The sequence below is a fragment of the Bifidobacterium saimiriisciurei genome, assembly GCF_010667655.1.
GTDB lineage: Bacteria > Actinomycetota > Actinomycetes > Actinomycetales > Bifidobacteriaceae > Galliscardovia > Galliscardovia saimiriisciurei.
This window is the reverse complement of the sequence record NZ_WHZU01000003.1, coordinates 95,542-153,212: the sequence shown is the minus strand read 5'-3', so window position 1 is coordinate 153,212 and position 57,671 is coordinate 95,542. Positions and strand designations below refer to the sequence as shown.

Annotated in this window: 45 protein-coding genes (1 of these 45 running past the window's edge); 31 read left to right on the top strand and 14 right to left on the bottom strand. The window is 62.6% G+C overall.

Annotated features, from left to right (window positions below; translation table 11 throughout):
* Together GFD18_RS02910 and GFD18_RS02905 are read left to right on the top strand one after the other, a co-directional pair.
* Positions 1-1,063, top strand: the 3' portion of a protein-coding gene (locus tag GFD18_RS02910; RefSeq protein WP_163228254.1) for an InlB B-repeat-containing protein. It extends 752 nt beyond the left edge of the window; only the last 1,063 of its 1,815 coding nucleotides appear in the window; the start codon falls outside the window, past its left edge; the stop codon is at positions 1,061-1,063.
* 426 nt (positions 1,064-1,489) lie between these two features.
* Positions 1,490-1,948, top strand: a complete 459-nt coding sequence (locus GFD18_RS02905) for a YhcH/YjgK/YiaL family protein (RefSeq protein ID WP_163199933.1) — start codon at positions 1,490-1,492, stop codon at positions 1,946-1,948.
* A gap of 367 nt (positions 1,949-2,315) precedes the next feature.
* Here the strand turns inward: GFD18_RS02905 and GFD18_RS02900 are convergent, their stop codons facing one another.
* Positions 2,316-3,212, bottom strand: coding sequence for a dihydrodipicolinate synthase family protein (locus GFD18_RS02900; protein WP_163199934.1), 897 nt, complete (start codon positions 3,210-3,212; stop codon positions 2,316-2,318).
* 554 nt (positions 3,213-3,766) lie between these two features.
* Here GFD18_RS02900 and GFD18_RS02895 point away from each other — a divergent pair.
* The 5 genes from GFD18_RS02895 (at position 3,767) to GFD18_RS02875 (ending at position 9,366) form a co-directional block, all read left to right on the top strand.
* The gene (locus tag GFD18_RS02895; protein WP_204313989.1) at positions 3,767-4,735 is read left to right on the top strand and encodes a zinc-binding dehydrogenase; all 969 of its coding nucleotides are present in this window, start codon (positions 3,767-3,769) and stop codon (positions 4,733-4,735) included.
* Between the two features lie 169 nt (positions 4,736-4,904).
* Positions 4,905-6,221 carry an MFS transporter gene (locus GFD18_RS02890; RefSeq protein ID WP_204313990.1) on the top strand — a complete coding sequence of 439 codons (1,317 nt, stop codon included), beginning with the start codon at positions 4,905-4,907 and terminating at the stop codon, positions 6,219-6,221.
* Positions 6,222-6,312: 91 nt separating this feature from the next.
* Positions 6,313-7,191, top strand: a complete 879-nt coding sequence (locus GFD18_RS02885; RefSeq protein ID WP_163199936.1) for an SMP-30/gluconolactonase/LRE family protein — start codon at positions 6,313-6,315, stop codon at positions 7,189-7,191.
* Positions 7,192-7,361: 170 nt separating this feature from the next.
* A complete protein-coding gene (locus tag GFD18_RS02880; protein WP_163199937.1) occupies positions 7,362-8,024 on the top strand; it encodes a GntR family transcriptional regulator in 663 nt (220 codons plus the stop codon).
* 58 nt (positions 8,025-8,082) lie between these two features.
* The gene (locus GFD18_RS02875) at positions 8,083-9,366 is read left to right on the top strand and encodes an enolase C-terminal domain-like protein (protein WP_163199938.1); all 1,284 of its coding nucleotides are present in this window, start codon (positions 8,083-8,085) and stop codon (positions 9,364-9,366) included.
* 62 nt (positions 9,367-9,428) lie between these two features.
* Here the strand turns inward: GFD18_RS02875 and GFD18_RS02870 are convergent, their stop codons facing one another.
* The 4 genes from GFD18_RS02870 to GFD18_RS02855 form a co-directional block, all read right to left on the bottom strand.
* On the bottom strand, positions 9,429-10,025 hold the full coding sequence (locus GFD18_RS02870; RefSeq protein WP_163199939.1) for a zeta toxin family protein: 597 nt from the start codon (positions 10,023-10,025) through the stop codon (positions 9,429-9,431).
* Complete coding sequence (locus tag GFD18_RS11260; RefSeq protein ID WP_163199940.1) at positions 9,943-10,311, bottom strand: zeta toxin family protein; 369 nt, start codon at positions 10,309-10,311, stop codon at positions 9,943-9,945. Before GFD18_RS11260 ends, GFD18_RS02870 begins: the two co-directional genes overlap by 83 nt.
* Complete coding sequence (locus GFD18_RS02860; RefSeq protein WP_163199941.1) at positions 10,308-10,601, bottom strand: hypothetical protein; 294 nt, start codon at positions 10,599-10,601, stop codon at positions 10,308-10,310. The genes GFD18_RS11260 and GFD18_RS02860 overlap by 4 nt, the downstream gene beginning before the upstream one ends.
* 219 nt (positions 10,602-10,820) lie before the next feature.
* A complete protein-coding gene (locus tag GFD18_RS02855; RefSeq protein WP_163199942.1) occupies positions 10,821-11,897 on the bottom strand; it encodes a LacI family DNA-binding transcriptional regulator in 1,077 nt (358 codons plus the stop codon).
* A gap of 295 nt (positions 11,898-12,192) precedes the next feature.
* Here GFD18_RS02855 and GFD18_RS02850 point away from each other — a divergent pair, with 295 nt between their 5' ends.
* The 8 genes from GFD18_RS02850 (at position 12,193) to yiaK (ending at position 23,018) form a co-directional block, all read left to right on the top strand.
* Entirely contained in the window at positions 12,193-12,936 is a 744-nt protein-coding gene (locus GFD18_RS02850) for a glutamine amidotransferase (protein WP_163199943.1), read from the top strand.
* An 84-nt stretch (positions 12,937-13,020) separates the two neighbouring features.
* A complete protein-coding gene (locus GFD18_RS02845; RefSeq protein WP_163199944.1) occupies positions 13,021-14,037 on the top strand; it encodes a DMT family transporter in 1,017 nt (338 codons plus the stop codon).
* A 13-nt stretch (positions 14,038-14,050) separates the two neighbouring features.
* Positions 14,051-15,076, top strand: a complete 1,026-nt coding sequence (locus GFD18_RS02840) for a linear amide C-N hydrolase (protein WP_163199945.1) — start codon at positions 14,051-14,053, stop codon at positions 15,074-15,076.
* Positions 15,077-16,597: 1,521 nt separating this feature from the next.
* Complete coding sequence (locus GFD18_RS02835) at positions 16,598-17,620, top strand: zinc-binding alcohol dehydrogenase family protein (RefSeq protein WP_163199946.1); 1,023 nt, start codon at positions 16,598-16,600, stop codon at positions 17,618-17,620.
* Between the two features lie 360 nt (positions 17,621-17,980).
* Positions 17,981-19,450, top strand: coding sequence for an MFS transporter (locus GFD18_RS02830; protein ID WP_163199947.1), 1,470 nt, complete (start codon positions 17,981-17,983; stop codon positions 19,448-19,450).
* 528 nt (positions 19,451-19,978) lie between these two features.
* Positions 19,979-20,638: a GntR family transcriptional regulator gene (locus GFD18_RS02825; protein WP_163199948.1), complete on the top strand. Its 660-nt coding sequence runs from the start codon at positions 19,979-19,981 to the stop codon at positions 20,636-20,638.
* 119 nt (positions 20,639-20,757) lie between these two features.
* Positions 20,758-21,624: an aldo/keto reductase gene (locus GFD18_RS02820; protein ID WP_163199949.1), complete on the top strand. Its 867-nt coding sequence runs from the start codon at positions 20,758-20,760 to the stop codon at positions 21,622-21,624.
* A gap of 344 nt (positions 21,625-21,968) precedes the next feature.
* On the top strand, positions 21,969-23,018 hold the full coding sequence (gene yiaK, locus GFD18_RS02815) for a 3-dehydro-L-gulonate 2-dehydrogenase (RefSeq protein ID WP_163199950.1): 1,050 nt from the start codon (positions 21,969-21,971) through the stop codon (positions 23,016-23,018).
* A gap of 31 nt (positions 23,019-23,049) precedes the next feature.
* On the opposite strand, the gene GFD18_RS02810 is transcribed toward yiaK, so the two are convergent.
* On the bottom strand, positions 23,050-24,624 hold the full coding sequence (locus GFD18_RS02810; RefSeq protein ID WP_163199951.1) for an aminotransferase-like domain-containing protein: 1,575 nt from the start codon (positions 24,622-24,624) through the stop codon (positions 23,050-23,052).
* A gap of 343 nt (positions 24,625-24,967) precedes the next feature.
* Here GFD18_RS02810 and GFD18_RS02805 point away from each other — a divergent pair, with 343 nt between their 5' ends.
* The 7 genes from GFD18_RS02805 to GFD18_RS02775 all read left to right on the top strand — a co-directional run bounded on the left by GFD18_RS02805 (position 24,968) and on the right by GFD18_RS02775 (position 33,220).
* Entirely contained in the window at positions 24,968-25,618 is a 651-nt protein-coding gene (locus tag GFD18_RS02805) for a LysE/ArgO family amino acid transporter (RefSeq protein WP_163200037.1), read from the top strand.
* Positions 25,619-25,736: 118 nt separating this feature from the next.
* Positions 25,737-27,344: a peptidase U32 family protein gene (locus GFD18_RS02800; RefSeq protein WP_163199952.1), complete on the top strand. Its 1,608-nt coding sequence runs from the start codon at positions 25,737-25,739 to the stop codon at positions 27,342-27,344.
* An 11-nt stretch (positions 27,345-27,355) separates the two neighbouring features.
* Positions 27,356-28,387: a polyphenol oxidase family protein gene (locus tag GFD18_RS02795; RefSeq protein WP_163199953.1), complete on the top strand. Its 1,032-nt coding sequence runs from the start codon at positions 27,356-27,358 to the stop codon at positions 28,385-28,387.
* Positions 28,388-28,480: 93 nt separating this feature from the next.
* Complete coding sequence (locus GFD18_RS02790; protein WP_163199954.1) at positions 28,481-29,305, top strand: IspD/TarI family cytidylyltransferase; 825 nt, start codon at positions 28,481-28,483, stop codon at positions 29,303-29,305.
* A 36-nt stretch (positions 29,306-29,341) separates the two neighbouring features.
* On the top strand, positions 29,342-30,007 hold the full coding sequence (locus GFD18_RS02785; RefSeq protein WP_163199955.1) for a pyroglutamyl-peptidase I: 666 nt from the start codon (positions 29,342-29,344) through the stop codon (positions 30,005-30,007).
* A 233-nt stretch (positions 30,008-30,240) separates the two neighbouring features.
* The gene (locus tag GFD18_RS02780; RefSeq protein ID WP_163199956.1) at positions 30,241-31,893 is read left to right on the top strand and encodes a coiled-coil domain-containing protein; all 1,653 of its coding nucleotides are present in this window, start codon (positions 30,241-30,243) and stop codon (positions 31,891-31,893) included.
* The gene (locus tag GFD18_RS02775; RefSeq protein WP_163199957.1) at positions 31,886-33,220 is read left to right on the top strand and encodes a C1 family peptidase; all 1,335 of its coding nucleotides are present in this window, start codon (positions 31,886-31,888) and stop codon (positions 33,218-33,220) included. Before GFD18_RS02780 ends, GFD18_RS02775 begins: the two co-directional genes overlap by 8 nt.
* A 249-nt stretch (positions 33,221-33,469) precedes the next feature.
* On the opposite strand, the gene GFD18_RS02770 is transcribed toward GFD18_RS02775, so the two are convergent.
* Positions 33,470-34,483 carry a ribose-phosphate diphosphokinase gene (locus tag GFD18_RS02770; protein ID WP_163199958.1) on the bottom strand — a complete coding sequence of 338 codons (1,014 nt, stop codon included), beginning with the start codon at positions 34,481-34,483 and terminating at the stop codon, positions 33,470-33,472.
* Between the two features lie 332 nt (positions 34,484-34,815).
* Between GFD18_RS02770 and GFD18_RS02765 the strand changes: the two genes are divergently transcribed.
* The 4 genes from GFD18_RS02765 (at position 34,816) to mtnN (ending at position 41,051) form a co-directional block, all read left to right on the top strand.
* Positions 34,816-35,949, top strand: a complete 1,134-nt coding sequence (locus GFD18_RS02765; protein WP_163199959.1) for a 3-deoxy-7-phosphoheptulonate synthase — start codon at positions 34,816-34,818, stop codon at positions 35,947-35,949.
* A gap of 201 nt (positions 35,950-36,150) precedes the next feature.
* The gene (locus GFD18_RS02760) at positions 36,151-39,045 is read left to right on the top strand and encodes a family 78 glycoside hydrolase catalytic domain (protein WP_163199960.1); all 2,895 of its coding nucleotides are present in this window, start codon (positions 36,151-36,153) and stop codon (positions 39,043-39,045) included.
* A 93-nt stretch (positions 39,046-39,138) separates the two neighbouring features.
* On the top strand, positions 39,139-40,323 hold the full coding sequence (locus GFD18_RS02755; RefSeq protein ID WP_163199961.1) for a 3-deoxy-7-phosphoheptulonate synthase: 1,185 nt from the start codon (positions 39,139-39,141) through the stop codon (positions 40,321-40,323).
* A 32-nt stretch (positions 40,324-40,355) separates the two neighbouring features.
* Positions 40,356-41,051 (top strand): 5'-methylthioadenosine/S-adenosylhomocysteine nucleosidase, encoded by a 696-nt coding sequence (gene mtnN, locus GFD18_RS02750; protein ID WP_163199962.1) that lies wholly within the window; start codon positions 40,356-40,358, stop codon positions 41,049-41,051.
* 154 nt (positions 41,052-41,205) lie between these two features.
* Here the strand turns inward: mtnN and GFD18_RS02745 are convergent, their stop codons facing one another.
* Complete coding sequence (locus GFD18_RS02745) at positions 41,206-44,346, bottom strand: phosphatase PAP2 family protein (RefSeq protein WP_163199963.1); 3,141 nt, start codon at positions 44,344-44,346, stop codon at positions 41,206-41,208.
* A gap of 236 nt (positions 44,347-44,582) precedes the next feature.
* Positions 44,583-45,671 carry a LacI family DNA-binding transcriptional regulator gene (locus GFD18_RS02740; RefSeq protein WP_163199964.1) on the bottom strand — a complete coding sequence of 363 codons (1,089 nt, stop codon included), beginning with the start codon at positions 45,669-45,671 and terminating at the stop codon, positions 44,583-44,585.
* Positions 45,672-45,868: 197 nt separating this feature from the next.
* On the opposite strand from GFD18_RS02740, the gene uxaC reads away from it, so the two are divergent.
* The 3 genes from uxaC (at position 45,869) to uxuA (ending at position 50,419) form a co-directional block, all read left to right on the top strand.
* Positions 45,869-47,275, top strand: coding sequence for a glucuronate isomerase (gene uxaC / locus GFD18_RS02735; RefSeq protein ID WP_163199965.1), 1,407 nt, complete (start codon positions 45,869-45,871; stop codon positions 47,273-47,275).
* Positions 47,276-47,467: 192 nt separating this feature from the next.
* Positions 47,468-49,105 (top strand): mannitol dehydrogenase family protein, encoded by a 1,638-nt coding sequence (locus GFD18_RS02730; protein ID WP_163199966.1) that lies wholly within the window; start codon positions 47,468-47,470, stop codon positions 49,103-49,105.
* Positions 49,106-49,288: 183 nt separating this feature from the next.
* Positions 49,289-50,419 (top strand): mannonate dehydratase, encoded by a 1,131-nt coding sequence (gene uxuA / locus GFD18_RS02725; RefSeq protein WP_100510648.1) that lies wholly within the window; start codon positions 49,289-49,291, stop codon positions 50,417-50,419.
* Between the two features lie 205 nt (positions 50,420-50,624).
* On the opposite strand, the gene GFD18_RS02720 is transcribed toward uxuA, so the two are convergent.
* Entirely contained in the window at positions 50,625-51,509 is an 885-nt protein-coding gene (locus GFD18_RS02720; protein WP_163199967.1) for an AraC family transcriptional regulator, read from the bottom strand.
* 303 nt (positions 51,510-51,812) lie between these two features.
* Between GFD18_RS02720 and GFD18_RS02715 the strand changes: the two genes are divergently transcribed.
* Both GFD18_RS02715 and GFD18_RS02710 read left to right on the top strand, forming a co-directional pair.
* Complete coding sequence (locus GFD18_RS02715; protein ID WP_163199968.1) at positions 51,813-53,258, top strand: sugar porter family MFS transporter; 1,446 nt, start codon at positions 51,813-51,815, stop codon at positions 53,256-53,258.
* Between the two features lie 94 nt (positions 53,259-53,352).
* Positions 53,353-54,390 (top strand): alpha/beta hydrolase, encoded by a 1,038-nt coding sequence (locus tag GFD18_RS02710; RefSeq protein ID WP_163199969.1) that lies wholly within the window; start codon positions 53,353-53,355, stop codon positions 54,388-54,390.
* Between the two features lie 82 nt (positions 54,391-54,472).
* Here GFD18_RS02710 and hxlB read toward each other — a convergent pair whose 3' ends face one another.
* The 4 genes from hxlB to GFD18_RS02690 form a co-directional block, all read right to left on the bottom strand.
* The gene (hxlB, locus tag GFD18_RS02705; RefSeq protein WP_163199970.1) at positions 54,473-55,024 is read right to left on the bottom strand and encodes a 6-phospho-3-hexuloisomerase; all 552 of its coding nucleotides are present in this window, start codon (positions 55,022-55,024) and stop codon (positions 54,473-54,475) included.
* Positions 55,025-55,131: 107 nt separating this feature from the next.
* Positions 55,132-55,764, bottom strand: coding sequence for an orotidine 5'-phosphate decarboxylase / HUMPS family protein (locus GFD18_RS02700; protein WP_163199971.1), 633 nt, complete (start codon positions 55,762-55,764; stop codon positions 55,132-55,134).
* On the bottom strand, positions 55,761-56,732 hold the full coding sequence (locus tag GFD18_RS02695; RefSeq protein ID WP_163199972.1) for a sugar kinase: 972 nt from the start codon (positions 56,730-56,732) through the stop codon (positions 55,761-55,763). The genes GFD18_RS02700 and GFD18_RS02695 overlap by 4 nt, the downstream gene beginning before the upstream one ends.
* Before the next feature lie 69 nt (positions 56,733-56,801).
* The gene (locus GFD18_RS02690) at positions 56,802-57,563 is read right to left on the bottom strand and encodes a sugar phosphate isomerase/epimerase family protein (protein ID WP_163199973.1); all 762 of its coding nucleotides are present in this window, start codon (positions 57,561-57,563) and stop codon (positions 56,802-56,804) included.
* Positions 57,564-57,671: the final 108 nt, after the last annotated feature.

Below are 57,671 nucleotides of genomic sequence, written 5' to 3'. Positions count from 1 at the left end.
GTGGGACCTGGCCGACGTCGACCCCGGCGCCTCCGTCAAGACCTACACGCTGACCGTGTCCACCAACGGCGGCACCATCCAGGACGGCGAGTTCAAGGGCGAGTCCGGTGACGTGCAGCTCACCGTCGGCGAGGGCGAGAAGCTGTCGTCCGTGCTGCCTGAGCTCAAGCGTGACGGCTTCGACTTCCACGGCTGGCACTACGCCGATGCGACGGGCCACGGCACCTCCACCGCCGTCGGCGAGAACGATGTCATCTCCGGTGACGTCGCCGTCTACGCCACATGGGATCTGTCCGTGGTCGATCCCGGCGCCTCCGTCAAGACCTACACGCTGACCGTGTCCACCAACGGCGGCGAGATTCAGAACGGCGAGTTCAAGGGCCAGTACGGTGACGTGCAGTACACCGTCGGCGAGAACCAGAACGTGCTGTCCGTGCTGCCTGAGCTCAAGCGTGACGGCTACACCTTCCGCGGCTGGCACTACGCCGACACCAAGGCGCATGGCACGAACACGACCGTCGGCAAGGACGATGTGTTCTCCGCCGACGAGCATATCGTCGCGCTGTGGGATGCCGCGGACGTCGACCCGAACATGAACGTCGCCCAGTACACGGTCGTGTACAACACGAACGGCGGCAACATCGATGGCGAGACCGGTGACTTCTCCCTGCAGCTCGGCAAGGGCGAGACCATCCTCGACAAGCTGCCGACCTCCTCCACCCTCAAGCGTGACGGCTACAAGCTGGCCGGCTGGGCCTACGCCGAGACCGGCACCGACAAGGACGGCACCGCAGTGAAGTCCACGGACACCGTGAGCGGTGACGTGTACAAGCTCGTGGCCCAGTGGACCAAGGTCGTGCCCGCCGCCACCCTCACCCCGGCCCAGAAGGCCGAAGCGAAGAAGAGCGAGACGAAGCAGGCCGAGGCCAAGAAGGCCGCCGCAAAGCAGAACACCGGTGCCACCCTGAGCAAGACCGGTTCCGCCGTCGCCGGTGTGGCCGTGTTCGCCGTCGTCGCACTCGCCGGTGCCGCCGTCGTCCTGCAGCTGCGCAAGCGCGCCTGACCGGTAACGGTCCAATCCGGGATTCTCATACTTGGGTTGGTGTCCGGTCAAGCTTCTTCACATGCAGTTGAAGGCATGGAATCGCCTTCGAAATGATTCCGTGCCGGATGTATGGCCTAACGGCCATTAGCCCAAGGGGGCCCGGAACATCCTCGTGATGTTCCGGGCCTCTGTTTGTTTTCCCTCGGTGGAGTGCGGCTCCAGTTGATCTGCTGCTTCGTTTTGGGTTGCGGTTCCGTTTTGGGTTGCGGTCCCGTTCGGGCCGTGGCTTCGTTCGGGGTTTTGATCGCTCCGATTGGAATCCTGCCCTGTGCGATTCGTCCGGTGGCATGTGGCCGCCGATTCGTGAAACCGATTCCATTCCTTGGGTCTCTTCCGAGTAAGGTGGACGGCGGATAATTCCACCATCGAACGAAAGGAATCCACATGTTCGCTGCTGGCATCGACGCCGCGGAACGATACGACTACTGCGACGACGAATTCAAGACCGTCTACGCCTGGCTGCGCGACCCGGCGCTCTCATCGCTCGAGCCGGGCACGTACCCGATCGAAGGCTCGCACAGCGTCGCCTATGTGCAGGAATACGACACCCGCGAGGCCGACGAAGGCCGTTTCGAGACCCACGATCATTTCTTCGACGTGCATTATGTCATCGAGGGCCGCGAGCGCGTGTACCTGTGCAAGCGCAACGGACTCGTGCTGCACGAGCGTGACGACGACACCGATCTTTCACTGTATGACGATCCGGCCATCGACGGCGGCCTGCTGCTCGAGGCCGGCTCGTTCGTCGTGGTCGCTCCGGAGGACGCGCACAAGCCGCGCTGTTCCGCCAACCCCGGCAGCCGCGAGCACGTCCGCAAGGTCGTCGTCAAGGTCCCGGTCTGAGTTTTGACCCGACGCGATGGACTGCGTCGTGTATGCGCCGTTTTGCGTCGCAATCCATCGATATCGGCCTGATTCCCATGGACTGCGGCGTTTTTCGTTGAAAAAACGGCGCAGTCCATCGGCCGAGAATCATCCGTGGCCAAGAAACCGCATAATTGCAACGGTTCTGGTTTTCGTCCTGCGGATTTTTGATGGACTGCGTTGCAAAATGCCCGATATGCGCCGCAGTCCATCGGAATCCATCTGATTTTCATGAATTGCAATGCACTTTTCTAAAAATGTGCTGTAGTCCATTGACGGGTGTTTGACGCTGCGAATTTCATCGCTACGGCGATTCGGTGAGTTCCCTATTTGTGATAATCGCTTGTCAGTCATCCTGCCGGCACAGCTGGCGAATCGTCTCGTACTGTTCATCGGTGAGCTGTACGGCCGGTTCGCGAACGAGGGTGGAGATCGGCAGTCCCTTGGCCTTGACGGCTCCCTTGATCGCCGAAATGAACAGGTCCGCGCAATCGTAGATGGCCATGAGATGGCTGATGCGCTGGGCCGCCTTCACCGCCGTGGCGTAGTCTCCGGCCTGATATGCGCGGTGCATGGTGACGAACGTCTCCGGCTCCACATTGGTCAGTCCGCACAGTACGCCGTTGCCGCCGGAGACCCGGTTGACCAGGTAGTACTCGTCATAGCCGGAGAGCACCGAGAAATCGGGATTCGCCGGTCTGACCGCGCTGATGACCTTGCGTGTATGGCTGATGGTGTCCACGGTGTCCTTGATGCCGACGATGGTGGGGCACTGCCGCTGAAGCTGCGCCACGAGCTGCGGGCTGAGGTCGTTGCCGGTGCGGGCGGGGAAGTTGTAGAGGATGACAGGCAGGTCGGTGGCCTTGGACACTGTGGTGAAATACCGTTCGGCGGCCGCGTCGTTGGGGCCGAAGTAGTAGGGGCTGACCGCCACCAGTGCATCGGCGCCCGTCTGCTCGCAGAATTTCGCGAAGTCGACGACGTCGTCGATGTTCGTGTCGCCGATGCCGACGAGCACGCTCATGCGGCCGGCCACATGCCGTACGGCGAATTCGACCGCGCGCTTCTTCGTCTCCAACGGGAACGCGAAGAATTCGCCGATGCTGCCGAAGACCAGCACGCCGTCGATTCCTGCTTCGATGAGGTGGTCGAGATGTTCCCCCCATAATTCGAGGTCGAGTGTGCCGTCGTCGTGGGTGATGGTGATGGAAGGGCAGTATATTCCCTCGAATCGTACGGTCATGTTCGTGTGCTCCTTTGCTTGGGCGTCGCGGTCGGGGAAGGCTTTCCTCTTGGCCGACGACTGGTTGCCGTTATGCGACACGCCGTCGTCATCATTGAAAACATTGGTGTCGTTGACATATTTCTATCACGATTTGGTGCTTCGTTATCGAACTGTTATTCTAATTACACAACTTGTATACAAGATGTATTCAAAAAATACAACGAGTGTGCAGGTACTCCGACGTTGCCTTCCGAACGAAGTTGTTCGGGGGGGGGGCTTCGTCTGAGGATATTTCATCATTGGTATATCCATCAATTTCAATGGCATGCAGTAATGCACGTCGGCTTCAACGAAGAAGTGAAAGGAGTGCGCATGATTGACAGTGAAGCGGTTATCAGGCGCAACATGCCTGATTACCAGCTTTCCTCAGCTTGTCTCGGGTGAATGACCGTTTCGAAATTCAGTGATGAATCAAACGAACGCAACATTCATTTTCGAGACGGAAGGAAAGCATAACAATGAAAGCAGCAGTCGTTTACGGCCCCAATGATCTTCGCATCGAAGAGCGTCCAATGCCCGAAATCAAGGCGGCGGACGAGGTATTGGTGAAGATTCGCGCCGTGGGTGTGTGTGGTTCCGACATACACATGCTCGCCGGAGAGAATCCGTTCGCGAAGTTCCCGCGTGTGATGGGCCATGAGATGGTCGGTGAGGTCGTCGAGTTCGGCGATGCCGTCAAGGATCTCGAGCCGGGCGATCACATCGTCATCGAGCCGATCACCTATTCGGGCAAGAGCTATGCGGTGCGTCGCGGCATGCCGAACGTGAGTGAGGATCTCAAGGTCAACGGCGTGCACGTCGACGGCGGTCAGCAGGAGTATCTGGTCATCAAGAACATCCAGGCCCACAAGATCCGCAAGGACATCCCGTGGACCACGGCCGTGCTCGCCGAGCCCTACACCATCGCCGGACAGTCGTCCACGCGTGGCCAGGTCGGGGCGGCGGACCGTGTGTTCATCCACGGCGCCGGTCCGATCGGCATTGCGCTGACCCGCATCTGCAAGGTCAAGGGCGCCACGGTCATGGTCTCCGATGTGGTCGATGACAAACTGGAGTTCGCGAAGGCCAGCGGCGCCGACGTGGTGGTCAATCCCGCGAAGGAGGACTTGGTCGAGGCGGTGTACGAGTGGACCGGCGGGGAGATGGCGAATATCGTCATCGATGCCGCCTGCCTGCCGCAGACGTTCCAGAAGAGCTTCGACCTCGTCTCCGTGGCCGGCACTATCGTGGTGCTCGGCATGGACGGGACCCCGGTCCCGATTGCGCAGAAGCCGTTCATGGCCAAGCAGCTCACCGTGGTGGGCTCCCGCCTGCAGGCCTTCCAGTTCGATCCCATCATCCGTCTGCTGGAGGAAGGCGTCATCGGTGACGACGGCCTCGTCACCCACGTGATTCCGTTCGAGAAGGTGCAGGAGGGCATCGACCTCATGCACGAGCATCCCGAGCAGGTCAAGAAGCTGGTCCTCACCTTCGAGGACTGAGCCCTACGTGTTCGCTGCGGAAATTAATGCTTCGCAGCGCCTGTGGGGAGGCCTTCTGATGTGACCTCCCCATCAACAACGATTCCTCTTTTCCCATCGCCAGTAGGCAATGCGGCCAGCGGTGGGAGATGGGATTTCTCCTCAACGATGTAGAGAAAAAGGAAAGAATATGAGCAATAGTCAGGGAGTGCAAACCAAGAGCTCTTGGTTGCCCAAGGCGCATCCGGTCTCCTGGGGCATGTTGGCCATCGGCACCAGCTCCATGCTGTTGATTTCCATCGACAGACAGATTCTGCCCACCGTGCTTCCCGCCATCATGAAGGAGTTCGGCATGAACTCCACGCAAGGCGGTTTCATCAGCTCGCTGAACTTCATCGGCACTCTGCTCGGTGCCGCGATTATCGGCGTTGTCGCCGATAGCATTGGTCGAGGCTACAAGCGTACTTGGGCATGGTGGGGAAGCTGCTTCCTTGCCATTATCTCCGGTCTGGCCACGTTCTTCACCAAAGGCGTGTTCAACCTTCAGCTGTGGCGAGTGGTCATGGGACTTGGTACAGGTGCCATGGAACCTGCCAACGTCGCTCTCGTCAGTGACTTCTGGCAGAAGGAAAACCGAGGATTCGCCCTTGGTGTAAACCACACCGGTATGCCTCTCGGCCAGTTCATCGGACCTGCCCTGCTGTCGATTGTTCTGCTCTATGGCGGCTGGCGCGATGCCTTCCTATGGATTCCCGCCATCGGCATCCTGCTGATCATCGCCCAGTGGCTCGTCGGCAGCAAGAAGAACGAGATGAAGGTCCGTGGATGGATTGACGAGCATGGCATGACCCAGCCGTACTCCAAGGAGGATGTGGAGAACAAGCTCGGTGTCAAGCAGTCGTTCATGAACGCCGTCAACTCGCTGAAGAACCGTAATATCCGTCTGGCCATCACCATGGACTTCCTGTTCCTGTGGACGGAGATGGGCGTTGCCACCTTCCTTACCCTGTACCTGATGGATCACCTTGGCATCGGTCTTGCACAGGCAGCTCTGATTTCCGGCGCCTCCGGCATCACCGGTTGGTTCGGTCTGATTCTGTGGGGCACCGTTTCCGACCATATCGGCCGTCGTCCGGCTCTCGGCATCGTCACCGTCGGCTTCGCAGCCACCGTGTTCTGTCTCACCTTCATCAACAGCGTGCCGACCGCTTGGGCCATGCTCATTATCTGGGGCCTGTTCCGTAACGCGCCGTTCGCCGTCATCAACTCCCTGACCGTCGATTCCGCACCGAAGGAGGCGGCCTCCTCGCTCGGCTTCCTGGTCGGTATCGGCTACGGCCTCTCCGGCACCCTGGTCTCCCCGGTCATCGGCTGGGTCATCGACCAGTGGGGTTACTCCACCAGCTACGTCATCCTTGCCATCTCCTGCCTGCTGGTGTTCATCCCGCTGCTCATGGCCAAGGAAACCGCCGGTCGCAAGCTCAAGGCACAGCAGCTCAAGGGCTGAACGGCAGACGCGTACAACATCAATCAATCGCAATAACAATAAACAACCGCAATAACAAATCAACATTCATCAGATATGAAAGGTAATAATCATGGCTGAAGTGCAGACGCTGGTGGAATGCCACAACCGACTCGGCGAAGGCCCCTCCTACGACGATAAGAACGACTTGCTCTACTGGGTGAACATCTTCGAGAAGGAGATCTTCCGCTACGATTTCGCCACCGGTGAGGTCGAGAAGCGCACGCTGCCCAAGTACGTCGGCTACATCGTCCCGACGGAGAAGAAGGGCGTTGTGCTCGTAGGCCTTCAGGATGGTGTGTATCTCTATGATTACAGCGACTCCACACTGGAATTCATCGGTGGCCCTGATGGCCATGACCCGCTGACCTACCGTTTCAATGACGGTAAGTGCGATGCCAAGGGTCGCGTCTGGGCTGGTACCGCATCCTGGTTTGAGGAGCGGTTCGATGCGTCCTTCTACCGTGTGGAAAATGGTAAGTTCACTCCGATGCTGCAGGGCGTGAACGTTTCCAATGGCCTCGGTTGGAGTCCCGACAACAAGCACCTGTTCTATATCGATTCCGGCAAGTACACCGTCTATAAGTTCGATTTCGACGTCGAGACCGGCGAGATCTCCAACAAGCGTGTGCTCATCGATTTCAAGGATCAGCACGCCAATCCCGATGGCATGACCGTCGATGCTGACGGCAACCTGTGGATTGCCAACTGGGGAGGCTTCAAGGTTTCGCAGTGGAACGGTGAGACCGGCGAGAAAATGCGCGAGATCAAGTTCCCGGCCAAGCGAGTCACCTGCCCGGTGTTCGTCGGCAAGGACTTCTCCAAGATGGTCGTGACCACGGCGACGCATGGACTCTCCGACGAAGAGCTGGCGGAAGGTCCCGGCGCCGGCAACGTCTTCATCGTTGATGCCGGTGTCAAGGGCTTCAAGACCAACTTCTACGCACTGTAAATGATTCGTTGAATCCCTGGTCGGCAGGTTCCTTCCCTTTCCTCCTGCCGACCGCGATGCCGGCGCTCTGCATGGCGAGATGGCAGTCTCTGAATGAAGACGTCGGCATCATTCTTCGGCAAGTCACCTGGTGCGGAGAGAAAGGAGCGGACGTAAATTATAGTGCTAGTATGACGCAGAACAAGAGGGACGTGGTATACGGGTTCATTCGTGAGCGAATCGTCATGGGACAGTATCGCCCTGGCGATTTGTTGGATGAACAGACGTTGGCTGATGAGAACGGGGTGAGCCGCACCCCGGTCCGAGAGGCCGTGCGCCGTCTTGTGGAGGAAGGATTGGTGCAGGTCCTGCCTCGGAGGGGAATACTGGTCAGCCAGATTTCCCTTAAAGGAATCAACGACATGATGGAGGCTCGGTATCTGCTCGAACCATTTCTGCTGCGCAAGGGATTCCCATTGCTGGATGTAGAACAGTTAGTAGAATTCCGACGTCACGAGCAGAAGAAAATCGATGATGGTGATTCCCGGGTGGAACAATCCACTGAAGATTTCGATACCATATTGCACTTATATCTTTCCGGTAAAGCCGACAATGATTATCTGAGCGATACCATGCGTCGGCTGATGACTCAGAATCAGCGTATGAGGGCGCTTACCTCCACTCTGCGCAGCGAACGTGTGCTGGAATCCTGCCGCGAGCATGTGGCAATCCTTGATAGGGCAATCGACGGGGACCTTGACGGTGCTGTGATTGCGCTGCAGGAGCATCTGCGACATTCAAGGGAAAGCTACGGACTTCTTGGCGATTTCAAACACGAATATTTCAGTTTGTAAAGCGAAGCCTTTTTACAACATGCTGGCTTCGCTTGTCTTTAGGCAAAGGAGCCGTTTTATGTCTAGATTTACTGATGTCAAAGTATTCGATTTTCGTTTTCCGACGTCGAACACGTTGTCGGGTTCGGATGCGATGAACCCGGATCCGGATTACTCGTCGGCGTATGTGGAGATCCACACGGATGCGGACGATGGAATCAAGGGCGTGGGCTTCGTGTTCACGATCGGCCGCGGCAACGACGTGGTGTGCAAGGCGATCGAGTCGATGGGCGAGCGTCTGGTCGGCATGGAGGTCGAGCCGTTGCTGGACGACATGAAGAGGGCGTGGGACCTGTTCGTCCATGACTCCCAGCTGCGCTGGCTGGGCCCGGAGAAGGGCGTGGAGCACATGGCCATCGGCGCGGTGCTCTCCGCATTGTGGGACATCAAGGCCAAGCGCGCCGGCAAGCCGCTGTGGCGTCTGCTGGCGGAGATGGAGCCGGAGGAGCTGGTCTCCACGCTGGACTTCCGGTACATGACCGACGCGCTGACCCCCGAGGAGGCCGTCGAGATCCTCAGGGCCGGGCAGAGGGGCAAGGCCGAGCGCATCGAGCATCTGCTCGAGACCGGCTACCCGGGCTATTCGACCGCGGCAGGCTGGCTGGGCTACTCGGACGAGAAGATGGTGGCGCTGGCCAGGGAGGAGAGCCAGGTCAAGGGCTTCAGGCAGATCAAGCTCAAGGTCGGCCAGAACGTGGACGACGACCTGCGCCGCCTGGCCCTGGCGCGCGAGGCGATCGGCCCGGACGTGCGTCTGGCGGTGGACGCGAACCAGGTGTGGGACGTGCCCACCGCGATCGAGTGGATCAACCGGTTCCACGAGTTCGACCTGGCGTGGGTGGAGGAGCCCACCAGCCCGGACGACGTGATCGGGCACGCGACCATCGCCCGGGCGATCAACCCGATCCCGGTGGCCACGGGCGAGCAGATGCAGAGCCGCATCATGTTCAAGCAGTACCTGCAGGCCAACGCGTTCGGCATCATGCAGATCGACGCGACCCGTGTGGCGGGCCCCCAGGAGATCGTGCTGGAGTACCTGCTGGCCAGGAAGTTCAACAAGCCGGTGTGCCCGCACGCGGGCGGCGTGGGCCTGTGCGAGGCGGTGTGCCACTTCGCGATGTTCGACTACGTGGCCGTGTCGGGCACGACCGAGGGCCGCATGATCGAGTACGTGGACAACCAGCACGAGCACTTCGTGCACCCCACCGTGATCCGCAACGGCAACTACATGGCCCCGACCGCGCCCGGCAACGGCACCGAGATGACCCTCGAGACCGCCGAGAAATACCTCTACAAAGGCTGACCGACGGCGGGGCTGTCAACGAATGACTGACGGACTTCTCTCGACTGAGAGAAGTCCGCTTTTTATTGTCGATCGGCCCAGTCTTTGAGTTCATCCATTGAAGTCAGGTAAGGGAGGCTGGATGGAGTCGCGTTCGGGTATCCGAATGCAGCGTACTTTATTTTCAGCATCATGTCTGCGGCTTCGGTCTCTTCAGGGGTGAACCGTTCATGCAGGAGTATGAGCTGGAGCAGGGTTCTTTGAATCGATTGCTTCTCGGTGGCGTCGAGGGCGCGACGAAATTCTCGGCTCCAGCTTTCCACGAACGCAGATGGATTGAAACCGTCATAGAGTTCGGATCCGGATCGATTTAATACCGTAAAGCGGTGGAATAATCCGCTGGAAGCGATTAACGGAACGTTTTCCATCAGTGCGACGACAGTGTTTTCATGTGCTTTCGGAGGGGTCCATCGAGCCTCGTGCCCGTTGGCCATATCGAAGTAGAAACGGGAGAGAATGCCAAGACGGCTGAGCGTCGGAGGGACGGCGACCAATACGGCATGGGTGATTCGTCCCATGGCCTTTGCTCGTCGGGCTTCATTGAGTACGGTGGATGCATTCCTCCAGGTGCCTTCGATAATGGAGGATATGCCGTTTTCGTTGGTGTATTGGACCGTCATACCTCCATGCGCCGGCGGCATCGGCTGTGACGTCAGGCATGTCTAGCGGATGATTTTCCAGCAGTTCTCGGTACTGGGGATGGTATTGGCGAAAATCATCGCCGATGATGGGCAGAACAGTGTTATGCGAATATCGCTGTCGCATAATAATTTGTGTACGTGTTTTTCCTGAACCGGGTTGGCCGCCGATGAAAATGGTTACTGGCTCTGCGGATTTTTCGCAACTGGCGGCAATCGTTGGAAGAATACGCTTCTTCCAACGCGAAAGCACGAAGTCGTCGTTCATAGCAGCGTCTTCAGGTAACGTCGGCGATCATCCCATTCGCGCTTGAGCCTGATTTGCTCTTCTCTATCCGAATGCTTGGTATTCATCCGATGACGATTCAGCTCAAGGCTTTCCGCAAACCAGCGGCGATATGCATCATCATCATTGGAGGCCTCAGCTGAGTCCATAAGCGACTGTAGGTAGCCGCCAAGCATAGTCCCGCTCTCAAAGAACACGTCGTAGAGTGTAGAATCGTCGAGATTCTCCATCATCGGTGTCGGGGTGATACGTGATGCAGCAACTGATGTCATATTTCACCTCCCTGGCCATAAGTAAAAACATACTTCGACTTATTCTCTCATATTTCTGCCATTTGCGGTTGGTGTAATCTGGCCAGTCAGGTCAATTTGATGGCTTGCGGCCGTTATCCTCATTAACTGCGAAGACGGTATTTTTCTTGTATTGGTGTCTGGCATTTGCAGAAATATGGACAGGCTTACAGATTCCAATGGCTGATCTTGCCGGTATCATTATTCGTTCCGTGGCACTGCGGATTCTCGAATCGTTAATGTCAGAGGCAGACGTATGCTGTCTCCCCGTTTCGAGGGTGTGACTTCGTCGTTGTCTCGGAACAGTAGATTCAGTGCGGCGATTGCCATGTCGTCGATGGGCTGGGTGAGTGTGGTGAGGCTGGGGCGTAGCCACTTGCCGGTACGAATGCCGTCGCATCCGACCACGGAAAGATCCTGCGGGATGGAGATGCCATACTGTTTGCACACGGAGATCAGGCCGATTGCCACGATGTCGGATCCGGCGAATACCGCAGTTGGGCGATTTTCGGGCTGAGTTAAATATGTCAGTACACTGGCGCCATATTCTTCAGTGTAAGGGCCTGAGAATACGAGCTGTGGATCATAAGGGATTCCGGCGTTCTCCAATGCGGCTTGGTATCCGCGCAGACGTTCCGTGGTGGTGCTCAACATCGTCGGTCCGGCGATGTGGGCAATGCGGCGATGCCCCAGTGAAATAAGATACGACGTCGCCTGATAGGCTCCAGAATAATTATCCACGGTGACGATATTCGGATGAGACTGTGTAGGGATGGTTATATCCTCGTCAAGCAGAACCAATCTGATTGGCGAGGTGGCCAGATGATTCAGTGCGCGATTGGTGCGATGCATTCCGGCATAGATTAGCCCATCGAATTTTTTGGATTCGATGACGTGGTTCACCAGTCTGGATTCAGTGCTGGGCTGTCGACCTGAAACCATGATTTCCAACGTATGATTGCCTGCCTGAGCTTGTGCGGCGATGGCCTCACATAGGGATGCATAGAACGGGTTGGTGAGTTCCGGGACTATCAAGGCTATGTCGTGTCCAATTGATGGGCTGGCGGTGTGCTCGATGACGGGTCGATTGAGTGGAGGCGTTTTTGTCTCGGTGGTTTCATCCAGGGGGAAAGAAGGGGACGAATATCCGAGTTCGTTTGCGGCCTGACGGATCTTTTCAGCGGTTTCGGTCTTGATGGAAAGCTGTCCGCGGAAATAGCGGGATACCGTAGAAGCTGATACCCCGGCCTGTCTGGCCACTTGCGAGAGCGATGCCATTGCACTGACCTCATCAATTCTGTTGTTCCGACGTTGTTGGTTCGACATCGTGTGACCGCACTGCGACGAGCGAGGGGCAACGATTCGTTTTGTTTTCCCAGTGTATCTCGTGGTGGTAGGGGGGAGTTTGTTTTTTGCCATTTTCGTTGCGTAAATTTTGCGCATCGATGCGCCATGAGGCGACACGCCGTTGCGTTGATTGCTGGAAATATAGCAGTTACATTAAAGACAACGTTGCGCAATGAAACGCAATATGATGTGATATCAACGCAATCAATGATGAAAGGAAGTTGATATGGCGAAAGTTCTTTTGGCGGGGGAATCGTGGATTTCCTCTACTACTGAATTTAAGGGATATGACTCGTTTACCAGTACCAAACTGGAGATTGGGTGCGAGGTTTTGTTGCGTGAACTACGCAACGCTGGACATGAAATCACTCACCTTCTGGCTCACGACGTTCCTGAGCATTTTCCGTGGACTCGCGATGAGCTCGATCGATATGACGTGGTGATTCTTTCCGACATCGGTTCCAATTCGCTTGTGCTGTCTAATGGCGTATTTGCCTTGGGAAGGCCTTCTTTCAATCGTATGATGCTGCTGCGTGATTGGGTGAGGGACGGTGGCTCCCTGATGATGGCCGGTGGCTATCTTTCGTTTGCTGGGTTCGAGGGCAAGGCCCATTATCGCGGTACTCCGGTGGAGGAGGTTCTGCCGGTTGAGATTCTGCCCTATGATGATCGCGTCGAGGCACCGCAGGGAATCAATCCAAAGGAAGTCGGGGCCAATGTGATTTGCGATGGATTGGGGGAGTTCCCTCGAATTCTTGGATATCAGAAGGTGACTCCGAAAAGTGACAGCCATGTACTGATGACGGTGGATGATAATCCGCTGCTGATTACGGGAACGTATGGGAAAGGACGGTCCCTTGCTTATACCACTGATATTGCGCCTCATTGGGCATCCGAGGAATTCATGGATTGGTCGGGATATGGGCCATTCTTCTCCCGCTGCATCGATTGGCTGGCCGGTACCCTATAGGCCGACTTCGTAAAACCTTTCATTTCCATTCGACTTCAAAACGTTCCATGCATTAATCATCTAATCAATTGAAAGAAGAAGATCATGTCCAATTCATCTTCGTCGCTTAACGGTGGTAAGTCGGTTGCGGTTCCGCTGCTGTTCCTTGCCACCGTGCTCGCGGGTATGCTTTCCCCCATGCAGTCTGCCGTAAACGGGCAAGTGGGCAAGGAGCTTGGTGATGGCAACGCTTCTGCGGTGGTGTCATTCGGATCCGGATTAGTGGTGATGATTATCATCATTTTGGCTCGTAGCTCTACACGTCAGCAGTTCGCTTCGATTCCTGGAAAGATTACTTCTCGGTCGATTCCTTGGTGGAATTGGCTTGCCGGTTGCTGCGGGGCGATGGTGGTGTTCTCCGAGGGAGCTTCAGCATCGGTGCTGGGTGTCGCTACTTTCCAGACCACGCTAATTTCCGGCATGGTGCTTTCGGGTTTGCTGTGCGATCGCCTCGGTATTGGCGTCGACGTCAAGCAGCCATTCAATTTCCCTCGAATCCTCGGTGCTGTGCTGGCTATCGTTGCTACGATTCTGGTGGTGCTGCCGAATTGGCAGGCTCCGTCGGTGATTGCACTTGCCGTTCTGCCGTTCCTTGCCGGTCTGCTTGCGGGCTGGCAGCCGGCCGGTAATTCTGCGGTGGCCCGAGAGACCGGATCTATGCTGGTCTCCATCACTTGGAACTTCATCGTTGGTTTCTGCGTGCTCGGTAGTGTACTGCTCGTCCGTGTGCTTACCGGTGCTGTTTCCTTCCACCTGCCGAAGACGTGGTGGATGTATCTTGGCGGTCCTCTCGGATTGCTGTCCATTGCGCTGATGGCTTTGCTGGTTCGTGGCCTTGGCTTGTTGCTGCTTGGTCTGGCGTCCACTGCTGGTCAGCTGATTGGTTCGGTGTTGATTGATTGGCTGGTGCCTGCGCTCGGCAATCATGTATATGGAATCACCGTGGCCGGTGCACTGGTTGCCTTGGTCGGTGCTGCAATCGCCATGATCCCTTCCGCGAAGAACGAGGTGTCGGTCAGCGACATCGCGCGTGAGCAGACCGTGTCGTCGGTAGACCGGTAAGGAGGCGTCTCATATGTGCACGGGCATTGAACTGACAAGTATTCAAGGCAATCCTTACTGGGGAAGGACTCAGGATTTCGAGCAGGATTTTGAATACGCGGGTGTGACGATTCCTTCTGGAACCCGTATCGCTTCCACCACTACTCCTTTTACCGTGAAATGCGCGGTCATGGGCATTGTTTGGGCCGAGGATGTGCATGAACATCCCGTGGTGCTTGACGGCATCAATGAACATGGCATTTGCGGTGGCTCGTTCTATTTCGACCACTTCTATCGGTATGTCTCTACTGAGAAAATTCGGGAATCCGGCAAGGTGGTACTGCGTGGTGAGGAGCTGGTTACATGGATTCTTACGCAGTATTCGTCTCTGGATGAGATTTGTAATCGATTGAATGATGATATCGGTATCACGACTGAACCCGGTCCGATGATGGGGATGTCCGTGCCCCAGCATGCCGTGTTCCAGGACGAGACAGGCAGGTCAATTGTGGTGGAACCTTCGAAGGAGAACGGATTCCGTATCTTTGAGAATCCTCTGGGCGTATTCACCAATGCGCCTACCTTCGATTGGCATCTGAATAATCTCAAAACGTATCTGGAACGTTCGTCGAATCGTACGTTTGCGTATCGTGATGATGAGCCCATAGCTCGATTCACCATGGACGAGCCGATGAGTGGACCTCTTGGGCTGCCAGCCGACTACAAGCCGGAATCTCGGTTCTTGCGTGCGGCCTATGCCAAATTAATGTCGGTTGAGGTAACTGACGAAGAGGCGGTCAACCAAATTTTCCAGTTACTCAGCTGTGTAAACACGCCTAAGGGCATGCTGAGGATTCGGCAGGATAAGCAGGTACTGGTTCCTTGGACTCAGTACACTGCGGTTTACGACATAGCAGGAAAGACCCTGTATGCAAATACTTACGATAATCACGCCGTACGTGTGATGAAGTTTGATGATTCCAGCCGGTGGGGAAGCGGACTGCGGTATTTCCGCTTCTATGAAGACAAGCCGCAGTACGTGCCGTTCGGCGAGTGGTGATTGCCGACCAATGTCGTATCATCTGACTAATTTTCGGTTGCTTTCGTTTGTGTTTCCGTTGATGTTGTGACCGGTTATGGGTGGGTGCCGCTGTATTGCGGGATCCGCCCATATTGATGTTGCGGAATCTGATGCCACTGAATCGCGTATTTGGTGATTGCGGCCGATGAGGATCGTAATCGTGATTGATTCGTCCCGCTAATCCTTCTTTCGCCTTGTCGATTATGGACTGTGTCGTATATGCGCCGTTTTGCGTCGCAATCCATCGATATCGGCCTGATTCTCATGGACTGCGGCGTTTTTCGTTGAAAAAACGGCGCAGTCCATCGGACGAGAATCATCCGTAGCCAGGAAACCGCATGATTGCAACGGTTCTGGTTTTCGTCCTGCGGATTTTTGATGGACTGCGTTGCGGATTCCGGTAAATGCGCCGCGGTCCATCGGAATTCTCCCGTTTCCTATGGATTGCGTTGCAAATCTCGATAAATGCGGCGCAGTCCACTATGAAGCATGGGGCCTATGGATTCCATTGCGAATCGGGATGAATCGATCGCAATCCATCAAACGTGTGCGTGGCGACGCTTTGCGTCACGCGGATGTGGATTGCTGCACAAGGATCGTCGCGGCCCATCGGGTGGAAGGGAGCCGTCATGCATGAGGCAGGTGGGGGCCTGCCATGTCATGTATAGGGACGAGTAGGGGAGCGGCGATGAAAGCTCCACGAAAAAACGGATTGGCGGAATCCACGAGAAAGGGGCGTCGATTGTGCCGGTCTTGGCATGAATCGTCGGGGAATCGGCGAAGGACCATTGAACAATGACGTGATGGCTGGCTTATATCGGACTTTGGCGATGCCATTGATTCCAATGTCTTACGTGGGGCGTCTCCGATCTGGAAAGCTGCCGATCTCGACGGCTGCGGGGGATTTCGAAGGCCGCAGGACCTTGATGGCCGTGGAGGTCCGGCCGGTTGCCCCGCGCCTTGTTCGGGGAATGTCGAAGGAAAACGGCGACTGGTCGATTGCATTCTTGCGTGTGGTTATTGGGACAGCGTGTCGCAAGCTATCGCAACGTGACCGGCAGACTATCGATTATTGCGAAAACCTTTTTTAGGGCATCGTTTCCCAAAACGGGTTGACGCATCGTATTTTCATGTTATTATCTTGTTATAAATCAATTATAATTTAAAAATAATCAAGGGATAACGAAGAAGATTCGCATGATTCCAACGGTTTGCGTCAATGATGAGGTAAACGAACCATCGCCTGCCAAGTCATTGCATCAATGTCGTGAAGCCGGGCATGGGGCGAAAGCCACCAGCGCGGCGACGTGACGGCCGGCGGACCCATCGGATCGGATTCGTACGGGGCATTCGAACGATATCGGGCCGCATTCGAATGCCGACAACACCACGGCCCGGACTCCTCGACGACGAAGAGGAACGCGACGCGTTCAGCGATGAACCCGGTGAGAACCGGTGCCGGTGCAGACCGGCGGCGAAGCACAAAGGAAAGGACGACCAATGAAGGCCATCGTAGTGAAGGGACCTCACGAGCTCAGCATCGAAGAGGTGGCGAAGCCGCAGATCGAGGAACGTGACGACGTGCTCGTCAAGATCAAGGCCGTGGGCGTGTGCGGCTCCGATGTGCACATCCTGCATGGCGAGAACCCGTTCGTCACCTACCCCCGCGTGATGGGCCACGAGATGGTCGGCGAGGTCGAGGAGGTCGGCTCCGGCGTGAACGACCTCGAGCCGGGCGATCACATCGTCATCGAGCCGATTACCTACTCCGGCAAGAGCTACGCGGTGCGTCGCGGCATGCCGAACGTGAGCGAGGACCTCAAGGTCAACGGCGTGCACGTCGACGGCGGCGAACAGGAATACCTCGTCATCAAGAACATCCAGGCCCACAAGATCCGCAAGGACATCCCGTGGACCACGGCCGTGCTCGCCGAGCCCTACACCATCGCTGGCAACTCCACCACCCGCGGCGACGTGCGCGCCGGAGACCGCGTGCTCGTGCAGGGCGCCGGCCCGATCGGCATCGCCATCCTGCGTGTGGCCAAGGCCAAGGGCGCGACCGTGATGGTCTCTGACATCGTCGACGAGAAGCTCGAGTTCGCGAAGGCCAACGGCGCCGACGTGGTCGTGAACACCAGGACCCAGGATCTCAAGGAGGCCGTCGCCGAGTGGACGCACGGCGAGATGGCGAACATCGTGCTCGACGCCGCCTGCCTGCCGCAGACGTTCCAGGCCTGCTTCGACCTCGTCTCCGTGGCCGGCACCATCGTGGTGCTCGGCATGAGCCCCGAGCCGGTCCCGATTCCGCAGAAGCCGATCATGGCCAAGCAGCTCACCGTGGTGGGCACCCGCCTGCAGGCCTTCCAGTTCGACCCGATCATCCGCATGATGGAGGCCGGCACGCTGCGCGACGACGGCATGGTCACCCACGTCTTCGACTTCAACGACGCCGAGAAGGCCTTCAAGCTGCTCGATGAGCACCCCGAGGAAGTCAAGAAGCTCGTCCTGACCTTCGGCGACTGAAGTTCCCGGCGAATGACATCCGCATCGGCGTCCACGGCCGGTTCCTCCGGCCGGACGCCGAATGCGACAACTGAATTTTCGACGGTCGTCGCAGCGCCTCGCGACATCGCCGATACCCCCGAACGTCGGGCGGCCGGTTTCGCCGGAGCGGAAGGTTGTCTTCCGTCCTGACCAGGTTCCGCCCCGGTTTTCCGCCCTTCCTCCTTGCCGGCCGCCCACGTTCGACACCTTCGGCATTCCCGCACGGACGATGAAGTCCGTGCCCGGAGATTTCAACAGATTTCCAACAGAATTTCCGACATCGGATCTTCCGACAGATTACAGATTTTCCAATATCAACGCACGAAAGAGAGAAGAATCATGGCTGATTCCACTGCCGTCGCGCCTCAGGCGAATGGCGCCGAGCCAACGCTGGCCCAGCGCACCACCGCCGATCTCATCAAGGCCGCCGTCTCCGGCTGGCTCGGCACCGCGCTCGAGTTCATGGACTTCCAGCTCTACTCGCTGGCCGCCGCACTCGTCTTCAAGGACATCTTCTTCGGCCATGGCTCGCAGGCCATCGCCATCATGTCGGCCATGGCCGTGTACGGCGTGGGCTACGTGGCCCGCCCGATCGGCGCCTGGTACTTCGGTCGTCTGGGCGACCGCATCGGCCGCACCAAGGTGCTGTTCATCACCATCGCCATCATGGGCTGCGCCACCACGCTGATCGGCGCGCTGCCCACCTACGACCAGGTCGGCCTGCTCGCCCCGGCACTGCTCGTGCTGCTGCGTCTGGCCCAGGGCTTCGGCGCCGGCGCCGAGATCGCCGGCTCCTCCGTGCTCCTCGCCGAATACGCCCCGAAGAAGCACCGCGGCATCGTCTCCGCGTTCACCGCGCTCGGCACCAACTCCGGCACCCTGTTCGCCGGTCTGATCTGGGCCATCCTGCTCGGCTGGCTCGGCAACGACGCCGTCGTCAACTGGGGCTGGCGCATCCCGTTCCTCGGCTCCGTCATCGTGATGGGCGTGGCCGTCTTCATCCGAATCCACCTCAAGGAGACCCCGGTCTACGAAACCTCCGTGGAGGAGACCATCGCCGGCTACGACAAGCCGATCGACAAGGATTCCGAGAAGGCCCGCAAGGAGGCCGAGAAGAAGGCCGCCGCCGAGATCGCCAAGACCCCGCGCTCCCTCAAGGCGTTCATCATCGCCTGCGTCCTGCGCTTCGGCCAGTGCGGCAACTCCGGCATGGTGCAGACCTACCTCATCACCTTCCTCACCGCCAACCTGCTCGTCTCCAAGTCCGTCGCCTCGAACGTGGTCGTCTACTCCTCGCTCGTCGGCTTCCTGACCGTGCCGTTCATCGGCTGGTGCGGCGACCGGATCGGCCGCGAACGCATGTACAAGATCGTCACCATCGTCGGCCTGATCATCATCGTCCCGTGCTTCCTGCTCATGGTCAACAACCTCGGCACCGACACCACGCTCGAGCAGACCGCCAACGGCATGATCCCGCACTTCTCCAACCCGACCCTGCTGTTCTTCATCGGCTACATCGTGATGCACAACATCACCGTGCTCTCCTTCTTCTCGCTGGAGAACATCACCATGGCCGAGTGCTTCGGCTCCGCACACCGCTACGAGCAGCTCGCCCTCGCCAAGGAGATCCCGAACCTGATCACCGGCGGTTTCGGCCCGCTGATCGCCGCCGCGCTGGTTACCGTGTTCAACTCCTGGATCGCCCTCGCCGTGCTCATGGCCTTCTACACCGTGTGCACCCTGATCGCCGCGATCATCATGCCGGAGGTCACCGGCCGCGACCTGACCGCCCGCGAGGACGCGATGTGATCGTTTCGATGTGATCGTCGCAAGGCGATCGCCTGCAGGATGGCCGTCGGAGGATGAGATCTCTCGTGAGATGCCCCCGACGGCCGTCCTCCCTGATTGTTCATCAACCGGTTCCCGCGGCCGAAGCGGACGATCCCGCTGGAGGCCTGACCGCCCGCGCTGCCAGCGGCCAACGGAATCATGATGACGGAAACACCGCGCCCGACCCCGGAGGATATGCCCCCTAGGGTCGGGCGCAGTCATTGGCGACGGGCTGCCGTCGCGCTGGTGACGACGATTCCGCGCGTCGCCCGACAATCAACCTCATTCACGTATCGTGACCGGAATCGAAGCCGACGTCGATGATGCCGCCGGTGTCGAAGGCAATCGTTTTCTTCCGTATTCCCCCGTTTCATCGTCCGACGTGTCGGTAATCGTGCCGTTTACGCGTAGGGGAAACGTTACACGCTCGTCGGACGTACGAAAAACGGAGGAAAAGTTGGAAATATTGGTTTTTCGGCCACTTGACCATAGGTAATATGTGCAATTATGACACGGAGCAAGAAGGATATCGCGTACGAATATCTGCGTCAGCGGATCATATCGTGCGAATTGAAGCCTGGTGACTATCTCGACGAGCAGGAGGTCGCCCAGTCGCTGGGTATCAGCCGTACCCCCGTTCGCGAAGCGGTCAATCGGCTTGCGGAGGAGAAGCTGCTGCAGCTCATGCCGCGCAAGGGAGTGGTGGTCAGCCAGCTTTCCGTCAAGGACGCGTTCGACATGCTGGAGACCCGTCAGATGGTCGAGCCGGAGATCCTGCGCAAGGCTTTTCCCAATCTTGACCGTGAATCGGTGATCAGGTACCGCGATTACGTGGTCTCGAAGATCGAGTCCAAGGACGCCACCACGGAGGAGGTCAGCCGCGACTTCGACTTCGAGCTCCATATGTATTTCGCCGAACGCACCGGCAACTCCTGTCTTGTGGACATCATGAAGATGCTGATGACGCAGAACCAGCGTGTGCGTGCGGTGATGGCGTCCATCCGCTCCGAACGCGTGCGCGATGCATGCCGGGAGCATCTGGCCATCCTCGATGCCATCCTCGCCGGCGACGAGGAGAAGGCCGTCGAGGCGATGCGTCTGCATCAGGACAACGCCATCGAGGACTTCCGCCACCATTACCGCACCCGTCAGGCGTTTTTCATGTGATATCGACAGGGCCGGCGATAGACTGGCGGTGACGGTCTCGTCGGCCGGCCACGGCCGCCGAAACCATGTCGTACACGCCATAGTCACGTATAATCGCGTTTGATTCAAGGAGCCCAATCATGGTGATGCATCGCAATCTCGGCCCGTTCGACACCACGGCCATCGGCCATGGCGAAATGCCGCTGACCATCGAAAACAACCGCGGCCATGCCGTCGGCATCGAGACGCTGCATGCTTCGCTCGACGCCGGCTGCCGCCACATCGACACCGCCTGGGCGTACTACACGCCGGGCGAGGAGGAGCAGACCGGCGAGAAGCTCACGCGCGAGGCGCTCGAGACCTGGAGCGGTCCGCGTGACGAAGTGACCGTCGCCACCAAGATCGGTCTGCGCCGCGAATGGGGTCCGAACGGCGAGCCGCTGTGGCCGCGCGACGGCAAGCCCGAGCATCTGCTCGCATATGGCAAGCAGTCGGCGCAGGCGCTCGGCGTCGATGCCATCGACCTGCTGTACCTGCACCGTCACGATCCCGAGGTGCCGTACAACGAATCCATCGAGGCGCTGAAGCAGCTTGTCGACGAGGGCGTGGCCAAGTACGCCGGCGTCTCCAACGCGAGCATCGAGCAGATCGACATCGCCCGCGGCATCCTCGGAGACAAGCTCATCGCCGTGCAGAACCAGTACTCGCCGATTCATCTCGAAACGCAGGACACGCTCGATTACTGCGCCAAGCTGGGGCTGGCCTTCGTCTGCTGGTCGCCGCTCGGCGGCTACCGCCATCCGTACGACGAGTCCAAGTTCGACCCGTTCCGCGATGTCGCGGCCGCGCATGGCGTGAGCTACCAGCAGGTCGTGCTCGCGTGGGAGCTCGCCAAGGGCGACCACATGTTCGTGATTCCCGGCGCGCACCGTCCCGAGACCATCCTCGATTCGCTCAAGGCCGGCGATCTTGAGCTCACCGACGAAGAGCTCGCCAAGCTCGGCTGAGACCGCGGCAGTTCGGTCGGCACCGTGTCCGGAGGCCTCCCTTAGGGGAGGCCTTTTGTTTTCCCGGGTTATTTTTCCTCCTGTTTTTCCCATCATCGGCGTGGATTATCCACGGATTGTTATTGTTTTATACGTTGGTTATAACAAAGAAATAATCAACGTATAACCAAGGACGATTGTATGGAAGAAGATGCGCGATGCGGCGTGAGGTTCTATGGGAGGCAGGTCTGACGTCCCCCGCGAGCATATGGACACGCGAATCCGTCCGTCCGATCTCCCGCATTCATCCATGTCAGGCCGCACGGCGGAACGTCGCCGCATGCGGTGGTGAAAGGAGCGACCCAATGAGCAAGCGTGTACCCTACGAGCAGGTCGAGGAAACCATCCGCAAGGCGTTCATCGCCGTCGGCATGGACGAGGACAAGGCCGCCACCTGCGCCGCCGTCCATGCGGAGTCCAGTGCCGCCGGCGTGGAGAGCCACGGGCTGAACCGTGTGCCCCGATTCGTCGAATACGCGCGCAAGGGCTGGGTCAACCTCGATGGCGAACCGCGGCTGGTCAAGGCCGTGGGGGCCGTGGAAAATTACGACGGACAGCTCGGCATCGGCGTGACGAACGCCCTCTTCTGCACCGACCGCGCCATGCAGCTCGCCAGGGAACACGGCATCGGCTGTGTGACCCTGCGCAACACGACCCACTGGATGCGCGGCGGCACCTACGCATGGCGCATGGCCGAGGCTGGCTACGTGGGCATGAACTGGATCAACACCGAAAGCTGCATGCCGATGTGGGGCAGCGTCGAACCGAGCGTGGGCAACAACCCGTTCTGCGTGGCCATCCCGCGCGAGAACGGGCCGGTCGTGGTCGACATGGCCATGAGCCAGTACGCCTACGGCAAGCTGGGCGTCTACCGCCTCGCCGGCAAGAAGTTGCCGTTCCCCGGCGGATTCGACTCCGAAGGCAACCTGACCGACGATCCCGGCAAGATCGAGGACAGCATGCGCATCCTGCCCACCGGATACTGGAAGGGCAGCAGCCTCGCCATTGCCCTGGACCTCGCCGCGGCCTTGATGTCGAACGGCATGACCGGCTCCGACATGGACGGGGCCGGAAACGGCAGCTGCGGCGGATGCAGCCAGGTGTTCATCGCCTTCGACCCCGACATGTTCGGCGACCACGACGAGAACCAGGCCAAGCTCGACCGTCGCATCGACGCCGTGCACAACGCCCGCCCCGAGGACCCTGACCGTCCGGTTGCATACCCCGGCGAGCACGCGCTCGCCAACCGCGAGCGCAGCCACAGGGAGGGTGTCGTCGTGGACGAGGTCGTGTGGGATCAGGTGTGCTCGATCGCCGACGGCAACATCGACGTCGTCGACATCGCCAGCAAGTAGGTTGCCTGCCTCCGATCCATTCCGGAGGGCGTCATCCCAGCGCGCGCACCACGGCGGCCAGGCGTTCGGCGGCGTCGGCGAACTCGGCCGGCGTGGTGTATGCGTAGCTCAGGCGCAGTGAATTGTCGCCCTCGAAGTCGTAGATATCGCCCGGATTGAGCAGCACTCCGGCCTCGACGGCCTTCTGGAACAGCCGGCCCATCGGCATCGGTTCGTCGAACGTCAGCCAGATGTAGAAGCCGCCGCCGGGCGTGTTCCAATGCGCGATGCCGTCGAACAGGCGGTCGAGCGTCGCCAATGCGGCGTCGCGGCGGCGGCGTAGCTCCTTGTTCAGTTCGGCGAGGAACATACCGTACCTGCCGCTGGTCAGGAACCGGGCGAACACCCACTGCGACAGCAGGCTCGCGCCGTAGTCCATCTGCATCTTCACGTCGGCGAGGCGATGCACGATCGGTTCGGGCGCCACGATCCAGCCGATGCGCAGACCCGGTGCCAGCGCCTTCGACGCGCTGCCGAGATAGATGACCATGCCGGTCTCGTCCATTGATTTCAGCGGGACGGGCGATTGCGACCGGGTGGGGGAGTCGTCGAAGACGAGGTCCTGATAGGCGCCGTCCTCGATGATCGGCAGACGGTTGGCCACGCAGCATTCCAGCAGTTCGCGGCGTCTTGCCTCGCTCATGGTGACGCCGGTGGGGTTGTGGTTCGTCGGAATCGTGTAGAGCACCGAGCCGCGTCCATTGCGCCCGCTGCGGCGGGATGGCGCGGGATGCGCGGGCGTCGACGTCGGAGCGGCGGCGCTTGCCGTGGCGGCGGTGGCCGCCGACGTTGCCGTGCCGCCTGCGAGTATGTGCGACAGCGCCGTGACGTCGATGCCGTTCGCATCCATCGGCACGCCGGCGAGATGCATGCCCGCCGATTGGAACACCTGCAGCGACTTGATGTAGCTCGGCGCCTCGGCGAACACGGTCGAGCCCGTGCTCAGCAGGCTCATCGAGATGATCTGCAGGGCCTGGAGGGCGCCGGACGTCACAAGAATCTGCTCAGGCCCGGTCTTGATGCCCGATTCGCGCATATGCGCGGCGATGGCCTCGCGCAGTTCGGGGATGCCCTCGGGTTCGGGGTATCCCATCGAATCGATTTCGCTTGCGGCCTCGGTAAGCACGTCATGCCACATGTCGCGGGGGAAGAGCCGCGGGTCGAGCTCGCCGGTGCCGAGCCTGGCCATCGATGGGTCGAATTCCAGACGGTTGATGGCCTGGATGGTGGTGTTGTTCGCCTTGAAGAATCCCGACGATACATAGTCCGCCCAGTCGGGGGCGCCCGGCAGCATCAGGGACCATGTGTTGCTGACGATGCGCGTGCCGGCGCCGTGCAGTCCCTCGACGATGCCGTAGTCGGCGAGTTCGTTGATGGCCGCGATCACCGTCGAACGGTTCACGCCGAAGCCTTCGGCCAGCGCGCGCTGCGACGGCAGGCGCGAGCCGATCGGCCACGCGCCGCCCGAGACCTGCGCGCACATGTACTGCACGATCTGCTCGGTGATCGGCACTCCCGATGCGCGGTCCGGCTTCCAGTCGATGACGAGCGGCGCTGATCGTGCCATGGTCGGTCCTCCTCGGGGCGTTGTGGGCGAAGCATATGGTCCGGTGCCTGCGCCGACCGTTGCCATGCGTCGGCCGGCACAGTGTCCATGAAAGTGTTCTTGGCGGATTGGCGGCTCTTTGGTTGAGCGCACGCTCCGCGTTTTGGCTGGTTGCCGATTGGTATTGTACTCCTACAATAATCGTTTGGTCATATAAAATTGCAGTAATTGCAATGAAATCAGTCGAGTGATGATGGTGTTTTGGCATGATTTGGGTGGATTGTGATAAACCAACCAAAACCAACTTGGCTGATTTGCCGGTCGATGGATCGGTTGATTGGGAAGAAAGTGTGCATCGGTGATCATGGGGTTCTATCTGCAGGGATTGACGGTCGGATTGGCGTATATCGCGCCCATCGGCATGCAGAATCTGTTCGTCATCAACTCGGCGCTGACCAAGACGCGTCGTCGCGCGCTGGCGACCGCGCTCATCGTCATCGTGTTCGAGGTGGCGCTTTCGCTCTCCTGCTTCTTCGGCGTGGGGTCGCTGATGCAGCGGTACGAGTGGCTGCAGCTGGGCGTGCTGGCCATCGGCGGGCTGGTGGTCATGCGCATCGGCGCGGGGCTGCTGCGCGCCAGGCCGGAGACCGAGGGCGGCGCGAAGACGGACGACGGCACGAAGCCCGCCGCGAAATCCATGACGAAGTCCGACGACCTCGGCCACACCATCTCCACGGCGTGCGTGGTCACCTGGTGCAATCCGCAGGCCATCATCGACGGCACGCTCATGCTCGGCGCATTCAGCGCCACGCTCACCGCATCGCAGTCCACGCCGTTCATCACCGGCGTGGAGACCGCGTCCGTCGGCTGGTTCATCGGCGTCACGCTGCTCGTCTCCGCGTTCCGCGACCGCTTCAGTCCGAAGGTCATCGGCGTGCTCAACAAGGTGTGCGGCACGGTCATCATCGTCTACGGACTCAAGCTGCTCGCCGAATTCGCCATGGCGGTGCTGTAGCGCCCGCTGCGGGGGGCGGAATGGGGAGACGCGCTTTCCGGAATCCGGGGCGGTATTTTGGAGATAGGCCTCGGCTAGACTGGCCTATGCTATGACTTCATCAATGGAAACCCTGAACATGTTGACCCCTACCGCGTCCATCGTGCGGCGGCATCGCCCCGAAGTGCTCGCGCCCGCCGGCAACCTGCGCGGACTCAAGACCGCCATCGACTACGGTGCGGACGCCGTCTACTGCGGCGGCAAGGCCTTCGGCATGCGAAGCGCGCCGCGCAACCTCAGCCTCGCCGACTTCGAGGAGGGCGCACGCTACGCCCATGCCGTCGGCTCCCGCGTATACGTCACGCTCAACGTACTGCCGCGCAACGCCGAGGTCGAGGCGATCCGCGACTACATCGGCCAGCTGAAGGACACCGGCATCGACGCACTCATCGTCACCGACATCGGTGTGATGATGATGGCGCATCAGGTCGCGCCCGACCTCGAACTGCACGTCTCCACGCAGGCCGGCGTCACCAACTACGGCGCCGCGCAGGCGCTCTACGAGTTCGGCGCCCGACGCGTCGTGCTCGCCCGCGAGATGGACCTGCAGGCCGTGCGCGACATCCGCGCCCGCATCCCCGACGACATGGACATCGAATGCTTCGTGCATGGCGCCATGTGCATGGCGTTCTCCGGCCGATGCCTGTTCTCCAACTATCTCACCGGCCGCGACGGCAACCACGGCGAATGCGCCCAGCCCTGCCGCTGGAAGTACTCCATCGTGGAGGAGAAACGGCCCGGCCAGTACTATCCCATCGAGCAGACCGAGGAGGGCGCATACCTCTTCAACTCGCAGGACATGAACATGCTCGAGCACATCGACGATCTTCTCGACTCCGGCGCGAGCAGCCTGAAGATCGAAGGCCGTTCGAAGAGCGCCTACTATGTGGCCGCCATGACCAACGCCTACAAGACCGCCGTCAACGAATACATGGTGCAGCGCGGATTCGAGGACTCCGACGGCAACGTGCTGCGCCCGTTCCGCGATTGCGTGATCCGACCGGGCGACCCGGACTTCGAAGGGACCGCCGACGATGACATCGAACGCAACGCCGACAAGGCATTCGCCGGCATGCCGGGCGAGACGCCGGTCGAAGGCGATGCGGACCCCGGCGCCTCCGGCGTTGTGGAGGACGCCGCGGCCCGTTCCGCCGGCGGGGCGCAGCTCGACGACCTGAGCTACCGTGCGCGCTCCACCCGCCGCAAGTCCAACACGCGCGAGGAGGTCCTGCCCGAAGGCTGGCATCACGCGAGATGCCGTCCGACGACGCGCGTCGAACTGCCCGAATGGCTGGTCGAGGAACCGTACAAGGTGGCCCACCGCGATTATTCCACCGGCTTCTACTATCCCGAGCACAAGGTGACGCAGAACACCGACCGGTCGGCATACTTCCGCGACTGGCTCGTCGTGGGCGAAGTCCTCGGCTGGAGCGCCGAACGCGGCGGACGCGTGACCATCATGGCCCGCAACAAGATCGAACCCGGCCAGCTCGTCGAATTCGTGCTGCCCGGCGAGGCGCCGCTCGCCTACACCGTGCCCGACGACGGCCTGGAAGACGCCGACGGCGTACCCGTCGCGGCCATCAATCATCCGGCGCGCGTGTTCTCCCTGCCCTGCCCGCATGAGGTGCCGCTCAACGCCGCAATGCGCTCGCGCACCAAGAAGCCCACGCTCAAAGCCGAATAAAGGAAGGCATCATGACCGATTCCACCACTGCCAATACCAATCCGCTCGACAATCCGAACCCCGACGACCCCAACGCCAAGATCCTCGACAGCAACACGCTGCCGACCCACTACGACGACGGCCGCCCCGTGCCCGTCACCATCCCGATTCCGCTCGCCCCCGGCGTCAAGGTCGTCTACACCACACGCCTCGGCGGCGTCTCCACGGGCGATTACGCGGCGTTGAACCTCGGCGGCCGCGGAGGCGACGACCCCGCCGCCATCGAATCCAACCGCGAGGCGCTCGCCGGCGAGATCCACGCCAGGCTTTCGCTGGTCGGCCAGGTGCATTCCGCCGTGGCCGTGGACGTCGACGACCTGTACCGCGAGAACGCGCCCTACGGTTTTGACGCCTCCGGCACGCAGCTGGGCGAGGAGCGCGAATCGCAGCGCATCGAGGCCGACGGCCAGGCGACGTCGCGCACGGGCATCGCCCTCGGCATGTTCGCCGCCGACTGCCTGCCCGTCCTGTTCGCCGACCCGGCCACCGGCATCATCGGCGCCGCCCACTGCGGCCGCCGCGGCCTGCAGCGGGGCGTCATCGGCGAAACCGTCGACCTGATGGTCAAGAAGGGAGCCAAGCGCGACGAGATCGTCGCCACGCTCGGCCCGCGCATCTGCGGCGAATGCTACGAGGTCGGCGACGAAGTGGCCGAAGACTTCCAGAAGCGCTTCCCGCTGACCAAGACCACATCGCGCTTCGGCGGCGCGGGCATCGACATCGCCGAAGCCGCGATGATCGACCTCGCCTTCGCCGGCGTGCACCACACGGTCGACTCCATGCCGCGCGTCAACGCCGCCACCAAGTACCTCGCCGACGACGAGGAGCTCAAGGCATTGTGCAGGTCCGACAACGAGGGCGATCCCGAGCTGCATGAGCGTCTCGGCAACGTGCGTCACAGCCTGTGCACGCTCGAAAACCCGCTGTGGTTCTCGCACCGCCGTGCCGCGCTCGCCGGCAAGACCCACGAAGGCCGTCTGCTCGCCCTCGTCGTGCGCGAGTAGGGGAGCGGCCGCGTCGCCGTCCAGTTGCATATTCGGTGCAGAATTTCGGACGGCGGCGCCGGCAGGCCGCCATGCTGGCTTACGGTTGGGGGCATGTGTGAGAAGAGCAGTGTTTCCCCGTCCTCCGTTCCCGTGGTCGCCGTGGTGCTGGCCGCAGGTTTCGGCACCCGCTTCGATCCCGACAATCCCAAGCAGCTGGTGTCGGTCGGCGGCAAGGAGATCGTCGTGTGGTCCATCGAGGCGTTCGAGAAGAACCCGCGTGTGACCGACGTCATCGTGGTGGTCAACGCGCAGGTGGGCGACGAGGTGGAGCGGCTCATCGACGCCAACGGATTCGGCAAGGTGCGCGCGGTCATCCCCGGCGGCGCCGAGCGCTCCGACAGCACGCAGAACGCGCTGCAGATGCTTGCCGACGCCGGCATCCCAGGAGAGGCGAAGGTGCTGATCCACGACGCCGTCCGTCCGTTCGTCGAGCAGCATTCCATCAACGGCTGCATCGACGCGCTCGACGAGTTCGAGGCCGCCACCGTGGCCGTGGCATCCACCGACACCGTGCTGCTCACCGAGGACCTCGGCGACCGCAAGGTCATCCGCACGGTGCCCGACCGTCCGAACACGTTCCGTGCGCAGACGCCGCAGGCATTCCGTTTCGCCACGATCCGCAAGGCGTACGCCCAGGCCGACGACGACCCCGACTTCCATCCGACCGACGACACCCGCGTGGTGGTGGACTACCTGCCCGACACCCCAGTCGCCATCGTCGCCGGCACCGAGACGAATCTGAAGATCACCACGCTGGCCGACATCCCCGTCGCCGAGAACATCGCCGAGGCGATCTCCGGCCCGCGCACCCGCGAGGAGGCCAAGGAGCGGATGCACGCCGTGTTCGCCGAGGCCTTCAAGCAGATGCGCCGCTGACCCGTCGTCGGCCGTGTCTGCGGCTACACTGAAACCATGCAGCAGTTCAACGTCGTCATTTCCGGATTCGACCATTACGAAGGCATCGACATCAACCCCTCCGCCGAGGTGAGCACGACGCTCGCCTCGCGTGGCGTGGCCGGGGCCCCCGAAGGAGCCGATATACAGGTGACCTCGGTGCTGCTGCCGCTGAGCTTCCAGAACGCGTGGCCGAAACTGCATGAGACCATCGAGGCGGTGCATCCCGACGTGGTCATCGCCACCGGTCTCAAGACCCACGCGCATTCGGTGGCGTTGGAGCGTTGCGCCACGAATCTCATCGACGCCTCGCGTCCGGACGTCGACAACGTGCAGCCGCGCCGCACGCCCATCGAGCCGGACGGGCCGGCCGCATACTGGACCCGTCTGCCGCTGCGTGCGATCCTGCATGACTTCACCGAGCAGAACATCCCCGCCACGTTGAGCTCCGACGCCGGCACGTTCGTATGCAACTCGCTGTTCTATCAGCTGCTGCACTGGAACGCGCAGCAGGCGCGCACGCTTTCGGGCTTCCTGAGCTTCCCCAAGGTGGGCGACGGCGGCCTGTATGGTTCGGGGCTGTCTCTTGGGCAGATGGTCGCCGCCGCCGAGGATGCGGTACGGGCCACCGTGGGCTACGCCATGCAGCCGTTCTCCGACGAGATCTACGCGGACGAGATCTAGACGTCGCCGACATGGTCGATATATCGGCATTCAAACGTTCCCATACCATGAAAACCACTTCCGCAAGCTGTTTGCGGAAGTGGTTTTTCGAACATCCTGTGTCAAGTGTGTGACATCTGTGGCAAGGCGGCGCGCCGACGCCGTAGGGGCCTTTCGACTGCGCTAAAGTTCCTACCAGTCGGGGGAGTGCACCCCGTATAGGCAATCTCGGATTGTGTGAGGCAGGAGTCGTTATGGCAGAGAATTTCCCCGTGGTGTTGCGAGGATATGACAAGGAGCATGTCGATCAGGCCATGGCCAACATGCGCGAGAACCAGGAGCGCATGCGTGAGCAGATCAAGGCCTATGACCAGCGCATTCTGAAGCTCGAGGCCGAGCTTCAGAAGGAGAAGGCGCGCAAGGCCGCGCCGCAGAAGAACTCCTTCGCCTCCCTTGGCGCCTCCGCCCAGCAGCTGCTCGCCTCCGCCGAGCAGACGAGCCGCGAGCTGCTCGACCGCGCCAAGCAGGATGCCGCCCGTATTCGCAAGACCGCCCAGGAGAAGGCGGACACCATCCTCAACAACGCCTCCATCGACGCGACGCAGGTGCATGACGACGCCCAGTCCGAGGCCGCGTCCATGGTGTCGAAGGCGCGCACCGAGGCCAACACCATTCTTTCCTCCGCCCAGCAGACCGCCCAGCAGCTCAAGGCCGTGGCCGAGAAGCAGGCCAAGGAGCAGCGCGATACGCTGCAGCTCGAGCTGACCACGAAGCGCGGCGATCAGGAGAAGGCCCTGGAGGCCCAGAAGTCGTCGCATGAGCGTGAGATGGCCGAGCAGCGCACGAAGCTCACGCAGGAGATCGCCAGCCAGCGCCAGGCCGCCGACGAGGAGATCGCCCGTAAGAAGAGCGAATCCGACGACCGCATCCAGAAGGCCCTCGACCAGGCCAACGACCGTCTCAACGACGTGCGTGACCAGGTGAACAAGATGCTTTCCGACGCGAAGCGCCAGGCCGGCGACATCATCGAGAAGGCGCAGGCCAACGCCCGTCGTCTCACGGACTCCGCCGAGGTGGAGCGTTCCGAGCGCATGGCCAAGGTGGCCGCCGAGGTCGAGCAGATCCGCAAGGACATCGCCGCCCAGCAGGACGACGCCACCGCGAAGGTGAACGAGGTGCTCGCGAACATCAAGGAGCGCAGCGCCCAGGCTCAGCAGGAGTCCGACGAGCTGCTCTCCCAGGCCCGCGCCGCCCGCGCCGACGCCGACGCCTACGCCGTGCAGAAGCGTCAGGAGGCCGACAAGCAGAGCAAGGACATGATCGAGGAGGCCTCCCGCAAGGCCGACGACCAGATCGAGCAGCGCCGTCAGGCCGCGCAGAAGGAGATCCAGGGTCTGCAGGACCACATCACCGCGCTGCAGGCCCGCGAGGCCTCCATCACCGCGCGCGTGGACGAGCTGCGCTCCATCTTCTCCAACGCGTTCGGCTTCGGCGGCAACGGCCATGTGGATGGCAACAAGTCGGCCGACGTGCCGTCCATCGCCGCCCCGGTCGCCAAGACCGAGAAGGACGAGGCCCCGGATGTGCCGGTGGCCAACGCCGTGGCCTCCGCTCCGGAATCGCTGCCCGCCCATGATGTGGACGAGACGACCGGCCCGGTGGCTGCGCCCGCCGCCGAAGAGCCTGCCGAATCCGCTGTGGCCGACGTCCCCGTGGCGGTCGAGGCTCCGGCCGAGCCCGCGGCGCCGGTGCAGGAGGCCCCGGCCCCGTCCGTCTCCTCCGTGCAGCATGCCCCGCTCGTAGACATCGCCGAGACCATCGCCGTGCCGAAGCAGGATCCGCTGCCGGCCCCCGCGCAGATGCCGCCGTCGATCGAACCCCAGCACAAGGAGCAGCACCATGCCTGATTTCATGTCGCTTTCCGAAGACCGCCTCGCCGGACTGCGCGAGCGTTTCGACGCCCGCGAGGCCAACCGCATCGCCATGAATGCGGTCACCGATTCCGGCATCGACAAGGTGGCCCGCAACTTCGACCGCGCCCGTTCGCTGCAGCGTCGCTTCTCGACGACCGTCGACAACGGCAAGGTCACCTCGCAGGCCCGTTCCGGCCGCTGCTGGCTGTTCAGCTCGCTGAACGTGGCCCGCTTCGTGGCCAAGAAGAACCTCGGCGTCAAGGACTTCGAGTTCTCGCAGAGCTACGCCATGTACTACGACAAGCTCGAGCGCGTGAACTACTTCATGCAGGATGTGGCGGCCCTCGTCGCCGCCGGCGAATCCGAGGATTCGCGCCTGGTGCAGCATCTGCTGCACGACGTGATGGGCGACGGCGGCCAGTGGACCATGGCGCTGAACGTCTACACGAAGTACGGCGCTGTGCCGAAGGACCTGTTCCCCGAGACCGCGTCGAGCCAGAACACCGGCCAGATGAACGTGAACCTGCGTCATGTGCTGCGCCGCGCCGTCGCACGCCTGTATGAGGGCGCCGACGCCGCAGCGACGATCGAGGAGACGCTGGCCGCCGCGCACCGTATCCTCACCATCCATCTGGGCACCCCGCCGACGAGCTTCGACTGGGAGTGGACGGACGACGAGGGCGGTTTCCATCGCGTCGGAGAGATCACGCCGGTCGAGTTCTGGAACCGTTACGTCGACGCCGGACTCGAGGACTATGTGTGCCTGGTCGACGATCCGCGTGCGGAGCATCCGAAGAGGCGTAAGATCGCCATCGAGCATCTGGGCAACGTGGTCGGCGGCGCTCCCACCGAATACCTCAACGTTCCGGTCGATTTCATGAAGGACTGCGCCCGCCGCATCATGGAGGAGCAGGGCATCCCCGTCTGGTTCGGTGCCGACTGCCATCCGATGATGGACCGCACGAACGGTGCCTGGGCCACCGACCTGTTCGAATACGACCGCGTGTATGACGCCGACTTCGACATGGACAAGGAGGAGCGCGTGCGCTTCGCCGACTCCGCGATGAACCATGCCATGGCGTTCGTGGGCGTCGACGTGGCCGACGACGGCAAGACGACGCGCCGCTGGCGTGTGGAGAACTCGTGGGGCGACAAGATCGCCGACAAGGGCTACTTCACGATGAGCGACGACTGGTTCAGCGAGTTCGTCTACGAGGTCGCCGTCCCCAAGTCCTACCTGCCCAAGGAGTATCAGGACGCCCTCACCCAGCCCGCCATCCCCCTCCCCGCCTGGGATCCAATGGGCGCTTTGGCCAAGTAGCATGCCGGAGGCATGCGCCGGCCAATACGCGCGGAGGCGTCGTGAGACAGTCCGGTGGACTGTCGAGCAGCCGACCATGGAGCCTCGTCCCACCAAGGGCGAGGCTCCATCAGTATTGTTGCCGACCGTAGGTCGTCAACATGTTCGCATTGGCTATGTAGCATGCCGGAGGCGTGCGCCGGCCAATATGCGCAAATGAAAAGGTCCGACACCGTTGGGTGCCGGACCTTTTTCGTATCGTCCTGGGACTTACGCGTAGATGTTGCGGGCGCGCATGTCGCTGGGGAGGCCTTCGAGCAGATGGGTCACCGAATCGCTTTCGAAGACGGAGCGGATGCCGGCGGCCAGCAGCGGCGCGATCGACAGCACGGTGACGCCGTCGAAGCGCTTCTCGGCCGGGACGGGCACGGTGTCGGTGAGGATGATCTCGCGGGCGCCGCATTCCTTCAGGCGGTCGACGGCCGGGCCGGAGAGCAGGCCGTGCGTGGCCACGAGCGTCACGCTCTTGGCGCCTGCGCCTCGCAGTACCTTCACGGCCTCGCAGATGGTGCCGGCGGTGTCGATCATGTCGTCGACGACGATGCAGTCGCGGCCGTCCACGTCGCCGATGATGCCATGGGCCTCGGCGTGGTTCGGACGCGTGATGTCGCGGGACTTGTGGATGAACGCCAGCGGACGGTTGTTGAGCTTCGCGGCCCAGCGTTCGGAGACCTTGATGCGGCCGGCGTCGGGGGAGACGATGGTGACGTTGTCGAGCTCCATGTGGGAGCGCACGTAGTCGATGAGGATCGGCATGGCGGTGAGGTGGTCGACGGGGTTGTCGAAGAAGCCCTGCTCCTGCGTGGCGTGCAGGTCGACGGTGACGATGCGGTCCGCGCCGGCGGTCTTGAACAGGTCGAACACCAGGCGGGCGGTGATGGGCTCGCGGCCCTGGTGCTTCTTGTCCTGGCGGGAGTAGCCGAAGAACGGGGCCACGACGGTGATGGAGCGTGCCGACGCGCGCTTGAGGGCGTCGATCATGATGAGCTGCTCCATGATCCACTTGTTGATGGGGGTGGTGTGGCTCTGCAGCACGAAGACGTCGGCGCCGCGGACGGGTTGCGTGAAGCGGATGTACATCTCGCCGTTCGCGAAGTCGTAGGCGGTCGTGGGAAGAACCTCGATGCCTAGGCATTTCGCCACTTCCTCACCCAATTCCGGGTATGCGCGGCCGGTGACGATGGCGAGCTTCCTCTTCGGGGTTTCCTCCAAGACTGTGGACATGCGAGATTCTCCTTTCGACCCTTGTCGATAGTAGCCGAAGTCATTGTCATTGCCTATGAGTCAAGAGTAGGGGTGTCGGCGTGCGTGACACTCCGGCAAACGTTTTTCGTCACATGACTTTGGAAAACGCCTGCCATGCGGTCCCGATATGTGGCAATGGCGGGAAATAGTGAGACAATGGTTCATGCCCGCACGATGAGGTGAGGCAATCTCGTGAGACAAAGCATGGGAGTCCGGCCGAAGCATCGTATAGTGGGGTGGTCGTCCCGACGGTCGAGACGACGATACATGGCGACAGACTGTCGCATCATGCAGTGAAAGAGGTGAGAAATATGGCAGTGCTTCGCGGACCCGACAGCAGCGAAGACGAACGGCGCAATCTCTCGGAGCGCGCGGTTTTTCCCGAGACGATGGATGTGAACATCTATCAGCTTGATCCTATTCCGGCACCTCGCTCCTTTATCAAGGAGATTCCGCTCAGCGACAGGCAGCTCGATCTCGTCCGCCGTTCGCGTCAGGAGATCCGTGACGTGCTCAACGGCCGTGACGACCGCCTGCTCGCCATCGTCGGCCCCTGCTCGATCCACGACCCGAAGGCCGCGCACGACTACGCGCAGCGGCTGGCCGAACTCAAGAAGGAACTCAACGACGACCTGGTGATCGTCATGCGCGTGTACTTCGAGAAGCCGCGCACCACCATCGGCTGGAAGGGCCTCATCAACGATCCCGATCTCGACGGCACGTTCAACATCCGCAAGGGCATGTTCATGGCCCGCAAGGTGCTGTCCGACGTCCTCGAGCTCGGCGTGCCCGCCGCCACCGAATGGCTTGACCCCATCACGCCGCAGTACCTTTCCGACGCCATCAGCTGGGGCGCGATCGGCGCCCGCAACACCGAAAGCCAGGTGCATCGTGAACTGGCCAGCGGCCTGTCGATGCCGGTCGGCTTCAAGAACTCCACCGACGGCTCCATCAAGGCGGCCGCCGACTCCTGCTATGCCTCCAGCTTCCAGCACCACTTCCTGTCCATCAACCTCGACGGCCACGTGATCGCCGCCGAGACGAAGGGCAACCCCGACTGCCATCTGATCCTGCGCGGTTCGAGCCACGGGCCGAACTACGACGCCGAATCGGTGAAGGCCGCGCTCGAGGCGCTGAAGAAGTCGAAGGCCCCCGGCCCCAGCGAGGTCGGCCTGATCGTCGACGCCGCACACGGCAACTGTGGCAAGGACGAGGTGGTCGAGGCGCAGGTCCTCGAGAACCTCGCCGAACGCATCGGCAACGGCGAAAAGGGCATCACCGGCATCATGATGGAGAGCTTCATCGAGGCCGGCGCCCAGAAGCCCGCCCCGCTCGACCAGCTCGTGTACGGCAAGTCCGTCACCGACCGCTGCGTGCCGTGGGACCGCACCGCCGAGCTGCTGCGCACGCTCGCCGAGGCCGTGCGCAGGCGCCGCACGCTGTAGGGCGTTTTGATACGCCGCAAGGCGTTTCATCCGGAGGCCTCCCGCCTGTGCGGGAGGCCTTCCGTCGTCTAACGGACGTTTCGTGTCATCCGGCTGACGGCGAGATAAAAACACGGGAAAATGTCCTTCCTTTTCGGCGTTTCCGTCCAATAATGGTCATGTATGCATGTTCTGCAATGAAGCGGAAGAAGGGAAGAGAACATGACCGAACGCATCGTCGTGGTTACGGAGAGCAAGGCTCCCACGCAACTGAAGGTGAACGACAGGGTGGCGCCCGTCGACCTGGAGCCGGGGAGCGTCCCCGTGCTCAGCTGGGTGGTGCCGCTCGTCGACATCGGCGCCGTGCAGGCGGCCGATGAGGCCACCGCTTTCAATACGGTCGTCGCCTATCAGGTCGTCATCGCCTCCACCTATGACATCGCCGAATCCGGCATCGGCGACGTCTGGGATTCCGGCCGCCGCGAAGGCAACGGCTTCGGCGGCCTCGCCCTCGACGAGATCGACATGTCGGCCAGCCGCCGCTATTGGGCGGCCGTGCGAGTCTGGCGCGGCACCGAGGATTCCAGCAAGCCCACCGCCTGGAGCGAGCCGACCACGTTCGGCACCGGCGCCGGCACCGAATGGCAGGCCGAGCCGATCTGGGCGGACCCCATCACCGCGAACGCCTACACCACCATCGAGCTGCCGGAGAACGCGCATGACGAGGCCGTGAAATCCGACGCCGACGACCAGTTCGCCGACAAGCCCGCCACCCTGCAGTCCGAACACAACTCCCGGGGCTGGGCGTTGTTCCGCGGCCGCATTGGCCTCGCCCGCAAGCCCATCCGCTGGGCCACGCTCAACGCCACCGGCGCCGACGTATGGCATGCCCGCCAGTTCGTGTACCGCATGTGGCTCAACGGCCATTTCGTCGGCATCGGACCGACGTTCCCCATCGGCGGCGAAACCCGGTACGACGGCTACGACGTGACCAGGTACCTCGTCCCCGGCCGTGACAACTTCATCGGCGTCATCGCCTACGCGCTGGAGGACCAGCGCTTCATGGCCCAGCTCGACGTGATGTACGAGGACGGCACGCTCGCGCACTTCGGCACCAACGGCGAATGGCTGGCCAAGGTGGGCAACAACGTCTTCCTCGACTCGCCGTCCGTGGGATCGCACGTCTACGAGCTGCCGGCCGAATACGTCGACGTCGACAAGTACCCGCGCGGCATGTCGGAGGTCGGCTACGACGACATCGACTGGGCTGTGGCGAAGGTCAAGCCCGCGTTCGACGAGCTCAGGGCGGCCCCGATCGACAAGCCCGAACTGCACGAATGGACGGCCGTCGACAAGTGGAAGACCGACGACGGCAGGCTCGTCCTCGACTTCGGCCGCGCCGTGGCCGGCGGCATCCGCATGGCCGCCTACGCGCCCTTCCCGACGAACCTCGTCATCCGCTACGGCGAGGTGCTCAACGACGACCGCACCGTGAAATACCGGCTGAGCGCCTACAACACGTATCAGGACATCTGGCACTTCGAGCCGAACAAGCTCAAGGTGCCGCTGTCCGCCCGCACCTGGGGCATGCGCGTGTTCCGCTACGTGGAGATCCTGCCCGACCATCGCGACGACAAGCTCATCGACACGCTATACAACAGCGACACCGCCGTGATGGCCCGTGCGCTCGTCTACCCGTTCCACGGCGACGAAAAGGGCTTCGAATCGTCCGACGAGACGCTCAACCGCGTATGGAACCTGTGCCGCAAGACCATCGAAGGCCTCAACGTGAACATGTACGTGGATTCGTGGACGCGCGAACGCATCCCGTACGAGGCCGACGCCTGGCTGCAGCAGCGCGCGCACCTGGCGCTCGACAACGCGCCGGCATTGGGCGAATACTCCATCGACTTCCTGCTCGCCAACCGCACATGGCCCACCGAATGGCCCATGTACCTCGTGGCCGCCGTCTACAACGAATGGGTGCAGACCGGCAGCCTCAGGCAGGCGCGCGAGCATTGGGACCAGATCGTCTCGATGCTGCCCGATGAATACCTCGACGACGCTTCCGGACTGATCGTCAAGGACCCGGGCGAAAGCAGCCACACCGACGGCGACCTCGTGGACTGGCCGCCGGCCGAACGCGACGGATTCGAATTCGGCCGCGTCAACACGGTGATCAACGCGCTCGCCGTCTACGTCTACCGCTGTGTCTCGCGTCTCGCGTCGGAGCTCGGCAAGGGCGAGGAGGCACGCAAGTACTTCCGCATCGCCTCGCGACTGAACAAGGCCATCAACGAGAAGCTGTGGGACGACGAGACCGGCGCCTACGTGGACGGCCTCGACACCGGTGCCGACGGCGCGCAGCTCGCCCACTGCTCCGAGCACGCCTCCGCGTTCGTGCTTTCCGGATGCCGCGTGCCGGCCGAGCGCATCCCGCGCGTGGTCGAGTTCCTCCATGGCAAGGGCATGGCCTGCAGCGTGTATGTGGCGGCCGTGCTGCTCGAAGGCCTGTACAAGGCCGGTGCCGGCACCTGGGCGAACGGCCTCATCGCGGCCTCGGAGGGCGAACGCACCTGGCAGCACATGATCGACCAGGGCGCCGGCGCCACCATGGAGGCGTGGAGCCTGGACCTCAAGAGCAACACCACGTATTCGCATCCGTGGGCATGCTCGCCGGCGTATCTGCTGCCGCGGTACATGGTGGGCGTGCACCCGCTGGAGCCCGGCTTCCGCGAGTTCGTCGTGGCTCCGCAGCCCGGCTCCGTGCGCGAGGCCAGCGCCGTCGTGCCGACGGGCGCCGGAGACATCAAGGCCGCGTACCGACTGCTCGGCGACACCATCCCCATGCCCGGAGACCAGCGTGTGGACGGCATCGAGATCACGCTGACCGTGCCAATCGGCACGACGGCCGACGTGATCGTGCCGCCGCTGACCGGCGGCAAGGGCACGTTGATACTCAACGGCACGGAGGCCGTGGCGGCCGACGCCTCGATGGGCATGCCCACTACCATCGCCCAGGGCAACTACCCTGAGGGAGCCCGTCGCATCCATGGCCTGACCGCCGGGCGCCACGTCATCGTGGCCAAGGGGGCCGACGCGGAAGACGCCGAGTAGCCGCCGCATCCGCCGAACAATGCTCACGATGTCCTCCCGCAATTGCCCGTACAATGTGGGAGGACATTCGTATGCATAGGGAGACTGATCGCAATGCAAGAAAACAATGACCGCGGCCAGGAGCTGCGCGCCATTCGTCAGGCCCTGGGGGAGGGCAAGAACCCGCTGAACGTGCAGGGAATCCCGCGTTGGGAGGACCAGGTGGGCATCGCGCGCATCGTAAACCGTCGCGTCATGGAGCTCGACCCGCTGCCCACGCCGGCCGAGGTGCTTTCCGACCTGCCTCTGGACGAGAAGGCACGCGACCTCGTCGCCACGTCCCGAGACGAGGTGCGCGCCTGCCTGTATGGACAGGACGACCGGCTGCTCGTCATCGTCGGCCCCTGCTCCGTGCACGACCCAAAGGCGGCGTTCGACTACGCCCGTCGTCTCGCCGCGGTGAAGCGCGAACTCGACGGCGAGCTCATGATCGTCATGCGCGTGTACTTCGAGAAGCCGCGCACCACCGTCGGCTGGAAGGGCCTCATCAACGACCCCGACGTCGACGGCAGCCACAACATCCACAAGGGCCTGCTGCTGGCACGCAAGACCCTCATCGGCGTGCTCGACACGGGTCTGCCGGCCGCCACCGAGTTCCTCGAGCCCACGTCGCCGCAGTTCATCGCCGACGCCGTCACCTGGGGCGCGATCGGCGCGCGCAACACCGAAAGCCAGATCCACCGCCAGCTCGCCAGCGGCCTGTCGATGCCGGTCGGCTTCAAGAACGCGACCGACGGCTCGGTGAAAGCCGCCATCAACGGCTGCTATGCGGCCGCCCAGCAGCACACGTTCTTCGGCATCGACCATGAGGGCCGCGCCGCCGCCGTCGAAACGCTCGGCAACCCCGACTGCCATGTGGTGCTGCGCGGTTCGAGCCATGGCCCCAACTACGACGCGCAGTCCGTGGCCACCGCCATGGCCGCCGTGCGCGACGAGATGCCCGCCGACTCGGCCGCCGCCCACGGACTGGTCATCGACGCCTCGCACGGCAATTCCGGCAAGGACGAGCATCGTCAGGCCGAGGTCGTGCGCGACATCGCCGCACGCATCGCCGCCGGCGAGCAGGGCATCACCGGCATCATGATGGAAAGTTTCATCGAAGGCGGCAACCAGCCCGCCGCGCCGCTCGACCAGCTCGTCTACGGCAAGTCCATCACCGACAAGTGCATCGCATGGCCCGAGACCGAGCGGCTGCTGCGTGAACTCGCCGAAGCCGTCGGCGCCCGTAGGTGGAAGTGACAGCACCGCTGCATATCGTAAAGGAGATTTTCATGAGCAGGACCATCGCCGTCATCGGCGCCATGGACGAAGAGGTCGCACTGATCGCCAAGTCGCTCGACTCGGCTACCGTCACGCACGAGGCCGGCCTCGACATCACCGCCGGCGACATCGCCACCGCCAAGGGCGAGACGGTGCACGTCGTCGCCACCGTCGCCGGCATGGGCACGGTGAACGCTGCCGCCACCACGCAGCACCTCATCGATGTCTGCAATCCCGAGGCCGTCATCTTCTCCGGCATTGCGGGCAACCTCAACAAGCACCTGCATATCAACGACGTGGTGCTCGGCGGCACGCTGCGCTACCTCGACTCCGACATGCGCCTCATCGCCCAGTCCGCGCCGAAGACCGAGGAGTTCCACTCCGACCCGGAGCTCATCAAGCTGGCCGACGCCGCGCTCGACGACATGGGCATCACGCACATCACCGGCATCATCGCCACCGGCAACTACTTCGTCGAGGGCGATGAGAACGTCAACAGGGTGATCGTGGCCACCGGAGCCGACGCCGTGGAGATGGAGGGCGCCGCGGTCGTGCATGTCGCCTCCCGCAACGAGGTGCCCGCGCTGGTCATCCGCGCGCTGAGTGACAACGCCGACACCGAATACGAGACGTTCAAGGAGTTCGACATCAGCGAATACGCCGACACCGCGGCCAAGCTGGTGGTCAACATCCTCGGCCGGCTGTAGTCGGCAGGACACGTGCGATGGCGTCCCATGCCATGCATGTGCGCCATGAACGAAGAACGGGCCTTGGAACCGATATTGATTGGTTCCAAGGCCCGTTCGATTAACGGTCCGTCAGGTCATGCGGCTTCGTGCGGCCGCATGACCTGCGTTCATGTCAGAGGTCGCGGCGACGCAGCGCCACCAGCGTGCCGCCGGCGATGACCACCACGGCCATGGCGAGGGCGATGCCCGCCACGGCGCTGCCGGTCTTGCCGAGCTGTCCGACGGTCTTCACGCCATTGGCGCTGTTGTCGTTGGCGGCCGTGTTGGCACTGCTGTTGCTGCCAACGGCGGGAGCGGTGCCCTTGGCCGCGACGGTGATGACGCGCTTGGCGGTGGCGGTGTTGCCGGCCTTGTCGGACACCGTGTAGGTCAACGTGTACTTGCTGGCCTTGGCGGTGTTGACCGAACCGTTCACCGTGATGTCCTTGGTCACGTCGCCGTCCTTGTCATCCTTGGCGGTCACGCCGGCCATGGCGTCGAACTTCGCGTTCAGGGCCACGGTGGCATCCTGCACGCCGGAGAACACGGGGGCGGTGGTGTCGGCGCTGGCCACGACCACGCTGGCCTCGGCCTGGCCGGGCTCGACCTTCACCACGGTCTTCTTGTCGGAGCTCAACGTCACCTTGGCGCTGTAGGCGGCGGCGAGGTTCACTCGTGCCCAGCCCTTGCTGCTCGCGTCGAGCGGGTAGCCGGAGTCGCCTTCGGTCGCGGCGAGCACGGCCTTCTTCTGGTCGGCGGTCAGGCTCTTGAACGCCTCGACGTTGTCGAGCAGGCGCACGGCGGAGTCCGGGACCACGGCGGCCTGGCCGGTCTTGCCGGTGGCCTGGAAGCCGTAGGTCATGCGGGCCTTGTATGCGGTCAGAGCGGAGGCGCGGTCGGTCACCGGCTTGGTCGACACCTCGTCGGTGAAGTCGTTCGTGTAGCCCTTGTCGTTGGCGGCACCGGTGTCGGCGATGCAGGCGGCGAGGGTGTCGCCGTGGCCGTCGGCCTTGCAGCGGGCGGTCAGGTAGTCCACGAGCTCCTTGCGGGCTGCGGTGCCATAGGCGGTCTGGTAGTCCTCGCTGTTCGGGTCGTCGGTGCCGGCGGCCACCATGTTCGCCACACCGGACTGGCCGGCGATGTGGCCGCCCATGATGTCGAGCGGGTAGTGCACGCCGAGCACGATGCGGTTGTTGCCCGCCTCGGAGACTCGGGTCATGATCTCGGGGCCGAGCTCAGGCAGCAGGTAGGCGAGGCCGGTGCCCTGGCCGAACGCGTACGTGGTGTGGCCCGACGGGAACGAGCCGGAGGAGGCGAGGCCGTCGTATTGGCCCTGCTCCTCGTAGGCGGGAACCTTCTTGATGTTCAGGGTCTGCTGGAGGCCGTTGAGGTCGAGCGTGGTGCCGTTGTAGTTGACACGGTCCACGTACGGGCGCGGGTGCGAGTAGACGGTCTTGGCGTTTCCGGTGCTGGCGCCGTAGTTGGCCCAGGAGAGGAACTTCGTGGTGTTGCCGAGCTTGCAGTCGTACACGAACTTGCGCACGTTGCAGCCGTCCATGCCCTCCTCGTAGTACTTGCCGAGCACGGGGCCGAGCGCGTCGTACAGCGTCTTGGTGGAGTCCATGGCAGCGTCCGAGACCGCGCGCTGGTCCTGCGTGCTGTTGCCATCGGCGCCCCAGGCCTTGTTGTTGATGTCCTCGGTGACTTTGTCGTCGTGGGCGAGCACGCCCTTGCCCTCGTCGGTCACGCCCTTGCCGCCGATGAAGTACTTGTTGAAGTCGGCGAGCAGCGTGGAGACGTCATCGGGCTTGACGGTCGTGACCTTCGGGGTCTTGTTGCCGAAGGTGAGCTTGAGGATGGTGTCGCCGGTGGCGTTCACCGTCACGTTGGCGCTGTAGGCCTTGGCGAGGTTGATGCGCTGGTAGCCCTTGCTGCTTGCGTCGAGCGGGTAGCCGGAGTCGATCTCGGAGGCGGCGAGGATCTGCTTGCGCACGGAGTCGCTGGTTCCCGGGAACGCGGTGAGCAGCAGGTTCGCGGCCTCGTCGGGCACGACCGGGGCCTGGCCGGCGGCGCCGGTCTGGGCGAAGCCGTAGGTCAGCCGGTTCGTGTAGACCTCGATGGCCGAGGCACGGTTGGTGACGGCCTTGCCGGAGACCGGGTCCACGAAGGAGTTCTGGTAGCCGGCGGTGTCGTTGGCCTTGAGGCTGTTCACGCAATCCTGCACGGTGGCGAAATCGGTGTCGCTGCGCTGCTTGACGTTGCCGTTGGCGACGCACTCGTCGGCCAGGTACTTCTGCAGTTCGTTGTAGGCGGGGATGAGCTTGTTCTCACGGAACGACTGGTCGCTCCACAGCGTGGCGTTCGCGACCTCGCCGTCGATGCGGCCGCCCATGATGTCGAGCGGGTAGTGCACGCCGAGCACGATGCGGTTGTTGCCCGCCTCGGAGGCACGGGTCACGATTTCGGTGCCCAGCTGCGGCAGCAGGGTCGCCAGGCCGATGCCGCCCGAGTAGGCGTAGGTGGTGTGGCCCGACGGGAACGAGCCGGAGGTAAGGAACCCGTCGTAGCCGGCGTCATGCTTCACGCCGTCGGCGCTGGTCCACACGGGAACGCGCTTGATGCCGACGGACTTGTCGAGTCCGGCTGTCGGGTAGCCGGCGTCGGTGCGGTCGACGAACGGACGCGGGTGGTTGAACGTCACCTTCGCGGTGCCGGTGTCGAGCCAGTCGGAGACCAGCGCCGAATTGTAGGAGCCGCTCTTGTGGTCGCTGATGAGCAGGCTGTAGGTCTTGGCGAGCGGACCGCTCGGGTTCGCTTCGCTGCCGTCGGCGCTTGCGCTGGCATCGAGTCCGTCGGCGAGGTACTTGCCGAGCACGGGGCCGAGCGCGTCGGGCAGGGTCTCGCGCATCTTGTAGTCGGAGTCGATAAGCGCGCGCTGCTGCTGGGCGGTCGGCGTGGTGACGCCATCGCCCGTGCCGTCGGCCGTGGCCGCGGCGTTGTTGATGGCCTGGGTCATGTCGTCGTCATGCTTGAGCACGGTGGCGTTCTTGACGGTGCCCTTGCCGAACGGCTTGGCCGGGTCGGTCTTGTCATAGGCGTTGGCGGGCTGGTAGTAGTTCTCGAAATCACCGAGCAGCGAGACGATGTCGGGCTGCTGCGGCGTGGCGGCGTCGGCCGCGTTCGCCGTGGCGGCGAACGGCGCAAGCGTGGCCACGGCGACGAGCCCGGCGAGGGCCCCCTTCAGCACCGTGGTCGGGAAGGCAGTATGTGTCATGATTCTCCCAATTCCTCAATGAAAAAACCGATGACATCGGTTTCTGTGACGTCATCGGCATTACTGCCATTCCAGTGTGCGTCGGCAAAAGCGGCGTCGCTTCACGATGACGGGAGAAATCAACGTGGCGAAATCCGTCGTTCACCGTAATTCATCCGCCGTTCATCTTCTCCCGACGGCATGCGATGGACATGCGTCGGGGAGGATGAACGGCGGATGCGGCGAACGTGCGAACGCTACCGCATCTTGAACATATGCACGTCGTTGCTGGCGGGCGCCGTGCTCGACCGTGGAATGAACGTGGACTTGAGGAACGTGGTCGACGGCGTGCCGTTGCCGTTTCGCGCATGCCGCAGCTGATTGACGATCTCGTCGACCGCCAGCTGGGCCGGTTCCTTGCGCGGCAGGCGGATCGTGGAAAGCGCCGGCGTGACCAGCGAGCTGACGGGCGTGTCGTCGATGCCCACCACCGACACCTCCTCGGGGATGCGGATGCCCTTGGCCTGCAGCGCCTTGATGAACCCGATGGCGACGATGTCGTTGTAGCAGATCACCGCCGTGGTCGGATTGCGCATGAACTCCTCGCTGTAGCGGTAGCCGCCGCTGTACGACGGCGATTCGGCGCCGATGCGCCGCAGCCTCACCTGCTTCTTCTTGCACAGTTCCGAAAGCGTGCGCCAGCGGCGGCCGTCCTGCCATGAGGCCTCCGGGCCCGAAAGATACGTCACCTCGCTGTGGCCGAGACGGATGAGATGGTCGAGCGCCTCCTCGAGTCCCTGCATCGTGTCGGGGATGATGGACTGCACGCCGCGGATCGGACGGTTCAGCGCGATCAGCGGCTTGATCTCCGCCATCTTGCGGATCGTGGCGTCGGATGAGCGCGAGGAGGAGAGGATCAGGCCGTCCACATGGTTCATGGCCAGGTTCAGCGCCTTGCGTTCGATGAGGTTCGTCTCCTCGAAGTCGATGACCAGCAGGCCGAATCCCTTGCGCAGGCATTCGTGCTGCGCGCTTTTCACATAGTCGGCGAAGATGGGGTTGCCGAGGTCGGCCACCGTGATGGCGATGAGACCGCTGAGATGGTGCGAGTCGGTCATGTTCAGCGACGTCACCGTCTTGACGCGGTATCCCAGCCGGTCGGCCGCCTCGCGGATGCGCTGCGAGGTCTCCGCGCTTACGCGGCCCGGCCTTGCGAACGCCCGCGATACGGTGGAGGGGGAGACCCCCACGGCCTTCGCCACGTCGCGTATGGTCACGGAACGATGTGTGCCGTCGGCCGTCCCCATGGTGCCAGCCTCGTCGTTGGCGTCATCTGATGAAGTCATGCATATGCTCCTGATTCGTTACCCTAAGGGTCTACTGTACCGTTTTCCATCGTTTTCGTCATCGATATCGCGAATATGGACACGCCATCGTCGCCCGACGACGGCGAATCAGGCAAAAGCTGGCAACTGTGAGCCGCGAGACACGGGGAAACCCATAATCGGAAGTGGAAGACAACACAAACAAAGGAGTTTCCAGCATGGTTAACGCTGACAGGCTGTTCCCCGCTGATCCCGCCACCCGCGACATCGCTCGCGAACTGTACGCGGAGGTCAAGGACCTTCCGATCATCTCCCCCCACGGCCACGTCCCGGTCGAATGGTTCCACGACAAGGACTACCATTTCGCCAACCCGACCGAGCTGTTCATCACGCCCGACCACTACGTGACCCGCATCATGCATTCGCAGGGCGTCGACCTCAAGGACCTCGGCGTCGGCCAGAAGAACTTCACCGAGGAGCAGTCCAAGCACGCCTTCGAGCTGCTGGGCAAGTACTGGTACGCCTACGTCGGCACGCCGATGCAGTACTGGTTCGACGATGAGCTGTCCACCGTGTTCGGCATCGACAAGCCGTTCGGCCCCGACACCGCCGGCGAGATCTACGACGAGATCAACGACGACCTGAAGCAGCCGGAGTTCTCCACCCGCGCCCTGGTCAAGAAGTTCAACATCGAGTTCATCTCCACCACCGACGACACGCTCGACGACCTGCACCTGCACGACGAGACCAACGCCGACCCGGACTTCCCGGCCCGTCTGGCCCCGGCCTTCCGCCCGGACCTCTACCTCGAGCCCTACAAGACCGCCAACTGGGCGCATGAGGTCGAGAAGCTCGGCGAGGTCGCCGGCATCGACGCCACCACGTACGCGGGCTTCACCGAGGCCCTGCGCCGCCGTCGCGTGTACTTCAAGGAGCATGGCGCGGTCCTCTCCGACCACTCCCACGCCGACGTGCGCACCGACCGCCTCTCCGACACCGAGGTCAACCGCCTGTTCAAGCAGGCCATGGCCGGCAACATCACGCCGGAGGAGGGCGACAAGCTGCGCCGTCACTTCTTCGCCGACCAGGTGGAGATGGCCCAGGAGGACGGTCTGGTCATGACCGTGCACCCGCACGTCCACCGCGACTACGACCCGCAGAACCTCGCCCAGTACGGCGTGAACATCGGCGCCGACATCCCGGCCAAGGCCGAGTACGCCGTCGACCTCAAGAGCCTGCTCAACAAGTACGGCAACAACCCGGACTTCCACTTCGTGGCCTTCACCATGGACGAGACGGTCTACTCCCGTGAGCTCGGCCCGCTGGCCGGCTTCTACCCGAGCCTGTACGTCGGCGCCCCGTGGTGGTTCCTCGACTCCCCGGAGCCGATCCTGCGCTACTTCGACTACATCACCACCGCCGCCGGCTTCACCAAGCTTTCCGGCTTCATCGACGACACCCGCGCCCTGTGCTCGATCCCGACCCGTCACGACACCAACCGTCGTCTCACGGCCCGCTTCGTCTCCGGCCTGGTCGCCGACCACCGCCTGAGCCTCGAGGACGGCAAGAAGGTCATGCGCGATTCCGTGCAGTCCGGCCCGCGCCACGTCTTCAAGCTCGACTAGGAGGACGGGGAGGAAACCCTGCCAGGTGCCTCCGAAGTCCACGGCCCTGTCATAGGGGCCATGAATATGTAATCCGCGATGTCCGTGGCAAATTTTGGCACGGACACCGCGGTGAACAACCAATATTATAAACTGATTATAACGGCGCTCACCAATGAAGGCGCGTGCCAAATCGATATGGAAGGAACATCCATGGTTCTTCATCTGACTGATGATTTCAAGGCGAATGCGGCAGACTGGGAAGCCGCCGGCATCAAGCTGCCGCAGTACGATCCCGCCGAAGTCGCCGCCTACACCGCCGAGCATCCCTACTGGGTGCACTTCGGCGCCGGCAACCTGTTCCGTGAGGTCCAGGCGCTCATCGCCCAGAGCCTGCTCAACCAGGGTCTGGTCAAGTCCGGCGTGATCGTCGCCGAGACGTTCGACGCCGACATCATCGAGGATTCGTTCAAGCCGTACGACAACCGCGGCCTGTCCGTCATCCTCAAGTCCGACGGCTCCATCGACACCGAGCTCGTCGCCTCCGTGGCCGCCTCCTACGGCGTCAAGAAGCACGACGAGGTGTGGGACGGCCTGGTCAAGGTCTTCACCAACCCGGAGCTGCAGTTCGTCACCGTCACCATCACCGAGAAGGGCTACGCCATCAAGAACAACGACGGCGAGCTTCTCCCGTGGATCAAGCCGGAGGTCGAGAACGGCCCCGACACCGCCGTCTCCGCCATGGGCGCCATCACCGCGCTGCTGTTCGAGCGCTTCAAGGCCGGCGCCAAGCCGATCGCCATGGTCAGCACCGACAACTTCTCGCAGAACGGCGACCGCTTCCGTTCCGTCATCGTCGAGTTCGCCGAGCTGTGGGCCAAGAAGGGCTTCGTCTCCGAGGACTTCGTCCGCTACGTCGACGATCCGGAGCAGGTCTCCTTCCCGCTGAGCATGATCGACCGCATCACCCCGAACCCGGCCGAGTCCGTCTCCAAGCTGCTCGCCGAGAAGGGCTTCGGCGACAACAAGATCTTCCACACCGCCAAGGGCACCAACGTGGCCCCGTTCGCCAACTCCGAGGAGACCTGGTACCTCGTCATCGAGGACTCCTTCCCGAACGGCCGTCCGGCCCTCGAGAAGGCCGGCGTCTTCCTGGGCGACCGCGACACCGTCAACGACTCCGATGAGATGAAGGTCACCACCTGCCTCAACCCGGTGCACACCGCCCTGGCCGTCACCGGTCGTCTCATGAGCTACGACTCCATGAGCGAGACCATCGCCGACCCGACCCTCAAGGCCCTGGCCGAGCGTCTCTCCTACAAGGAGGGCCTGCCGGTCGTCACCGACCCGGGCATCTTCTCCCCGAAGGAGTTCGCCGAGAAGGTCATCGACGTTCGCGTCCCGAACCCGAGCCTGCCCGACTCCCCGGTCCGCATCTCCACCGACACCTCCCAGAAGGTGCCGATCCGCTTCGGCGTGACCATCAAGAAGTACGTCGAGTCCCCGGACCACGATGTCAACGAGCTGGTCGCCATCCCGCTGGCCATCGCCGCATGGCTGCGCCTGCTGCTCGGCAAGGACGGCAAGGCCACCGACGACAACGGCAACGAGATCACCCTGAGCCCCGATCCGCGCATCCCCGAGCTGCAGGCCGACCTCGCCCCGCTCACGCTGGGCGGCGACCTGTCCAAGGCCGACGAGGTGCTCAAGCCGATCCTCGCCGACACCACCCTGTGGAACGTGGACCTCACGCAGACCCCGCTCGCCGAGAAGATCGTGGGCTACTTCAAGGAGTTCGCGGCCGGCACCGGCACCCTGCACCCCGTCATCGACAAGGAGCTCGGCCTCTGAGCCAGGCCTCCCAAGGTCAACGGCTCCCCGCATGATTGAAGGGGAGCCGTCGGCCCCACGAGCGGCGCATGGTCGCGCCGCCCGCCGCAATCCGTGACAATTCACGACAATCCGCACCGTAACAGCACCGTTGCGGTGTAAACCGAAAACTGTATAACCACCGAAAGCAAAGGATCAACCGCTATGAAGATGGGTTTCCGTTGGTACGGCGAGGGTAACGACACCATTTCGCTGGACGACATCCGCCAGATCCCGGGCGTCGAGACGATCGTCTGGTCGCTGCACCACAAGCAGGCCGGCGAGCTGTGGGAGCCGGAGGAGATCGAGGCCGAGATGAAGAAGATCACCGGCCTTTCCGACTACGACCGCAAGCACGGCATCACCAAGACGTTCAACGCCGACGTCGTCGAGTCCGTGAACGTGCACGAGTCCATCAAGACCGGCAAGACCATGCTGGGCATGAGCCGCGACGAGGCGCTCGACAACTACATCAAGACCATCGAGAACCTCGGCAAGGCCGGCGTGAAGGTCGTCACCTACAACTTCATGCCCGTGTTCGACTGGCTGCGCACCGACATGTTCCACCCGTGCCCGGACGGCTCCACTGCCCTGTACTACGACGCCCACAAGGTCGCCGAGCTCACCGACCCGCAGAAGCTGATCGACGAGACGCTCGAGGGCGCCAACGGCCTGACCATGCCGGGCTGGGAGCCGGAGCGTCTGGCCCACCTGCCCGAGTTCATCGAGGCCTACAAGGGCATCGATCACGACAAGTACTACGAGAACTACAAGGTGTTCCTCGACGCCGTCATCCCGACCTGCGAGAAGTACGACGTCAAGCTGGCCGTGCACCCCGACGACCCGGCCTTCGACCTGTTCGGCTGGCCGCGCGTGGTCTCCTCCAAGGAGGGCATCCAGCGCGTGCTCGACCTCAACCCGAGCCCGTACAACGGCCTGTGCCTGTGCCTCGGCTCCTTCTCGTCGCGCCGCGGCAACGACCCTGTCGACGCCGTCAAGACGTTCATGGACCGCATCCACTTCTCGCACGTGCGCAACATCAAGTTCCTCGACGAGGCGGGCAGCTTCTCCGAGGTCGGCCACCGCGCGTCCGAGGGCGACGTGGACACCATCGGCATCATGAAGGCGTACGCCGAGGCCGACTACCAGGGCTACATCCGTCCGGACCACGGCCGTCACCTGTGGAACGAGAACACGCCGGAGCACAAGCCGCGTCCGGGCTACGGCCTGTACGACCGCGCCCTGGGCATCCAGTACCTGCTGGGCGTGTGGGACACCGTCAAGTACAACAAGTAACGCACTGACTTCCTCGCTTCGGTGGCAGCCGGAACGAGGGATACCTTCCTATCGATGAAGGCCTGCGCGAATCGGTCGAACGACCGGACGCGCAGGCCTTTTTCATATGTGCAGGTTCATCCTCGCAGAACCCTCCGTCTGTGATTTCCCGGTGTCGGTCATAACGCGAATGCCTCAGCCCCGTCGCATTCCCGGGCGTTCGGCGCTACCCCTGCCGTTGCTCCGCCCTCTGCGCACGGCGGTAGGCGCTGGGCGTCATCCCGTAGGCGCGTTCGAACGCCGCGCACATGCTGCGCGAATCCGCGAATCCACTCGAACGCACCACCTCGGCGATCGGCACGGTCGAGCGCGCTATCCGCCGCTCGGCGTCCTGCAGACGCAGCCGGGTGACGAACTGTTTGAATCCCATGCCCGTCGCCTCCTTGAACAGACGGCTGAAATGCTCGCGGCTGTAACCGAACCGCGCAGCCACGTCCTGCGCCGTCAGCGGCTCGGCATAATGGCTTTCGATGAACCCGACGACCTGTATGAACACATGGCGGCCGTTGCGTACGAGTTCCGGCCGTCTCACGCCGACGACGAATTTCGAATACACGAGGTACAGGATCTCGTAGAGGATCGCGTTCAGCTGCAGCGTCTTCAGCGTTCCCGGCCGCTCATGCCATTGCGCGGCCTTGATGACGAGGTCGGTGAGGCGCTGCCGGTCGTCGTCGGTAGCGGTGGGGCTCATGAAGTCGACGAGGTTGCGGTCGGCGTACGGATACGATTTCTCGACGATGTCGTTGTTGAACGTGATGGAGACTCCGCTGTAATAGCCGACGTCGGTGAGCTTGGCCTCGTGGATCGCATACGGGCTGATGAGCGTGGTATGCCCCGGGGCGGTCTCGATGATCGACGAGTCGATGGTCCATGTGGCTGTACCGGCGAAGCAATGGGAGAGCTCCAATCCCCGATGCCAGTGGGGGCGCACCGATTCCCCTCTGACGTTGTGCATCAGGATCAGGGCGGGGGAGTCCTCCGGATAGATGTTCTCCTCGAGATAATCGTCGGTGATCACCCGGTTGTACGGATAGTCGTGGTCGTCGGTCATGGTCGGGCTCCCGTCGTCTCGTATGCCTTCACCGTTTCCGTGCCGTCGTCGGCCTTCGTTGTCGGAATGCCGCCTTCGGCATGACATCGTCGGCATGATGTCTACGATTCGTGACGCGGAAAATGCATAATGTGATGTTATCTTCGTATTTCCGTAATAATACATCACAAAATCATATTTTCTGAATCACATAATGATTACCGGCGATGAAATCATGCCCCTACGATGATGAACATCACATGGCTGCGAAGGGTCGCGGCCATGGAGGAAATGACAAGGTGGTCATCAACGAAGGAGAGGGCAATGACGTCACAGACCAGTTCCCGGCATGACGATCTCGAGGAAATCGTCGATCCGGTCATCAAACGCAGAATCATCATCGTATGCGCGGCCGCCGCGATCGGCGGCGTGCTGTTCGGCTTCGACACCGCCGTGATCAACGGCGCCGTGGACTCGATTGCCGGCACCGCGACCGGCTTCGGCCTCAACAGCTTCATGAGCGGCATCTCCGTCTCGTGCGCGCTGCTCGGCTGCGTGCTCGGCGCCTGGTTCGCCGGCAAGCTGGCCGACAAGTACGGCCGCATCCACTCCATGCTGTTCGCCGCCATCCTGTTCATCGCCAGCTCCCTGGGCTCCGCGCTCGCACCCGAGATCTGGTCGTTCATCGTGTTCCGCTTCATCGGCGGCCTTGGCGTCGGCCTGGCCTCTGTGCTCGGCCCCGCCTACATCGCCGAGGTCTCGCCGACCAAGATGCGTGGCTTCCTCACCAGCTTCCAGCAGTTCGGCGTCGGCATCGGCATGCTGGCCTCCACCATCACCAACAGCATGTTCGCCAAGGGCTCCGGCGGCGCCGACTCGCCGTTCTGGTTCGGTCTCGCCACCTGGCGCTGGATGCTGCTCATCATGATCGTGCCGTCGGTCGTCATGTTCGCCGTGTCGCTGCTGCTGCCCGAATCGCCGCGCTACCTCGTCATGAAGGGCCGCGACGAGGAGGCCGCCGCCACGCTCAAGCGCATCAACGGCGTGGTGAACCCCGAAGCCAAGATCGCCCAGATCCGCGCCACCGTCGGCAGCGAGAGCGGTGCGAAGCTGCGCGACCTGCGCGGTGGATTCCTCGGCCTGAAGAAGGTCGTGTGGATCGGCATCCTCGTGGCCCTGTTCCAGCAGTTCTGCGGCATCAACATCATCCTCTACTACGATTCGAGCATCTGGCGTTCCATGGGCTTCTCCGAGCAGGTCGCGCTTGACATCTCGCTGTACCGCACGCTCGCCGCATGGATCCCGATGATCGCGTCCATGATCCTGCTCGACCGCATCGGCCGCAAGAAGCTGCTCGCCGCCGGTTCCATCGCCATGACCGTGTTCCTGCTCATCGCCACCGTCGGCTTCTACCACGCCTCCATGCAGGACGGCAACTTCGTGCTCCCCGGCATCTGGGCCCCGATCGCCATCTTCGGCATGTACGCGTTCTTCCTGTCGTTCAACTTCAGCTGGGGCGCCGGCATGTGGGTCGTCATCGGCGAGATCTTCCCGAACAACATCCGCGCCATCGGCGTGGCCGTGGCCACCGCGTTCAACTGGATCGGCAACTTCGTGGTCTCCACCACGTTCCCGCCGCTGCGCGACACCATCGGCGTCGGCAACGTGTACCTCGCCTACACCGTGTTCGCGCTGCTGAGCTACCTGTTCGTCAAGAAGGTGCTGCCCGAGACCAACGGCGTGGCCCTCGAGGACATGAAGGCCGAGTGACCGAATCCATTCGCCTGTGCGCCGGCCGCGCCGACATCGGCAGGCCGGCGCATTGCGTAACGCATGACAACGATGCATGAAGATTAAGGAGACCATGATGAGCAACCGATACGCCACGGCCGAAGGAGTGCCGTACACCGACTGGACCGAGATCGACGGCGACCTCGGCGACTGCCCCGAACCGCTGCGTTCGGCGATCCTCAAGTCCCGCGTGGACTTCGCCGACGGCGACGCCTCCCGCGTGCCGTTCTGGCACACGCCCGACGACGTGGACGTCATCGCCGACCTGCCGTACGCCGACGACGCCGACGAGGTGCGCGGCCACCGGCTCGACCTCTACCTGCCGCACGAGGCCGTCGTGCGAGGCGGCCAGACGATGCCCGTATACGTCGACATCCACGGCGGCGGATTCGTCTACGGCCACAAGGAGCTCAACCGCAACTTCTGCACGCACCTGGCCTCGCGCGGATTCGCCGTGTTCTCGGTGAACTACCGTCCCTCGCCGCAGACCGACTTTCTCGGCCAGCTGCGCGACGTCGCGCAGGCGCTCGCCTGGATTCGCGACCATCGCGCCGAATACCCGATCGCGCAGGACGGCGTCTGGCTCACCGGCGACTCCGCCGGCGGATGCCTCGCGTTCTTCACCGCCGCCGTCGAACGCTCGGCGTCGGTCGCCGCCGCTCTGGGCGTCGAGGCCAGCGGCATCGGCGTGAACGGCGCGGCGCTCGTCTCCGGCCTGTACAACCTGCTGCCGTACGTTCCGGCCGCCGGCGGTGCCGCCGCCACGGCCGCGGGGGAGGACGACCCCAAGACCATCCTCGACGCCATGTCGTCCACGTTCTTCGCGCCGCTGGCCGACGTCGACCGTTCGGCCGTCGACGTCGCCGAAATCGTGCGGTCGGTCGACCTGCCGCCGCTGTTCCTCAACACCAGCAGCGACGACTTCATCCAGTCGGAGACCCTGCATCTGGCCGCGCTGCTGTCGGAGGGCGACACCGACTTCGAACTGCACGACTGGAAGACCGCGCCCGCCGAAACCCTCGGCCACGTGTTCCCCGTGTGCATGAGCTGGCTTGAGGAAAGCGGCGTCGTCCTCGACCTCATCCGCGACTTCACCTACTCAAGGCTGTGACGGTCATTCGTCCGGATGCGAAAAGCTCCGCCTTCCGATATTCCGGAAGGCGGAGCTTCGTTCTATTGCTTCACGTTGATGGTCACTCCACGTTGGCGTGGTTGGCGTTGGCCTGGGCGTCGGAGACGTTGTCGCGGCGGGAGAGCATGAGGCACAGGGCGTCGAGCGCGATGTGCACGCTCTGGTCGAACAGCGAGCTGAGCAGCTGGATGGAGCCGCCGGCCTCGCCCTTCACGCGGCCCGGCACGAGAATCACGGCGTCGGCCGCGTCGGCCAGGGGGGATTCCGGCTTCGACGTGACGGCGATCACCTTCACGCCCAGCTTCTTCGCGGCCTCGGCGTCCTCCACGGTCTTGCGCGTCTTGCCCGAGCCGGAGATGGCCAGCAGCACGTCGCCCTCATGCATCGACGGGCAGATGGTCTCTCCCATCATGTAGCTCGTGTAGCCGATGTGCATCATGCGCATCGCGAAGCTGCGCGCCTGGAATCCGGAACGGCCCTCGCCCGTGGCGTACACGCGGTCGTCGCGGCCGATAAGGTCGCGCGCGGCCTCGAGGTCGGCCTCGTCCATCTTGGCGATGACGCCGGAGATCTCATCGACGATCTGGTCGAGAATGCGGTTGTCGTTGGTCATGATATCTGCTCTTTTCCTGATTTGTTCTGCCTTGGATTATTCGGATGGTTAGGAATTCGTGACCTATGGTCGTTGGCCGGCGAGCCGATGTCGTTGGCCGGCAGCGACTACGCGCACAGCGCCCTGCATTCGGCGGCCGCCGCGGCGATGTCGTCGGCCTTGGTGATGGCCGACCCCATGATGGCGATCTCCACGCCCTCAGCGGCAAGGCCGGCAAGCTGGTCCTTCCTGATGCCGCCGGCGATGGCGATGCGTCCGATCTGAGGGTAGCGTGCCTTGAACGCCCGCACCTGGCCGACCGGATCGGCGGTCGCGCCCGAATCGACCGACGTGTGCAGGCAGTAGACGGCGTCGGGGAAGACCGAGATCCTCTCGATGCGGTCGTCGTCGCATTCGAGCAGGTCGATCATCATCACGCCGTCGTGAGCGGCGGCCGACTCGTAGCAGACCTTCAGCGTGCCGAGCGACGACGAGCCCATGACGGTGAGGTACCTGAATCCGCAGTCGAATCCAAGATCGAACTCGTATTTGCCCTCATCGCAGGTCTTGATGTCGCCGAGCACGGCGGTCTCGGGCCGGACCTCGTGCGCGGCCCCGATGAGCGGGGCGAGAGCACGGACGCCGAACTCCTTGGTCAGCGACGTGCCGATCTCGATGACGTCGGCCGATGCGGCGACCTGGCGGATGATGGCTTCTGCGCGAGGGATGTCCACGCGGTCGATGGCTACCTGCAGTTTCACAGCGATACTTCCTTTCGCGGGGTTTCGGCGATGAACCGTTCAAGCTCGGCGCGGGTGGGCAGGCCCTCGGAATCGGAGACGCTTGTCACCTGGATCGCGCCGACGGCGTTCGCTCGCTCCAGCAGATGCTCGGCGTCAAGGCCTTCGAGCAGGGCCGTGATCGCACCGGAGGCGAAGCCGTCGCCGGCGCCGACCGTATCGACCACGTCGACCACGAAGCTCGGCACCACCGTCTCCACGCGCTCGCCGTCCTCGTTGCGCTCGAACAGCGCGGAGCCGGCGTCGCCCAGCTTGATGATGACCTTCTTCACACCCATGTCGAGATAGAAGTCGGCGATGTCGCGCGGGTCCTGTCGGCCGGAGAACAGCTGGCCCTCGGAAAGGCCGGGCATGAACACGTCGGACTTGGCGGCGAGCTTGTTCGTGGCGTAGATCATCTCCTCCTCGCTGTGCCACAGCGTCGGACGGGGGTTCGGGTCGAAGGTCACGAGCGCTCCGTGCGCGCGGGCCTCGTCGATGAGGCGAGATTCGGTCTCGTAGGTGTTCGGGGCGAGCGCGGCGAACACGCCGGTGACGTGCAGCACCTTCACGCCGTCGAAGTCCACGTCGTCCACGATGTCGGGCGTGGTCCTGCTGGCGGCGCTTCCGGCACGGAAGTAGATGACCTTCGGGTCGCCGTCGGGCAGCACCACCTTGAGCTGCGAGCCGGTGGAGGCCTTCGTCGTGCGTCGGATGTTGCCGGTGTCGATGTCGATGGTGTTCATGTAGTCGACGATCATGTCGCCCTGCCAGTCCTCGCCCAGCGTGGTGACGTAGCTGACCGAGTGGCCCTGGCGGTTCGCGCCGATGGCCACGTTGAACTCGCATCCCGCCATCTGCGTCGGCAGGTTACGGGCCTCCATGTAGGTCTGGTCGGAATCGGCGATGAGGTTCACCATGGGTTCGCCGATGGTCATGACTTCTGCCATTGTGGTTTCCTTACGTTTCTTCGTTCGTTATATGCGATGTCGTGCGATGTCGGCTTGTATGGCCGCCGGTCAGGCGAGGGCGGCGCGGACGATGTCGAACTGTTCGGCGACGCGGTCGGCGGGGATGGGGAACTCGAGGAACACGGGAACGTCGTCGCCCAGCTGCGCGACGAGCTCGCGCCAGTCGATGACGCCGTCGTCGAGCATCGTCGTGACGAGGTCCTCGCGCTTCTCGGCGCCGTTGGCGTTCTTCAGATGGAACACGGTGATGAACCCGTGCAGGGCGGCGAACGCGGCGTCCGGGTCCTCGTCCCTCCACAGCCAGTTGCCCAGGTCGAAGGTGTAGCCGATGGCGCTGCCGGCGTCCTTGATGTTTTCCAGCGAGGAGGCGGTGCAGACGAACGTGCCGTTCTCCGGAGTCTGGTCGTTCTCGATGGTCACGCTCACGCCGTATTCGGCGGCGAGCGCGTCGATGCCGTGCAGCACGTCGGCGCTGACGTCCTTCACGTCGCCCTGGTTGAGCTTGACGTTCTTCGCGCCCATGCGCCTGGCCTCGGCGAAATAGGTGGCCAACTCGGGGTTGGCGGCGCCCTCCGCGGTGATGACTTCGGGCACGGAATAGAACAGGCCGAGGCCGCCGGCCCTGCGTGCCGCCGCGATGCGGTCGAATTCGACGTCGGCGTCGATGCCGTCCGCGCCGACGATGTATTCGCGGCGGACTTCGGCGAGGCCGGCGCCGAGATCGGCGATGCGGGGGAGCAGCGTCGACTGCGGGACGCCGTTCGCGAGGTCGGAGAGGTATACGAGCGTGTTGATGCCGAGAGCGGTCATGATGGATTTCCTTGGTTTCTTTGGTGTGTGGGTGTGGTGTGTGGTGCGGAATCAGGGAAGAGCAGGGGAGGGTCGTGGGGGGGGGGGGGGGGGGGGGGGGGGGGGGGG

Excerpts from the sequence above, each read along its gene's own strand:
- GFD18_RS02835 (WP_163199946.1), top strand. The coding sequence starts at position 16,598 with ATGAAGGCCATCGTAGTGAAGGGACCTCACGAGCTCAGCATCGAAGAG.
- GFD18_RS02850 (WP_163199943.1), top strand. The coding sequence starts at position 12,193 with ATGGCGAAAGTTCTTTTGGCGGGGGAATCGTGGATTTCCTCTACTACT.
- GFD18_RS02745 (WP_163199963.1), bottom strand. The coding sequence starts at position 44,346 with ATGACACATACTGCCTTCCCGACCACGGTGCTGAAGGGGGCCCTCGCC.
- GFD18_RS02710 (WP_163199969.1), top strand. The coding sequence starts at position 53,353 with ATGATGAGCAACCGATACGCCACGGCCGAAGGAGTGCCGTACACCGAC.
- uxaC (WP_163199965.1), top strand. The coding sequence starts at position 45,869 with ATGGTTAACGCTGACAGGCTGTTCCCCGCTGATCCCGCCACCCGCGAC.
- mtnN (WP_163199962.1), top strand. The coding sequence starts at position 40,356 with ATGAGCAGGACCATCGCCGTCATCGGCGCCATGGACGAAGAGGTCGCA.
- GFD18_RS02860 (WP_163199941.1), bottom strand. The coding sequence starts at position 10,601 with ATGACATCAGTTGCTGCATCACGTATCACCCCGACACCGATGATGGAG.
- GFD18_RS02790 (WP_163199954.1), top strand. The coding sequence starts at position 28,481 with ATGTGTGAGAAGAGCAGTGTTTCCCCGTCCTCCGTTCCCGTGGTCGCC.
- GFD18_RS02890 (WP_204313990.1), top strand. The coding sequence starts at position 4,905 with ATGAGCAATAGTCAGGGAGTGCAAACCAAGAGCTCTTGGTTGCCCAAG.
- GFD18_RS02765 (WP_163199959.1), top strand. The coding sequence starts at position 34,816 with ATGGCAGTGCTTCGCGGACCCGACAGCAGCGAAGACGAACGGCGCAAT.
- GFD18_RS02880 (WP_163199937.1), top strand. The coding sequence starts at position 7,362 with ATGACGCAGAACAAGAGGGACGTGGTATACGGGTTCATTCGTGAGCGA.
- GFD18_RS02770 (WP_163199958.1), bottom strand. The coding sequence starts at position 34,483 with ATGTCCACAGTCTTGGAGGAAACCCCGAAGAGGAAGCTCGCCATCGTC.
- GFD18_RS02810 (WP_163199951.1), bottom strand. The coding sequence starts at position 24,624 with ATGGCACGATCAGCGCCGCTCGTCATCGACTGGAAGCCGGACCGCGCA.
- GFD18_RS02760 (WP_163199960.1), top strand. The coding sequence starts at position 36,151 with ATGACCGAACGCATCGTCGTGGTTACGGAGAGCAAGGCTCCCACGCAA.
- GFD18_RS02905 (WP_163199933.1), top strand. The coding sequence starts at position 1,490 with ATGTTCGCTGCTGGCATCGACGCCGCGGAACGATACGACTACTGCGAC.
- GFD18_RS02895 (WP_204313989.1), top strand. The coding sequence starts at position 3,767 with ATGCCCGAAATCAAGGCGGCGGACGAGGTATTGGTGAAGATTCGCGCC.
- GFD18_RS02820 (WP_163199949.1), top strand. The coding sequence starts at position 20,758 with ATGGTGATGCATCGCAATCTCGGCCCGTTCGACACCACGGCCATCGGC.
- GFD18_RS02900 (WP_163199934.1), bottom strand. The coding sequence starts at position 3,212 with ATGACCGTACGATTCGAGGGAATATACTGCCCTTCCATCACCATCACC.
- GFD18_RS02795 (WP_163199953.1), top strand. The coding sequence starts at position 27,356 with ATGACCGATTCCACCACTGCCAATACCAATCCGCTCGACAATCCGAAC.
- GFD18_RS02780 (WP_163199956.1), top strand. The coding sequence starts at position 30,241 with ATGGCAGAGAATTTCCCCGTGGTGTTGCGAGGATATGACAAGGAGCAT.
- GFD18_RS02690 (WP_163199973.1), bottom strand. The coding sequence starts at position 57,563 with ATGACCGCTCTCGGCATCAACACGCTCGTATACCTCTCCGACCTCGCG.
- GFD18_RS02875 (WP_163199938.1), top strand. The coding sequence starts at position 8,083 with ATGTCTAGATTTACTGATGTCAAAGTATTCGATTTTCGTTTTCCGACG.
- GFD18_RS02800 (WP_163199952.1), top strand. The coding sequence starts at position 25,737 with ATGTTGACCCCTACCGCGTCCATCGTGCGGCGGCATCGCCCCGAAGTG.
- GFD18_RS02805 (WP_163200037.1), top strand. The coding sequence starts at position 24,968 with ATGGGGTTCTATCTGCAGGGATTGACGGTCGGATTGGCGTATATCGCG.
- GFD18_RS02840 (WP_163199945.1), top strand. The coding sequence starts at position 14,051 with ATGTGCACGGGCATTGAACTGACAAGTATTCAAGGCAATCCTTACTGG.
- GFD18_RS02885 (WP_163199936.1), top strand. The coding sequence starts at position 6,313 with ATGGCTGAAGTGCAGACGCTGGTGGAATGCCACAACCGACTCGGCGAA.
- GFD18_RS02855 (WP_163199942.1), bottom strand. The coding sequence starts at position 11,897 with ATGGCATCGCTCTCGCAAGTGGCCAGACAGGCCGGGGTATCAGCTTCT.
- GFD18_RS02830 (WP_163199947.1), top strand. The coding sequence starts at position 17,981 with ATGGCTGATTCCACTGCCGTCGCGCCTCAGGCGAATGGCGCCGAGCCA.
- GFD18_RS02845 (WP_163199944.1), top strand. The coding sequence starts at position 13,021 with ATGTCCAATTCATCTTCGTCGCTTAACGGTGGTAAGTCGGTTGCGGTT.
- GFD18_RS02825 (WP_163199948.1), top strand. The coding sequence starts at position 19,979 with ATGACACGGAGCAAGAAGGATATCGCGTACGAATATCTGCGTCAGCGG.
- GFD18_RS02715 (WP_163199968.1), top strand. The coding sequence starts at position 51,813 with ATGACGTCACAGACCAGTTCCCGGCATGACGATCTCGAGGAAATCGTC.
- GFD18_RS11260 (WP_163199940.1), bottom strand. The coding sequence starts at position 10,311 with ATGAACGACGACTTCGTGCTTTCGCGTTGGAAGAAGCGTATTCTTCCA.
- GFD18_RS02755 (WP_163199961.1), top strand. The coding sequence starts at position 39,139 with ATGCAAGAAAACAATGACCGCGGCCAGGAGCTGCGCGCCATTCGTCAG.
- GFD18_RS02775 (WP_163199957.1), top strand. The coding sequence starts at position 31,886 with ATGCCTGATTTCATGTCGCTTTCCGAAGACCGCCTCGCCGGACTGCGC.
- hxlB (WP_163199970.1), bottom strand. The coding sequence starts at position 55,024 with ATGACCAACGACAACCGCATTCTCGACCAGATCGTCGATGAGATCTCC.
- GFD18_RS02730 (WP_163199966.1), top strand. The coding sequence starts at position 47,468 with ATGGTTCTTCATCTGACTGATGATTTCAAGGCGAATGCGGCAGACTGG.
- yiaK (WP_163199950.1), top strand. The coding sequence starts at position 21,969 with ATGAGCAAGCGTGTACCCTACGAGCAGGTCGAGGAAACCATCCGCAAG.
- GFD18_RS02720 (WP_163199967.1), bottom strand. The coding sequence starts at position 51,509 with ATGACCGACGACCACGACTATCCGTACAACCGGGTGATCACCGACGAT.
- GFD18_RS02695 (WP_163199972.1), bottom strand. The coding sequence starts at position 56,732 with ATGGCAGAAGTCATGACCATCGGCGAACCCATGGTGAACCTCATCGCC.
- uxuA (WP_100510648.1), top strand. The coding sequence starts at position 49,289 with ATGAAGATGGGTTTCCGTTGGTACGGCGAGGGTAACGACACCATTTCG.
- GFD18_RS02785 (WP_163199955.1), top strand. The coding sequence starts at position 29,342 with ATGCAGCAGTTCAACGTCGTCATTTCCGGATTCGACCATTACGAAGGC.
- GFD18_RS02740 (WP_163199964.1), bottom strand. The coding sequence starts at position 45,671 with ATGACTTCATCAGATGACGCCAACGACGAGGCTGGCACCATGGGGACG.
- GFD18_RS02870 (WP_163199939.1), bottom strand. The coding sequence starts at position 10,025 with ATGACGGTCCAATACACCAACGAAAACGGCATATCCTCCATTATCGAA.